Origin of the sequence: Alteromonas australica (genome assembly GCF_000730385.1) — a bacterium.
GTDB classification, from domain to species: Bacteria; Pseudomonadota; Gammaproteobacteria; order Enterobacterales; family Alteromonadaceae; genus Alteromonas; species Alteromonas australica.
Window position 1 is genome coordinate 2,707,184 of the sequence record NZ_CP008849.1, and the last position, 57,671, is coordinate 2,764,854.

At 44.6% G+C, this 57,671-nt stretch carries 46 protein-coding genes, 2 tRNA genes, 3 rRNA genes and 1 other annotated feature (2 of these 52 running past the window's edge); of the genes, 23 read left to right on the plus strand and 28 right to left on the minus strand.

Annotated elements, in window-relative coordinates; genetic code table 11:
- Both EP13_RS11945 and EP13_RS11950 read right to left on the minus strand, forming a co-directional pair.
- Positions 1-431, minus strand: the start of a protein-coding gene (locus tag EP13_RS11945) for a TonB-dependent receptor domain-containing protein (protein ID WP_044057486.1). The gene continues 1,480 nt to the left of window position 1, outside the view; the window shows 431 of its 1,911 coding nt (coding positions 1-431); the start codon lies at positions 429-431; its stop codon lies off the left edge, out of view.
- Positions 432-525: 94 nt separating this feature from the next.
- Complete coding sequence (locus EP13_RS11950; protein WP_044057487.1) at positions 526-774, minus strand: hypothetical protein; 249 nt, start codon at positions 772-774, stop codon at positions 526-528.
- Positions 775-1,056: 282 nt separating this feature from the next.
- Positions 1,057-1,177, plus strand: a sequence feature (His leader region).
- Positions 1,178-1,224: 47 nt separating this feature from the next.
- On the opposite strand from EP13_RS11950, the gene hisG reads away from it, so the two are divergent.
- From hisG to EP13_RS12000, 9 genes are all read left to right on the plus strand, one after another.
- Positions 1,225-2,127 carry an ATP phosphoribosyltransferase gene (gene hisG / locus EP13_RS11955; RefSeq protein WP_044057488.1) on the plus strand — a complete coding sequence of 301 codons (903 nt, stop codon included), beginning with the start codon at positions 1,225-1,227 and terminating at the stop codon, positions 2,125-2,127.
- Between the two features lie 12 nt (positions 2,128-2,139).
- Positions 2,140-3,447: a histidinol dehydrogenase gene (hisD, locus tag EP13_RS11960; protein WP_044057489.1), complete on the plus strand. Its 1,308-nt coding sequence runs from the start codon at positions 2,140-2,142 to the stop codon at positions 3,445-3,447.
- A complete protein-coding gene (gene hisC, locus EP13_RS11965) occupies positions 3,447-4,523 on the plus strand; it encodes a histidinol-phosphate transaminase (RefSeq protein ID WP_044057490.1) in 1,077 nt (358 codons plus the stop codon). The genes hisD and hisC overlap by 1 nt, the downstream gene beginning before the upstream one ends.
- Positions 4,520-5,590, plus strand: coding sequence for a bifunctional histidinol-phosphatase/imidazoleglycerol-phosphate dehydratase HisB (hisB, locus tag EP13_RS11970; RefSeq protein WP_044057491.1), 1,071 nt, complete (start codon positions 4,520-4,522; stop codon positions 5,588-5,590). The genes hisC and hisB overlap by 4 nt, the downstream gene beginning before the upstream one ends.
- Positions 5,590-6,231, plus strand: coding sequence for an imidazole glycerol phosphate synthase subunit HisH (gene hisH, locus EP13_RS11975; protein WP_044057492.1), 642 nt, complete (start codon positions 5,590-5,592; stop codon positions 6,229-6,231). The genes hisB and hisH overlap by 1 nt, the downstream gene beginning before the upstream one ends.
- Entirely contained in the window at positions 6,231-6,968 is a 738-nt protein-coding gene (gene hisA / locus EP13_RS11980) for a 1-(5-phosphoribosyl)-5-[(5-phosphoribosylamino)methylideneamino]imidazole-4-carboxamide isomerase (RefSeq protein ID WP_044057493.1), read from the plus strand. Before hisH ends, hisA begins: the two co-directional genes overlap by 1 nt.
- The gene (gene hisF / locus EP13_RS11985; RefSeq protein WP_044057494.1) at positions 6,950-7,762 is read left to right on the plus strand and encodes an imidazole glycerol phosphate synthase subunit HisF; all 813 of its coding nucleotides are present in this window, start codon (positions 6,950-6,952) and stop codon (positions 7,760-7,762) included. Before hisA ends, hisF begins: the two co-directional genes overlap by 19 nt.
- Positions 7,759-8,376 (plus strand): bifunctional phosphoribosyl-AMP cyclohydrolase/phosphoribosyl-ATP diphosphatase HisIE, encoded by a 618-nt coding sequence (gene hisIE, locus EP13_RS11990; RefSeq protein WP_044057495.1) that lies wholly within the window; start codon positions 7,759-7,761, stop codon positions 8,374-8,376. Before hisF ends, hisIE begins: the two co-directional genes overlap by 4 nt.
- Before the next feature lie 547 nt (positions 8,377-8,923).
- On the plus strand, positions 8,924-9,874 hold the full coding sequence (locus EP13_RS12000; protein WP_052364383.1) for a LysR substrate-binding domain-containing protein: 951 nt from the start codon (positions 8,924-8,926) through the stop codon (positions 9,872-9,874).
- Positions 9,875-10,190: 316 nt separating this feature from the next.
- Here the strand turns inward: EP13_RS12000 and EP13_RS12005 are convergent, their stop codons facing one another.
- Together EP13_RS12005 and EP13_RS12010 are read right to left on the minus strand one after the other, a co-directional pair.
- The gene (locus tag EP13_RS12005) at positions 10,191-11,036 is read right to left on the minus strand and encodes a formate/nitrite transporter family protein (protein WP_044057497.1); all 846 of its coding nucleotides are present in this window, start codon (positions 11,034-11,036) and stop codon (positions 10,191-10,193) included.
- Positions 11,037-11,462: 426 nt separating this feature from the next.
- Positions 11,463-12,389 carry a transposase gene (locus EP13_RS12010; protein ID WP_044057498.1) on the minus strand — a complete coding sequence of 309 codons (927 nt, stop codon included), beginning with the start codon at positions 12,387-12,389 and terminating at the stop codon, positions 11,463-11,465.
- 468 nt (positions 12,390-12,857) lie between these two features.
- On the opposite strand from EP13_RS12010, the gene EP13_RS12015 reads away from it, so the two are divergent.
- The gene (locus EP13_RS12015) at positions 12,858-15,470 is read left to right on the plus strand and encodes a TonB-dependent receptor plug domain-containing protein (protein WP_044057499.1); all 2,613 of its coding nucleotides are present in this window, start codon (positions 12,858-12,860) and stop codon (positions 15,468-15,470) included.
- An 81-nt stretch (positions 15,471-15,551) separates the two neighbouring features.
- Here the strand turns inward: EP13_RS12015 and EP13_RS12020 are convergent, their stop codons facing one another.
- The 4 genes from EP13_RS12020 to recR form a co-directional block, all read right to left on the minus strand.
- A complete protein-coding gene (locus tag EP13_RS12020; protein ID WP_044057500.1) occupies positions 15,552-15,947 on the minus strand; it encodes an MAPEG family protein in 396 nt (131 codons plus the stop codon).
- Positions 15,948-16,057: 110 nt separating this feature from the next.
- Positions 16,058-16,702, minus strand: a complete 645-nt coding sequence (gene adk, locus EP13_RS12025; protein ID WP_044057501.1) for an adenylate kinase — start codon at positions 16,700-16,702, stop codon at positions 16,058-16,060.
- A 319-nt stretch (positions 16,703-17,021) separates the two neighbouring features.
- Positions 17,022-18,944, minus strand: coding sequence for a molecular chaperone HtpG (gene htpG, locus EP13_RS12035; RefSeq protein WP_044057503.1), 1,923 nt, complete (start codon positions 18,942-18,944; stop codon positions 17,022-17,024).
- A 139-nt stretch (positions 18,945-19,083) separates the two neighbouring features.
- Positions 19,084-19,683, minus strand: coding sequence for a recombination mediator RecR (gene recR, locus EP13_RS12040; RefSeq protein WP_044057504.1), 600 nt, complete (start codon positions 19,681-19,683; stop codon positions 19,084-19,086).
- A gap of 209 nt (positions 19,684-19,892) precedes the next feature.
- Here recR and EP13_RS12045 point away from each other — a divergent pair, with 209 nt between their 5' ends.
- Positions 19,893-20,726, plus strand: a complete 834-nt coding sequence (locus EP13_RS12045) for a putative porin (protein WP_044057505.1) — start codon at positions 19,893-19,895, stop codon at positions 20,724-20,726.
- Between the two features lie 6 nt (positions 20,727-20,732).
- On the opposite strand, the gene EP13_RS12050 is transcribed toward EP13_RS12045, so the two are convergent.
- The 7 genes from EP13_RS12050 to EP13_RS12080 all read right to left on the minus strand — a co-directional run bounded on the left by EP13_RS12050 (position 20,733) and on the right by EP13_RS12080 (position 27,606).
- Positions 20,733-21,620, minus strand: a complete 888-nt coding sequence (locus EP13_RS12050) for a hypothetical protein (protein ID WP_375278307.1) — start codon at positions 21,618-21,620, stop codon at positions 20,733-20,735.
- A 198-nt stretch (positions 21,621-21,818) separates the two neighbouring features.
- Positions 21,819-22,145, minus strand: coding sequence for a YbaB/EbfC family nucleoid-associated protein (locus EP13_RS12055; protein ID WP_044057507.1), 327 nt, complete (start codon positions 22,143-22,145; stop codon positions 21,819-21,821).
- A 37-nt stretch (positions 22,146-22,182) separates the two neighbouring features.
- Entirely contained in the window at positions 22,183-24,723 is a 2,541-nt protein-coding gene (dnaX, locus tag EP13_RS12060; RefSeq protein WP_044057508.1) for a DNA polymerase III subunit gamma/tau, read from the minus strand.
- A gap of 17 nt (positions 24,724-24,740) precedes the next feature.
- Positions 24,741-25,277, minus strand: coding sequence for an adenine phosphoribosyltransferase (gene apt / locus EP13_RS12065; protein ID WP_044057509.1), 537 nt, complete (start codon positions 25,275-25,277; stop codon positions 24,741-24,743).
- A 277-nt stretch (positions 25,278-25,554) separates the two neighbouring features.
- On the minus strand, positions 25,555-26,307 hold the full coding sequence (locus tag EP13_RS12070; protein WP_044057510.1) for an HvfC family RiPP maturation protein: 753 nt from the start codon (positions 26,305-26,307) through the stop codon (positions 25,555-25,557).
- Complete coding sequence (locus EP13_RS12075) at positions 26,304-27,152, minus strand: HvfB family MNIO-type RiPP peptide maturase (protein ID WP_044057511.1); 849 nt, start codon at positions 27,150-27,152, stop codon at positions 26,304-26,306. Before EP13_RS12075 ends, EP13_RS12070 begins: the two co-directional genes overlap by 4 nt.
- 55 nt (positions 27,153-27,207) lie before the next feature.
- A complete protein-coding gene (locus tag EP13_RS12080) occupies positions 27,208-27,606 on the minus strand; it encodes an HvfA family oxazolone/thioamide-modified RiPP metallophore (protein ID WP_044057512.1) in 399 nt (132 codons plus the stop codon).
- 243 nt (positions 27,607-27,849) lie between these two features.
- Between EP13_RS12080 and EP13_RS12085 the strand changes: the two genes are divergently transcribed.
- The 3 genes from EP13_RS12085 (at position 27,850) to EP13_RS12095 (ending at position 32,075) form a co-directional block, all read left to right on the plus strand.
- Entirely contained in the window at positions 27,850-31,194 is a 3,345-nt protein-coding gene (locus EP13_RS12085; protein WP_044057513.1) for an nSTAND1 domain-containing NTPase, read from the plus strand.
- On the plus strand, positions 31,169-31,510 hold the full coding sequence (locus EP13_RS12090) for a DP-EP family protein (RefSeq protein WP_044057514.1): 342 nt from the start codon (positions 31,169-31,171) through the stop codon (positions 31,508-31,510). Before EP13_RS12085 ends, EP13_RS12090 begins: the two co-directional genes overlap by 26 nt.
- Before the next feature lie 94 nt (positions 31,511-31,604).
- Positions 31,605-32,075, plus strand: coding sequence for a hypothetical protein (locus EP13_RS12095; protein ID WP_044057515.1), 471 nt, complete (start codon positions 31,605-31,607; stop codon positions 32,073-32,075).
- Positions 32,076-32,170: 95 nt separating this feature from the next.
- On the opposite strand, the gene EP13_RS12100 is transcribed toward EP13_RS12095, so the two are convergent.
- From EP13_RS12100 to pssA, 7 genes are all read right to left on the minus strand, one after another.
- Complete coding sequence (locus EP13_RS12100) at positions 32,171-33,121, minus strand: sensor domain-containing diguanylate cyclase (RefSeq protein ID WP_231497861.1); 951 nt, start codon at positions 33,119-33,121, stop codon at positions 32,171-32,173.
- A gap of 415 nt (positions 33,122-33,536) precedes the next feature.
- Positions 33,537-33,652: ribosomal RNA gene (gene rrf / locus EP13_RS12105) — 5S ribosomal RNA — on the minus strand.
- A gap of 129 nt (positions 33,653-33,781) precedes the next feature.
- Positions 33,782-36,658: ribosomal RNA gene (locus tag EP13_RS12110) — 23S ribosomal RNA — on the minus strand.
- A 528-nt stretch (positions 36,659-37,186) separates the two neighbouring features.
- Positions 37,187-37,263: transfer RNA gene (locus EP13_RS12115), tRNA-Ile, on the minus strand.
- Between the two features lie 17 nt (positions 37,264-37,280).
- Positions 37,281-37,356, minus strand: a tRNA-Ala gene (locus tag EP13_RS12120).
- An 81-nt stretch (positions 37,357-37,437) separates the two neighbouring features.
- Positions 37,438-38,970 (minus strand): 16S ribosomal RNA (locus EP13_RS12125).
- Together the 16S, 23S and 5S rRNA genes with 2 tRNA genes alongside form the textbook arrangement of a ribosomal RNA operon.
- 499 nt (positions 38,971-39,469) lie before the next feature.
- The gene (gene pssA, locus EP13_RS12130) at positions 39,470-40,279 is read right to left on the minus strand and encodes a CDP-diacylglycerol--serine O-phosphatidyltransferase (protein ID WP_044057517.1); all 810 of its coding nucleotides are present in this window, start codon (positions 40,277-40,279) and stop codon (positions 39,470-39,472) included.
- A 281-nt stretch (positions 40,280-40,560) separates the two neighbouring features.
- Between pssA and xdp1 (EP13_RS12135) the strand changes: the two genes are divergently transcribed.
- The 3 genes from xdp1 (EP13_RS12135) (at position 40,561) to prsT (ending at position 45,418) form a co-directional block, all read left to right on the plus strand.
- A complete protein-coding gene (gene xdp1, locus EP13_RS12135; protein WP_231497862.1) occupies positions 40,561-41,448 on the plus strand; it encodes an exosortase-dependent surface protein XDP1 in 888 nt (295 codons plus the stop codon).
- Positions 41,449-41,619: 171 nt separating this feature from the next.
- Positions 41,620-42,531: an exosortase-dependent surface protein XDP1 gene (xdp1, locus tag EP13_RS12140; RefSeq protein WP_052364385.1), complete on the plus strand. Its 912-nt coding sequence runs from the start codon at positions 41,620-41,622 to the stop codon at positions 42,529-42,531.
- A 79-nt stretch (positions 42,532-42,610) separates the two neighbouring features.
- Positions 42,611-45,418, plus strand: coding sequence for an XrtA/PEP-CTERM system TPR-repeat protein PrsT (gene prsT, locus EP13_RS12145; RefSeq protein WP_052364386.1), 2,808 nt, complete (start codon positions 42,611-42,613; stop codon positions 45,416-45,418).
- Positions 45,419-45,479: 61 nt separating this feature from the next.
- Here prsT and clpB read toward each other — a convergent pair whose 3' ends face one another.
- The 3 genes from clpB to rluD form a co-directional block, all read right to left on the minus strand.
- Positions 45,480-48,056 (minus strand): ATP-dependent chaperone ClpB, encoded by a 2,577-nt coding sequence (gene clpB / locus EP13_RS12150; RefSeq protein WP_044057518.1) that lies wholly within the window; start codon positions 48,054-48,056, stop codon positions 45,480-45,482.
- A 100-nt stretch (positions 48,057-48,156) separates the two neighbouring features.
- Complete coding sequence (gene pgeF, locus EP13_RS12155) at positions 48,157-48,894, minus strand: peptidoglycan editing factor PgeF (protein WP_044057519.1); 738 nt, start codon at positions 48,892-48,894, stop codon at positions 48,157-48,159.
- A gap of 5 nt (positions 48,895-48,899) precedes the next feature.
- A complete protein-coding gene (gene rluD, locus EP13_RS12160; protein ID WP_044057520.1) occupies positions 48,900-49,880 on the minus strand; it encodes a 23S rRNA pseudouridine(1911/1915/1917) synthase RluD in 981 nt (326 codons plus the stop codon).
- Positions 49,881-50,049: 169 nt separating this feature from the next.
- Between rluD and EP13_RS12165 the strand changes: the two genes are divergently transcribed.
- On the plus strand, positions 50,050-50,817 hold the full coding sequence (locus EP13_RS12165; RefSeq protein WP_044057521.1) for an outer membrane protein assembly factor BamD: 768 nt from the start codon (positions 50,050-50,052) through the stop codon (positions 50,815-50,817).
- A gap of 58 nt (positions 50,818-50,875) precedes the next feature.
- Here EP13_RS12165 and EP13_RS12170 read toward each other — a convergent pair whose 3' ends face one another.
- From EP13_RS12170 to EP13_RS12180, 3 genes are all read right to left on the minus strand, one after another.
- On the minus strand, positions 50,876-51,664 hold the full coding sequence (locus EP13_RS12170) for a ChrR family anti-sigma-E factor (RefSeq protein ID WP_044057522.1): 789 nt from the start codon (positions 51,662-51,664) through the stop codon (positions 50,876-50,878).
- Positions 51,665-51,672: 8 nt separating this feature from the next.
- Positions 51,673-52,284 carry a sigma-70 family RNA polymerase sigma factor gene (locus EP13_RS12175; RefSeq protein WP_044057523.1) on the minus strand — a complete coding sequence of 204 codons (612 nt, stop codon included), beginning with the start codon at positions 52,282-52,284 and terminating at the stop codon, positions 51,673-51,675.
- Positions 52,285-52,421: 137 nt separating this feature from the next.
- Positions 52,422-52,997 carry an LON peptidase substrate-binding domain-containing protein gene (locus EP13_RS12180; protein ID WP_044057524.1) on the minus strand — a complete coding sequence of 192 codons (576 nt, stop codon included), beginning with the start codon at positions 52,995-52,997 and terminating at the stop codon, positions 52,422-52,424.
- Between the two features lie 333 nt (positions 52,998-53,330).
- Between EP13_RS12180 and EP13_RS12185 the strand changes: the two genes are divergently transcribed.
- The 5 genes in view from EP13_RS12185 to EP13_RS12205 are tightly spaced (at most 29 nt apart) and all read left to right on the plus strand, a layout consistent with a single transcriptional unit that may run on beyond the window.
- Complete coding sequence (locus EP13_RS12185) at positions 53,331-53,762, plus strand: nuclear transport factor 2 family protein (RefSeq protein ID WP_044057525.1); 432 nt, start codon at positions 53,331-53,333, stop codon at positions 53,760-53,762.
- Positions 53,759-54,475 carry an SDR family NAD(P)-dependent oxidoreductase gene (locus EP13_RS12190; protein WP_044057526.1) on the plus strand — a complete coding sequence of 239 codons (717 nt, stop codon included), beginning with the start codon at positions 53,759-53,761 and terminating at the stop codon, positions 54,473-54,475. Before EP13_RS12185 ends, EP13_RS12190 begins: the two co-directional genes overlap by 4 nt.
- Before the next feature lie 29 nt (positions 54,476-54,504).
- Positions 54,505-55,767: an NAD(P)/FAD-dependent oxidoreductase gene (locus tag EP13_RS12195; RefSeq protein ID WP_044057527.1), complete on the plus strand. Its 1,263-nt coding sequence runs from the start codon at positions 54,505-54,507 to the stop codon at positions 55,765-55,767.
- Positions 55,767-56,489: a DUF1365 domain-containing protein gene (locus tag EP13_RS12200; protein WP_044057528.1), complete on the plus strand. Its 723-nt coding sequence runs from the start codon at positions 55,767-55,769 to the stop codon at positions 56,487-56,489. The genes EP13_RS12195 and EP13_RS12200 overlap by 1 nt, the downstream gene beginning before the upstream one ends.
- Positions 56,490-56,502: 13 nt before the next feature.
- A protein-coding gene (locus EP13_RS12205) for an SAM-dependent methyltransferase (protein WP_044057529.1) crosses the window boundary here: on the plus strand, positions 56,503-57,671 show its 5' portion. Its footprint extends 85 nt past the window's final position; 1,169 of the gene's 1,254 nt are visible here — the first part of the coding sequence; the start codon lies at positions 56,503-56,505; its stop codon lies off the right edge, out of view.

Consider the following 57,671-nt stretch of genomic DNA (forward strand, 5'->3'; position numbering starts at 1 on the left):
AGCGTTGACATAGGGCCGCGTACAATTTCTATACGTTCAATACTATCTAGTGGCGGAAGCCAATCTTGTTCGTAGCCTCCGCTTCCGTTGGGTTGTGATTCTCTTCCCGTTTGCTTTTTGCCATCTACGAGTATGCTGGTGTACTGTGCGGGCAACCCACGAATACTAATATCCTGACGATAACCGCCTCCCGTTACGGTAACGCCCGGCACATCGCGAAGGGCGTCCGTAATATCTTTATACGCTCTTTGTGCCAATTGCTTTCTATCAATAACACTCACAGATGCTGGCGCCTGTGATAAAAGCTGCTCAAAGCCCGACGCGGTGACGGTAATGTTTTCAATTTTGTCGGTGTTAGATGTTTGTGCCCATACACTGTGAGAAAACAAAGAACATAGCGAAATGGTCAGGAACGTGGATCTAAAAGTCATACTTAATCGTTTAATATGTAAGGATTAAGCAGATGATAATCATTATCATTCAAATGTAAAGAAAGGATTTAGCCTTTTTTAATTAGCTTTAGCACTAAACATCCACGTCAATGTGTTTTAGGCCATCGTGAGTTGAGGGGTCTTTTTTGTCTTTACCCGATTCAGATTGATTGTCTCGTCGTTCTATTGCATCCGTTTGTTTAACACGGTCGAAGTTATCCTGCCCTTCTTCAGAAAAGTGTTCAGTCTTACTCGTCTTCTCTACCTTTTTAACCCGTTTATCTTCTTCCACTGGCACCTTGGTATTGCGGGGTAATATAGGAAATAACAAGTCATTACTCATGGGGTTTACTCCGGTTTCCCGCCATTCGGGTAGTTTTCACGTGGGCCTTTCTATTTTTTAGGCCTAATTAAGGGTTTAAAAATAGCCTTTATCCCTTCATTGAAACACAGGAAAATTAAGATCACCTTTGCTCAGATCAAAAAGTTTTACTATATACATATTAATTTAGACCTATTGGGTAAAAAGAGTTCACTTTTGCCTTGCAAAACGTCAGTCAAACCGCTAATGTTTCAGCCGTTCGAAAATAGGATTAAATTTTTAAATGATCAATTGCGCTGCGAAACATCACCATCACCACATAGCATAACCTTTCAGGTTCGTGCTGGAAGGTCTATATTTCCTTCCAGTGGCGCAGATACCAAATTCTCGGCCCTCGGAAGGAAACTTCCGGGGGTTTTTCATTTTTAGCGCAATCACAAAGTTAACACACAACGTGTAAGGAACGTTTCAATGAGTAACAGCAAAAGACTTCGAATTGCCGTACAGAAATCAGGCCGCTTGAGCGATGATAGCATCGCCTTACTTAAAGCTATCGGCATAAAACTGAATATTCGTGATCGCTTGCTGATTGCGCATTCGACAAACGAACCTATTGATTTGCTTCGTGTTCGTGATGACGACATTCCTGGTCTCGTCATGGATGGCGTGGTTGATTTAGGCTTTATCGGTGAGAACGAGCTGGAAGAAAAGTCCCTTGAACGCAAAGCCGCTGGCAAGCCATTTGAGTATGAAACATTACGTCGTTTAGATTACGGCGGTTGCCGTTTGTCTATCGCAGTACCAAACGAAATGGAGTACGAGGGCATTCAGTCTCTAGAGGGTAAAGAAGTTGCCACTACCTACCCCTATTTGCTAGAGCGCTATTTCGAGGAAAAAGGCATTAACGCGAAAGCGGTAATGTTAACGGGCTCCGTTGAAGTTGCACCTCGAGCGGGTGTTGCCGACGCTATTTGTGACCTTGTATCAACAGGGGCGACATTAGAAGCCAATGGCTTAGTGGAAAAAGACGAAATATTCCGTTCTAAAGCGGTGCTGATTCAACGTGCTGACGGCGAAATCAGTGATGAAAAGCAATCGCTTATCAACCGCCTAATGCCTCGTGTAGACGGCGTGTTACTGGCGAAAGAAAGCAAGTACATCATGCTACACGCACCGAAAGCCTATTTAGAGCAAGTAAAAAGCTTGCTACCGGGTGCCGAAAATCCCACTGTACTGCCCCTTGCTGGGAACGATGAGCAAGTGGCCATTCATGTTGTTTCAACAGAAACCTTATTCTGGGAAACCATGGAAAAACTAAAAGCCCTTGGTTGTAGTTCTATTCTTGTAATGCCCATCGAAAAAATGATGGGCTAAAGGCAGACGATTATGATTACTTGGTCATCTCTCTCATCTGACGAGAAAAAACAAGCGCTAGCGCGCCCGGCTATGGCCAATAGCCAACAATTGAAGCAAACTGTTAGCGATATTATCGCGAAAGTTGAAACGAGTGGCGACGAGGCCGTACTTGATTATACTCGCACGTTCGACTGCCCTGATTTGCAATCTCTTATTTTATCTCAAGAGAATATTGATGCGCTTGCAGCGCAGGTTACCCCTGAGGTAGCCGCTGCAATTGATACTGCATTTAACAACATCAAGCAGTTTCACGAGGCTCAATCGCCTACTGATATCGCACTTACCACCACGCCTGGCGTAGACTGCGAGTTGCGTTTTACCGCCCTCGACGCAGTGGGGTTGTATATTCCTGGAGGCAGTGCGCCTCTGCCCTCCACGGTATTAATGTTAGGCGTACCCGCATTGGTGGCGGGCTGTGAAAACAAACTCCTTTGTACGCCGCCAAACAAAGCGCAATTGATTGCTCCTGAGATTGCTTACGCCGCCCGTAAATGTGGCATTGATAAGATATTTTTGTGTGGTGGCGCGCAAGCTATTGCGGCCATGGCCTTAGGGACACAAACGATTCCTCAAGTAGACAAAATCTTCGGCCCTGGTAACAGTTTTGTTACGGAAGCCAAGCAACAGGTTAGCCAACGCGCTGACGGTGCAGCCATTGACATGCCTGCAGGTCCTTCTGAGGTATTAGTACTCGCCGATGCCTTGGCTGATGCGGAATTTGTGGCCGCAGATTTATTGTCTCAAGCTGAACATGGCCCAGACTCACAAGCGATTTTAGTCAGCGACGATGCAACCCTTATTGCAAACGCAAAAGCGGCTGTGGAACGTCAGCTAGCCACACTTTCACGCGCAGAGATTGCGCGCCCAGCAATGGAAAATGCGCGCTATATTCTCGCCGGCTCGATTGAAGAAGCCATTGAGGTAAGCAATGCTTATGCACCTGAACACTTAATTGTGCAAATTGAAGATGCCAGACGCTATTTATCGAAAATCAAATACGCAGGTTCTATCTTCTTAGGCCCCTGGTCCCCTGAATCGGCTGGGGATTATGCATCAGGCACCAATCACGTGTTACCCACGTATGGGTATGCTAAAAACTATTCGAGCCTAGGCTTACTAGACTTCATGCGCCGCTTTACCATTCAAGAGTTAAGCGCTGACGGTATGCGTAATTTGGGCCCTGCTATTATGGCGTTGGCCAACGCAGAAGGGCTAGATGCACACGAACAAGCGGTGGCGCTTCGCATGAAGAAATTAGGTTTTGGAGGCAATGCCTAATGTCTAAACTTATTGACACACTCATCAATGAGAACTTGGTACCTTTAAAGCCATACGAATCCGCTCGAAGGCTGTTTTCAGGTGGACAAGATTGGTTGAATGCCAATGAAAGTCCGTTTGCTAATGAATACCACGTTGATAGTAGTAATTTTAATCGTTATCCATCATGCCAGCCTACCGGTGTGGTTGAAGGCTATGCAAATTATAGCGGTTTAGATGCAAGCAATGTCTTGATTACCCGAGGGGCTGATGAAGGTATCGAACTGCTTATTCGCACTTTCTGTACACCAGGTAAAGATAACATTCTGATTTGCCCCCCCACATACGGCATGTACGCTATTAGTGCCGAAACCTGTGATGTGGGCGTTAAGAAAGTGGCTTTGAACGATGACTTCAGTCTAAATGTTAACGCCATTTGCGCTGAAGAAGACGTTAACATTATTTTTATTTGTGCACCGAATAACCCAACGGGCACGTCGGTCGCCCGCGAAGACATCAAAACCGTGTTAGAACACTTTGCGGATACTGCACTGGTTGTTGTAGATGAAGCCTACATCGAATTTGATGCTAGCAATACATGGGCAACAGAAATAGCCAACTACACGAATCTTGTTGTGCTTCGTACGCTGTCAAAAGCCTTTGCACTGGCAGGGTTACGCTGTGGTTTCACCCTTGCTCAAGAGCCCGTCATTCAAGCACTATTGAAAGTGATTGCACCCTACCCAATACCTGAGCCTGTTGCACAAATTGCGGCTAATGCACTGTCTAGTGATTCGTTGGCGCTAATTGCGCTACAAGTTGACACAATTAATCGCGAAAAAGAAGCGCTGGCTGAATCACTCGCAGCCATTGAAGGCTTTACCCTGGTGGGTGATAGAAAAGCTAACTTCATTTTGTTTAGGTACGCAAAGTCTGCCGAACTCATGCAGTTTTTAGTTAGCCGAGGCATGCTTATTCGCGATCAATCGAAACAACTTAATTTACAGAATTGTTTGCGAGTTACGATTGGCACCGAAGAGCAAAATCAGCGCTTAATGCAATTAATTAATGAATTTTTAAATGAGGACGCGGCATGAGTCAGCAAGCCATTTTATTTATAGACCGCGACGGCACCCTAGTTGAAGAGCCGCCAGTTGATAAGCAATTAGACAGCCTAGAGAAGCTTGTTTTCGAACCCAATGTTATTCCTGTATTGCTTAAGCTAAAAGCCGCAGGCTACAAATTGGTTATGGTAAGTAACCAAGACGGCTTAGGCACAGACAGCTTCCCGCAGGAAGACTTCGACAAGCCACACAATGCCATGATGGCCATTTTTGAAAGCCAAGGCGTAACCTTTGACGATGTGCTGATTTGCCCGCACTTTGATGAAGATAACTGCACCTGCCGCAAACCGAAACTTGGATTGGTGAAAGATTACCTCCAACAGGGCAAAGTAGACTTCACACGCTCTTTCGTTATTGGTGACAGAATTACCGACGTTCAGCTTGCTGAAAATATGGGTATTCGCAGCTTTCAATACCATCGCGAAAGCTTAAACTGGAATGATATTCAGAAAAGCCTGTTAGCATCGTCACGCATTGCTGAAGTGGTTCGCACGACGTCTGAAACCGACATTAAAGTTCGCGTAGACCTAGATTCGCAGGCTAAGTCGACCATTCAAACTGGCCTAGGCTTCTTCGATCACATGTTAGATCAAATTGCCACGCACGGCGGTTTCGAGCTCAATGTAACGGTAGATGGCGACTTGCATATTGACGATCACCACAGTGTTGAAGATACCGCACTTGCATTAGGCGAAGCACTTAAAAAAGCCTTAGGCGACAAGCGCGGCATTGGTCGTTTCGGCTTTGCGCTGCCAATGGATGAATGCCGCGCTGAATGTATTATGGACATTTCAAACCGTCCATACCTTAAGTTTGATGCAGAGTTTAGCCGCGATAAGGTAGGCGAGATGGCCACTGAAATGGTACCTCACTTCTTCTACTCATTGGCACAAAGCATGGGGCTATCACTGCACCTTTCCACCAGCGAAGGTAACGCGCACCACCAAGTTGAAAGCTTATACAAAGTCTTTGGCCGAGCACTACGTCAAGCCATAACACGCCAAGGCGACGCACTACCTAGCAGTAAAGGAGCACTATAATGTCAGTGGTAAACACTAGCCAACGACAAAAAATAGTTATTGTAAATACTGGTTGCGCGAATATTTCATCGGTACGTTTTGCTCTTGAACGTCTAGGTGTTGAAGTCGATGTATCTGACGATGTGAAGGTGATTAAAAGCGCAGACAAAGTGTTTTTACCCGGTGTAGGCACAGCAACAGCGGCCATGGCTAGCATTAAACAAAAAGCGTTAGTTGATGCGCTTCAGACGCTTACTCAGCCGGTGTTAGGTGTGTGCTTAGGCATGCAACTAATGGTGGAAACCAGCGCAGAAGGCGGATTTCAAGGCACGGGCAACATTGAGTGCTTAAACCTAATGCCCGGCCATGTTGCGCGCATGGAATCAAAGGGTGTGCGTTTACCTCATATGGGATGGAACACTGTCTCTCACAACAGCGAACATAAAGAAGAAAGTTTATTTAAAGGTATTCCTCAAGACACCTATTTCTACTTTGTACATAGCTTTGCAGTGCCGGAATACGAGCACACGCTGGCCAGCTGCACCTATGGAAATACGTTTTCTGCGGCGATAAATAAAAACAACTTTTACGGGGTGCAATTCCACCCAGAACGCTCTGGCGAAGCCGGAGCCCAACTTCTGACTAACTTTGTGAATCTATAATGATTATTCCAGCGATAGATCTTATTGACGGACACGTAGTGCGCTTATATCAAGGTGACTACAAGCAAAAAACCCAATACGAACTGGACCCCGTAGATGTGGTTCACGACTATGCCGACCAAGGGGCAACTTGGCTACACATCGTTGACCTTACTGGCGCTAAAGACACCAGCAAGCGTCAGCTAGAATTGATTAAAGCCATGGTGGATACCAAGCGCATGCAGTTTCAAGCCGGCGGCGGTATTCGTAGCGAAGAGGAAGTCGCCCAGCTTCTAGAAACCGGCGTTAGCCGTGTTGTGATAGGTTCACTAGCCGTAAAACAGCCAGAACTTGTTAAGTCTTGGGTAGAAAAATACAGTCCTGAGCGCATTGTGCTGGCCCTTGATATCAATATTAGCGAAAGCGGTGAAAAGCTTATTGCGACGCACGGCTGGCAGGAAAACTCAGGTGTGGCGCTTGAAGGTTTGCTGGAAGACTTCGGCACCGTTGGTGCCAAGCATGTACTATGCACTGATATTAGCCGCGACGGCACGCTGCAAGGCGCGAACACCGAGTTGTATCAGGAGATGGCGGCGCGTTTTCCTAATGTAAGCTGGCAAGCTTCTGGTGGTATTGGCAGCATTAACGACATCGAAACACTTAAGCCCACTAACGTTGCTGGCGTTATCCTTGGCCGCGCCTTACTTGAAGGTAAGTTTACCGTGAAGGAGGCTATCGCATGCTGGCAAAACGCATAATACCCTGTTTAGACGTACGCGACGGCAAAGTAGTAAAAGGCGTACAATTTAGAAACCACGAAATCATCGGTGACATTGTGCCCCTTGCAGAGCAATACGCGAAAGCGGGTGCCGACGAACTTGTATTTTACGATATTACCGCAAGCTCAGATGCGCGCGTAGTTGATAAAAGCTGGGTGAGCCGTATCGCGCAAGTTATCGATATTCCGTTTTGTGTCGCTGGTGGCATTAAAAGCATTGAAGATGCTGGGCGTATTTTGGAAATGGGCGCAGATAAAATTTCAATTAACTCCCCTGCCCTAAGTAACCCAGAGCTTATTAACGCGCTGCACGATGTGTATGGCCAACAGTGCGTGGTTATTGGTATCGATAGCTTTTACAACGAAGCGACTGACCAATATGAAGTGTACAAATTTACCGGTGATGAAAACCGCACGCAGAAAAGCCAGTGGCAAACCATCGACTGGATAAAAGAAGTTCAGTCACGGGGCGCAGGTGAAATTGTGCTTAACTGCATGAATCAAGACGGTGTGCGCAAAGGCTATGATGTAAAACAGTTGAAAGCCGTACGCGACGTATGTGAAGTACCGCTTATCGCCTCTGGCGGTGCCGGCGAAATTGCCCACTTTACCGACGTATTCCAACAGGCGGATGTAGATGGCGCATTGGCGGCTTCCGTATTTCACAAAGGCATCATCAACATTGATGAGCTAAAAGCAGAACTAACTAGCAATGGCATTGCCATGCGTAAGCGTCACGGTTTAACGGCGCAAGCGGAAGGAGTAAACCCGTGATCATTACTAATGAGAACAGCAACAAATTAGCCTGGGACAAAATGGACAACCTGCTACCTGCTATTGTGCAAGATGCACTATCGGGCAAGGTGCTAATGCAAGGGTACATGGATCAAGACGCGTTAACTAAGACCCTTGAGACAGGCAAAGTCACGTTTTTCAGCCGCTCGAAGCAGCGCCTTTGGACCAAGGGTGAAACATCGGGACATACACTGGATTTAATGAGTGTCGCCTGCGATTGCGACCAAGATTCACTATTAGTCCTTGCCAACCCCAATGGTCCTACCTGCCACACAGGTGCAGAAAGCTGTTGGTTTGAAGGTAATACCCCTGCATTTACCTTCCTAGCAGACCTAGAACGTGTATTGGCGGATCGTAAAGATGCTGACCCGAAAAGCAGCTACACCGCTAGCCTTTATAACAAAGGTATCAAGCGTATAGCGCAAAAAGTAGGTGAAGAAGGCGTAGAAACGGCGCTTGCCGCCACGGTACACGACAAAGAAGAGCTTAAAAACGAAGCCGCGGATTTGTTGTATCACCTAACCGTACTGCTTCAGGCCAGTGATATGTCGTTAAACGACGCGCTGAATGTGCTGCGCGAGCGTCATAAATAATTCGTCATACGAATAATTTATTAAGATAAAATGCCCTTATCGCTTCATGCTTTAAGGGTATTTTTTCGCAAGTGTATCAGAATTGGCGCTTATTTCTGTGCCTACATAAGGCATATTTTCGCCAGCCATTCGTTAAAAAGCGATGACCCAAACTAAACCAGCACGGCTCTCTCGTTTATAGTACATCGCTTTCATTCATTTGTAGGCGCTCCACATGCATAAGTTTAGCTTATCACTAATGACCGCCAGCACACCATTCTTAGCATGCGCTTTTGGCTTGTTAGAAGTAGGATCATTCCCCTTTAGTACATTAGTGTTCTTGGTAATAACATGGCTCTGGCCGTTTTCATTTCGCCTTACTTCCCGCGCCTCCTCATTGCCACTCCTCGTGTTTTTAGAAGTCACTTTTATAACTGTATTTTGTATCGTTCCCTTCATACCAGCCCCACCCATCGTGTTATAGAACCTTAGTGTGGCGAATTTCCCTTTACTAAACCAACGATAAAAACTAACGTATAAAATAAGCTGAACTTATAGTAGAGCAATCATGGATAAGCGATTAAAGTGGCTGAACAATTTGCTTTGTTTTGAAGTAGCCGCACGCAACGAAAGTTATAGTAAAGCCGCTAAAGAACTTCATATATCGCAAGCGGCAGTCAGTCAGCAAATGCGTCAACTAGAAGCTAATTTGGGTATTAGCCTATTTCGCAGACAAGGCCGAAAAATGTTATTAACCGCACCGGGTCGTACACTTCTAGCGTCGTGTAAAAATGGGTTTAGCGAAATCATTAACGGCCTGAACCAAGTGCAAGAAGAGCCCATAGAAGGCAGCTTAACCATAAGTTCAACGCAAGCGTTTTGCGCGCTGTGGCTTATGCCTAATTTATTCGCGTTTTTTAACCTATTCCCCGATATAAACGTTAACATTCAAGCATCTAACCGCATTGAAAACCTTCACGATGGCAATATTGATGTTGCCATTCGTTTTAGCACGTCAACAACGTCATTGCTTGATGACACGCTTGTTGTAGAAAAGTTTGCTGAGGACGGCGTAATACCGGCCTGCTCTCCTGAGTTTCAGTCTAAAATGCAACTTAAGACAGTCAAGGATTTACTAAACGCGCGGTTGCTTTCGTTGGCCTGTGAAGAAAAAGCAAACTGGGAAAATTATTTCGAAAACGACAAAATAGATTTGTCTAATACCGTGCTAAATAAAACAACAGTATCTTCCAGTGACCTTGCCCTAAGCGCAGCGTTGGCTGGTCAAGGGGTAATGCTGGCAGGTGATTTTATGATAAGACAATATCTAAATTCTGGGCAACTAGTTATACCGGTGGCAAAACCTCACCCTGTGCGCTGGAAGTATCACTTTGTATATTTGAAAAACTCCCCAAAACAGCAACGCATTGCTCATTTTTGCGATTGGCTAAAAAAACAAATGACCGCCAATGAGGTTAAACTGTCGAGCAAAGAGCTACATTACCTCGTTACACAATAAGGGAAGCGAAAGCTTCACGCTGTTCTAAGCATTAGATTAGCTTGGATCTCGTTTTTACTGGCTCTTTCTATAAGTAACACTCGACTTAAGACAGACATCACTCGACTTAAGACAGACATTGCTCGACACAAGACAGGCATATGCGGTTAATCAAATCTGGCACTTTGACAGGCAAGATTAGTAGCACACGATGGCTGTTTTTTTAGTTGGTCTATCACTAGCTGCGAGATAAGTGCCTGTCTTGTTAATGCGCTAAATTAGTAAGCCGCGTTAGAAAATGCCCCATAGCTATTTGCTTTAGGGGCATATATTCTATTTAACGCTCTATTTCTCGCACCACCTGCCCATAGGCCAATAGGGCGAATAACCCAGTTCCGCCCACAATATTTCCCATCAAGGTTGCGCCAATTAAAGCGACAGTTTCAGCAGCACTAATGTGCCCTTGAAGCACTAGTAAAAAGAGCTCTGTTGAACCCGCTATTACGTGGGTAAAGTTACCTATGGCGATAAGGTACGTGAAAATGACAATCATCAACACTTGAGAATGTTTCACCGATGGCTTCATCCACACAATAGCGGCAATAATAAAGCCTGAGGTTATGCCATAAGAAAACGCTTCTGAAGCACTGAACTCGGCGTAGTGTTTGGAAATAGCTGTCATTCCCTCCACCAGCTCGGGAGGAACAGCTTGTAAGGTGTAGCTGAATACCGCGGCCAAAAATGTACCCACCATATTAGCAGCAAACACAATTAACCATAACCTTGCTATGCACAGCGTCATATTCACAGAAGGTTTGCTAAGAAGCGGTAAGATGACAGACAAGGTATTTTCAGTAAATAGCTGAAGCCGACCAACAATCACCAAAACAAAACCAACGGTATAGCCTAAATTTTCTATTACGAACTGGTATTGGGAATCTTCAAATAGGTGATGCAAGATCCCTTCAGCTAAAATGGAAAGAGATATGCCGATACCCGCTGCTACGCCTGACCACCATAAAGACATCACGGGACGCTGAAGCTCTTCTAATCCCTCGCGATGTACAATGGCATAAAGAGAAACTGAATTTAAGCTTTGGTTGTCCCTTACATCTTGTTCTTCGGTGTGACTTAATGCCACATCTTTTTCTCTATCTTTTGACTGCTGCGATTTTTCAGTCATCAATGCCTCCAGCATAGTCCAATAGACTCACGTCCTACGTTAAATCACTAAGAAATTGGTACGTGTTGCACCTGGTATTTCGGTCACATTCATTTCTGTTGCTTGACGAATAGATGACGAATAGACAGTCACACAAAATAACCTCGACTCAAGACAGGCATATGTATTCATATCAGTCATTGTGACAGGCAAGATTAGTAATATACGGTGACTGTCTTGTTTTGAGTTTTGTATTGAATTGCTTCGATAATACCGAGGACCATCGCAATTGCGGTACGATAAAAAGCCTCTAAACCATTAAGGCTAAGGGAGTTTGTGCGTTTATGCTGAATATTTATTTAATAAAAAGAGCCCATTAAGAGAACTGAAGAGATTGGTTCAATTGGCCTCTAGAAGACCCCGTGGTTTAGTGTTCATTATGAAAGGCTATGCACATTTTTTATGTTCGAGTATGCTAGCACTAACTGAAGTTGAGAATTGTGTTTCAATGGTATTGACCATCAGTTGCCAGCTAACTTCAGTTAAGCCCGCTCGTGTAAGAATAGGTTCACTATTAGCCGAAATAGAACCTGGTTTATCTTGCCGTATACTCCTACCAGTATCATCCACCAGTTGAAGATAATCTTTTAATTCAAAGCGTAACCCTATGTGAGTACGTTCTCGCGAGCCAATAAAAGGCATCAGTTTTTTAGGTTGAACATTATTTTTCACGGCTTTAATGCGACGCTTTATACTCGTATGTGGTGATGTCTCGAGCGTTTTCGCTACACCAGCTCGAATAGGATTCAAGTCGACATAGGCCATGCAGGCTAGAAGGGCTGCTTCATCAAGTAAAGCCTGAGATTTGAACCTGCCCTCCCAAAAGTGCCCGGTACATTCATCTTCCTTATTCGCCATACGAGCTATGTATTCGTTGAGCAAACGCATAAACCAACTGATGCTATAAAGTCGCTGGCGATAAACCTTCACTAAAGCTTCTACGCTCTTCAACTCTGCTTCCGACAAGGTATGGCGTTGCTTGGTGTCTACATAGCGACGACTGAGTACCGTCCCCTTGTGAAACCTATGCCAACGTGCAAGTACTTCATCATTATTCAGTGCTAGAGCTTTGGCCTTGTTTACGTGCAGTACTAAGTGCGTATGATTACTCATAATAGCAAATGCACAAATATCGATAGCAAAAGAAGTGGACAGTTTTAGCGCCCTATCTTCAATAACTTGGCGCCTATGCTCGTAGCATTTACCAGTCAACTCATCTACCCCACACAAATATGCACGGCGAACACACCGCGAGACACAATGATAATAGGGCGTGCTTTCTAAACAAATAAGGGATTTACGTGGCTGTGGCATAACAATAAAACATTCTTTAATAGTCTCACTATTGTGCACAGTGTTGAAATAACTGGTACTGGCCGAAGGGCTAGAATAGATATTACTTTTAAACAAATTTTATAAGAGACACGAGAAGTGCCTGTCACGTTAATGCTCGTTATTGCTGTGCCTGTCTCGAAACAAGTGTTATAAGAGACACGAGAAGTGCCTGTCATGTCAATGCTGTGCCTGTCTCGTTAATGGTCTCGTTAATGCGCTTCAATGCGTCAATGCTGTCATGAAAAACAGCAGTCCAGCGCGTTTGAAACTCATTTAAACGCAAACAATTCAAACACTTCATTATCGCTTATTCCATCTAAGTTTAATCCTTAACTGCCTGTCTAATGTATACTTTAGTCGTACCCTAAAAAACAAATAGTTAAATACACCTGCCTACCTATATAACGATAAAGGGTGATCGCTAAAGACATAAACTCAGGAACACACATGAAACTATTCCCGATTTCGGCCCTTGCTGGCGCCGTTATATTTTCTCTTCCAAACTCATTGTCAGCACAAGAAGCTAACTCCGAGATAGCAGATACCTTTTCTGAAGAAGCAGAACAAATTGTAATTTTAGGTAGCCGCCGCCCAGGACGCTCGGTGGTAGAAAGCAATGTACCTATTGACCTTATCGGCGAAGATACGTTGCAAGCTGGCGGTTTTACAGATATAAGCCGTCAACTCCAAAACGTGGTCCCCAGCTTTAACTACTACCAGCCATCACTCGTAGACGGTACTGAACACATTAAGCCAGCCTCTTTGAGAGGGCTAGCGCCAGACCAAACGCTAGTGCTACTCAATGGGCGCAGATTCCACTCTAGCGCCATTCTTAATTTAAATGGCACGGCTGGCAGAGGCTCTGTGTCTGTCGATTTAAATGCCATTCCTTCTGCTGCCATTAAACGCGTAGAAATTTTGCGCGATGGCGCAGCTGCACAGTATGGCTCAGACGCCATTGCCGGTGTTATCAACATCATTACAAAGGATGACAGCGAAGGTGGTGCTATCAGCGTTTCTGGTGGAAGTTATTACACCACAGTAGATGGCGTACCAGAACTTGTCGGTGTCCAAGTGGACGACACTGGCGCAGTAGTAGGAAATGGCAGTAGCCGTGTTGCTGGGGTTTATGGTGATGACATTAGCCGCAACGACGGTGAAAATTACACGATTTCCGGCAATTGGGGCTTGCAGTTAAGCAGCGATGGCTATGTGAATATCAGCGCTGAATACGCGCACGCAAACAGAACAAGTCGCGGTGGATACGACGATGGCGATACTTACCCTAAAAACGAAGATGGTAGTTTTGATTTAAGAGAAATAGATGCTGATCGCGACCGATTTTATTATGGCCTCCCCGAAACAGAGAGCTATACCCTGTTAGGTAGCGCTGGTTATGTTTTCAACAACGGAATTGAAGCTTACTCAACGGTAACTTTTCAAGACAAAGATAGCCTTTCTGGCGCGTTTTACCGGGAGGCATCTGATGAAGCCTTGCTAATTCAGGAAATCTACCCGGATGGATTTACCCCACGAATATTAGCAGAAATTAAAGACTATTCCGTACTCGCAGGCATTAAGGGCAGTGCTGATATTTGGGATTATAATGCCAGTGTGGTAACCGGCAAAAATACCGTTGACTATACAACCAGCAATACCGCGAATGCGACTTACTTGTTAGATACACCCACTCGCTTTTATGGCGGTGAGTTAGCAAGCACTCAAACAACCTTAAGTTTTGATGCTTCTCGCTATATCGACCTTGACAGCCTCTATTCGCCTATTTCCTTTGCTATGGGTATTGAGTACCGCCAAGACGCTTTCCAAATTACCGCTGGGGATGAAGAGGCGTACACTAACCGTCAAATGACAGACGAAAGTGGCAACCCCATATTTGATGAGAGCGGAAACCCTGTTTACCCCACTAACAGTCTTTTTGCACAGGGCGCTATTTACTTCTCTGATGCTGCTGAAGTGGACGAAGACAGGCACGCGTACGCATTTTATGTTGATGTAGATAGCGATATCACAGAGGCATGGAATATTGCGTTAGCAGGCCGCTTTGAGGATTACTCGGATTTTGGTACCACGCTTAACGGCAAAATAGCAACGCGTTATACCTTTAATGACGGTTTCGCATTGCGAGGCTCAATTAGCTCGGGCTTTAGAGCACCATCTCTACAGCAGCAATTCTACACTTCAATTTCAACAAACTTTGTGGATGGCGTAGCCTATGAAGTAGGAACCATAGCGTCAACTAGTGCCGCGGCCGTTGCCCTAGGCGGGGAACAGCTGGATGCGGAAGAGTCGACTAACTACTCCATTGGCTTTACTTGGACAGTCACAGATAAGTTAAACATAACGGCCGATGCATATCGCATTGAAATAGACGATCGCATTGTGCTTTCAGAAACGCTAGGAGACAGTGACGACGAAGCGGTTATTGTGCAACAGGTGTTTGCCGACAATAATATCGAAGGCGTAGGCGCTGTTCGCTTTTTCATGAACGGTGTTAACAGCGTAACCGAAGGCGTTGATGTAGTGGCTAACTATACGGCAGGTACAGTGCTAAATGGCGATTTAAGCTTAAGCCTAGGCGCTAACTATAACAACACCGATGTGAGTGATGTGGTTGCCACGGCAGGGCCTAGCGATTTATTTGAACCTGATCAACTCTTTGCACGAAGAGAAAGAGAACGGCTAGAAAATGCAGCGCCAGAAGTTAAAGCTAACCTTACTGCCAATTGGCGCGGCGACGCGTTATCACTTATGTTCAGAACGAACTACTATGGTGAAGTCACTCAACCTGGTACGACTCAAGAAGGAGATGTCACCGTAGACGCCGCATTTATTGTTGATGTGGAAGCAGGTTATCTGTTTACCGACAATCTAGAAGGCAAAGTGGGCGTTAACAATTTACTCGACAAATATCCAGAGTCAGCGGTGATTACCGATCAGCCCAATCCAGGTCAGTTTGATTACATCATTCCATTCCCTAACTTTTCGCCTTACGGTTTCCAAGGCCGTTACGCTTATGCCAAAGTCACCTACTCTTTTTAAATAAAGCGTTAAAGGCACAAAAAAGCCCCGCGCGAAAAATGATTAGCGTGGGGCTTTATTATCATTGTGCGATAGCGTTATTTATAGGCCGAAATGAATAAGCACCAAGTTTGCAATGGCAGCCATAAGCATAGAAGCAAATGTAAGCATCATGCCCGCGATACGTTGCCAACTTGCACCAGCGTGTTGACGCAAACCATAGGCATGCAATACTCGCCCAAATAACAATGCGGCTGCTAATCCATGGACTATCCATCCCTGCCCCGTATTCGCTTCAAAGCAAGCAATCATTATAAGGGTAATAGGTACGTATTCACTAAAGTTGCCATGAGCTCTAGTTAAGCGTTTTAGATCTTCATTTCCCCCGTCTCCCAAGCTGATTTGGGCTGACCGCCGTACGCCAATGACAAGAAACGACAGGTATATGTAGCATATTCCCAATAAGCTTACATAGAAGGCCGTAATAGGTAACACCATTTAGCTACTCCAATTAGTCTTTTTATCTTTTATGATTAAACGTTATTCAAGTCCCACTTACAAGTAACAAAAAAGGCCGCTAATGCGACCTTCTTCAACTTCATTACCCGTTAGCCGAGACGTTTGGCCAACTCAGCGCTAACTTCGTCTACTGGGCGTGTGCCGTCTAACTTATGATATTCACAGTTACCGGCTTCTGCCTCTGCGCTGTAATAATTAACCAGCGGCTTCGTTTGCTCATGGTATATAGCAAGACGTTTACGCACCGTTTCTTCTTTATCATCATCACGAATGATTAAATCTTCACCGCTAACGTCATCTTTGCCTTCTTCTTTAGGCGGGTTGTATACTACATGATACACACGGCCTGACGCTGGGTGAACACGACGTCCGCCCATACGCTCAACTATAACGTCGTCAGGCACGTCAAATTCGATACAGTGATCCACTTTAACGCCTGCCTCTTTCATGGCGTCGGCTTGTGGAATTGTACGAGGGAAACCGTCTAGTAAGAAACCGTCTTTGCAGTCATCTTGTGCAATGCGCTCTTTAACCAAGCCAATGATGATATCGTCAGAAACTAACTTACCTTCATCCATAACTTGCTTGGCTTTTAGGCCTAATTCTGTACCCGCTTTAATTGCCGCACGAAGCATATCGCCCGTGGAAATTTGTGGAATACCATATTTGCCCATTAAAAACTGAGCTTGTGTGCCCTTACCCGCGCCAGGAGCGCCGAGAAGAATAATTCGCATGTGTGCGTTCTCCGCTTATGATTTTGAAACTTTTTCACCTTCGGCACTTTACACATTCAACACCACAGTGACAAGTAGAAGGCTACGGCTAATTTTAAACTTAAGACTAATGGCGAATATATGTACAAGTTATATTGCGTATGAACGGGTGTTGTTTTGTTATATTGCGCTCTACGCCAAGCATAAACCCACCATTTTTAATTTACTTAACTAATTAATTTAAATGGATTTTTATAACACTTCCATAAAATAATAATCCACACAAAGAAAAAGCGAGCTATTTGCTCGCTTTTTACTAATCAATTAATGATTACAAGCCTTATTTAGCTAACTTCATTAACAGACTGTTCAGGTTTTGAACAAACGTTGAAGGATCTTTTAAGCTTCCCTGTTCAGACAATGCGGCTTGGTCGAATAATACGCCAACCCACTCGTTGAAAAGTGCCTCATCTTGCGTATCAGCTAGCATTTTAACCAGCGCGTGCTCAGGGTTAAGCTCTAGATGATACTTCACATCAGGTACAGTCTGCCCAGCAGCTTGCATCAACTTCATCATCTGCGTAGTCATGCCATTGTCGTCTGCTACAATACAAGCAGGGGAATCAGTGAGACGGTGAGTAAATTTAACCTCGCCTACCTTATCACCAAGGGCAGTTTTCGCTCGCTCAAGCAAGCCTTCAACTTCTTTTTCAGCTTCTTCTTTCGCTTTCTTAGATTCTTCGTCTTCAAGGTCGCCTAAATCTAAGTTAGCTTTAGCGATAGAAACAAACTGTTTTTCACTGAATTCAGTAAGGTGAGACATCAACCATTCGTCGATACGCTCGCCCATTAACAGAACTTCAATGCCTTTCTTGCGGAAGATTTCCAAGTGAGGGCTAGACTTCGCTGCCTGCAAGCTGTCTGCGGTCACGTAGTAAATCTTATCCTGACCTTCTTTCATACGCTCGATGTAATCAGCAAGAGATACTGTTTGCGCATCAGAATCAGCGTGCGTTGATGAGAAACGTAGTAGGCCTGCAATTTTCTCACGGTTACTAAAGTCTTCCGCTGGGCCTTCTTTTAGCACATTACCAAATTCATTCCAGAATGACTGATACTTTTCAGCATCATTTTTCGCCATTTTCTCAAGCATCTGAAGCACACGCTTAGTACAACCTTGGCGAAGGGTCTGGGTAATTTTGTTGTCTTGAAGAATTTCACGAGAAACGTTTAGCGGTAAATCGTTACTATCAAGTAACCCTTTCACAAAACGCAGGTATGTTGGCATGAACTGCTCTGCGTCATCCATAATGAATACGCGTTGCACATACAACTTTAAGCCATGATTCTGGTCACGGTTCCACATATCAAATGGCGCTTTTGAAGGAATATACAATAAGCTAGTGTATTCCGTTTTACCTTCTACTTTATTGTGCGCCCATGCTAGAGGATCGGTAAAATCGTGTGAAATGTGCTTGTAGAATTCATTGTATTCTTCATCTGAAATATCAGATTTTTCACGAGTCCACAGGGCCGTTGCCTTGTTAACAACTTCCCATTCACCTGGCTGAGCTTCAATCTTCTCGCCATCAGGGCCTTCGCTTTCAGGCACTTCGTCTTTCCACATCTGTACTGGGATGCTGATGTGATCAGAATACTTACTAATAATGGAACGCAGACGCCAAGCATCAGCAAACTCTTTTTCGTCTTCACGTAGGTGAAGCACAATTTCAGTACCGCGTGTGGGCTTGTTAATTTCGGCGATGGTGAATTCACCTTCCCCTTCAGATACCCATTCAATGGCTTCTGCTGCATCAGTGCCAGCAGCACGAGTACGAACCGTCACCTTATCCGCTACAATAAATGCCGAGTAAAAACCAACACCAAATTGGCCGATAAGTTGAGAGTCTTTGGCGTTGTCGCCAGAAAGCTTGCTAAAGAAGTCCTTAGTACCAGACTTTGCGATGGTACCTAAGTTAGCGATAACCTCATCTCGGGTCATCCCGATACCATTGTCCGCAATGGTTACCGTGCTAGCTTCTTTATCAACACTAATTTTAACCGCAAGATCGCCGTCATTTTCATAAAGACTGCCGTCTTCCAATGCGCGAAAACGGAGCTTATCTGCTGCGTCAGCGGCATTTGACACTAACTCACGAAGAAAAATTTCTTTATTCGAGTACAAAGAGTGAATCATCAGATGAAGTAACTGCTTTACTTCCGTCTGAAAACCGTGGGTTTCTTTATGGGCTGCTTCAGCCATAATCCAATATCTCCTCGTTGAATGGATCACATTACTCTCAGACAGGTAGGGTCTGTGAGCGTGTTTTTCAACAGTAAAGGTAAAAAATTATGACGAAAAGTGAGTATTAGGTTGCTAAATGAAGGCGCTTGAGGGAAAGCTATAACTTTCGGCGCCCTGAAAACGCATGTGTAAGGGTGTTTCCATCAATATATTCTAGCTCCCCACCAACGGGGACCCCATGGGCAATTCGTGACGCATCAATATTGTGACTAGCACACACTTGACCAATATAGTGTGCTGTGGCCTCCCCTTCCACGGTGGGGTTGGTTGCTAAAATCACTTCGTTAATGCCCCCAGCAGACAGACGCCTCTCAAGCTCATCTAAGCCTATTTCGTTCGGCCCTACACCATCGATAGGCGATAGATGCCCCATCAACACAAAGTATTGGCCTTTGTAGCTCAAGGTTTGCTCAATAGCCAAAACGTCTTGTGGGCTTTCTACAATGCACAGAAGCCCGCTTGCTTCGCGTTCAGGGTGACGGCAAATTTCACACAGTGCATCCTCTGTAAACGTTCTGCAGCGTTCACAATGGTGTATATGCTCCATAGCGTTATGTAAAACATTGCTTAAGTCCAGCGCACCAGTACGATTGCGCTCCAACAGATGAAATGCCATCCGCTGTGCGCTTTTTTGCCCTACACCAGGTAGACAGGTTAAGGCTTGAATGAGTTCGGTAAGTAAAGGGCTAAACTTCATAATGGCTGTATGGATTTGTCACGATTTGAGTGTGCGCAATGGTCGCATTTAACGATGCCCCATTCAACTGATTCGCGTAAGTAAAACCGCGTGAAAGTAATATATTTTAGCCACGTTCAGTTTACATTCATTTTCACGTAACTATAGTTCCTTATCGTTTTACCCCCTATAGCTAGTAGGGCTACCATTTTCTCGAAAAAGGATATTTTATGAAGTTTCGTCGTCCCCTCATGTGTGCCATTGTACTATCAACTTCTCTTACAACCCCTCTTGCGTTAGCTCAAACCGCGCAAATTCATCACGAAGTTAGCCTAGGTATCTCTGATATCAAAGACGCAGACGATAAATTTCTGGGTGTAGGTTACCGCTATTATTTCGATACTGTGAATATGGCTACTCAGCCTTGGGCGATAAGCCCCTACCTTCAGCGCGCTAACAATGCATCGGTAAACTATTTTGCTATCGACGACCTAAACAGTATCAATATAGATGGCGAATGGTTTTATTCTGATACTCTCATAGTGCGTGGTCGCTATGGGAGGATTTCCGACGAAAGGAATTTATCTGATGTTACTCAGCAACGGGTAGGCATCAGTTTGTCCACCTTTGCCAACGACCACTGGGAATACGGTGCAGGTATCGATCTTTTCGATATTGAAGAAGCGTTTTACGCTTATGATGACCCAACAACAAGATATAAAGCTGATGATAACGAACTCAGTTTCAGTATCTTTGCTAGGTATACCAGCTTTGGAGGGACAGCAAAAAGCTTCACGCCAGGGTGGGATATCGCGATGAAAGGCACTCACTTCGACGACGAATTTTCAATTGAGATTGACGCAGATTACTATCTTAAACCCAATTGGAGTGTGGGTGTCGCTGCACTGTATGAAAACCATGACGGCTACAGTTCAGAGAACCTAGTCGAATTAGGTACCAACTATTGGTTTAACCCTTATTCATCGCTTAGATTTGGCCTAGGATATGATACAGACGATGGCGATTTAGGTTCTATTACGCTGTTAGGCACTTTCAGGTTTTAATAAGGTTTATTCCGCAGGATTACTTGGCGAAGAAGTCCGTATGGGCTGCTTCGCCACTTTATCGAGCTCGATCTTGTAGGCATTGCCGCCAATGAGCCCTTTGAATTCTTCATCGGTAAATACCAGCGTATTGTTGTCGTAAAAGGTAACGGCCTCTTTTTGTGTAATTAACCCTAAATCTATTCTGTAAATATCGCCTGAGAAAAATCGGTCTGACGGAAAATTCTCGAATAGCCATATTGACGTTGAGTCTAACAATACTAACCTTTTTCTGTCTGGACTGATGGCTGCTGAAGTAATCCAACATAACTTTTCCAATGTCGTACAGGTTTTAAAAGCATCTATCTTTTCAGCATTAAAATTTGCCGCATGATCTCCTACTTTATACACATTTGTAATACCATCAAATGGCGCAGTTCGATTCTTAGTAAATAAGTAGAGGTTGTGGTCAAACTCAATAAAGGCTTCTAAATCAAAGTTCTTTTGGTGAGGTTCTACGGGTGTACCATCCATTTCTGGGTAGGTAAATTTAATAATTTCTGCTTCTGTTGTGTCTGTCTTTATATCTATGGGGTTTTCAATTTTATATATGGTTAACCATCGCCTGTTATTTTCATTGTTGCCGAAATCGCCTAGAAAAAAATGACCAAACTCGTTTTGTGTCATGTCTTCCCAATCGATATTTTTTGCATTGGTTACCGTCACTTCCCTAGCTACTGAACCATCATCATTCAACATATAGAGTTTAGGCCCGTCCCCGCTATCGTTAATGGCCCAAAGACGTAATTTCTTATCAAACTCAATACCCGAAATTTCACGCACCTTTGGGTCAATATCATGCTGCTTTTTGCTATACAAAGAATACGCAGCCCCCACCGTGAACAACATTGCCATGCAAGCTAACAGTAGAGATATGAGTACAACGGGCTTTTTAATCATGCAAATACACATCCTTGTTTACGCGTGACATTTTCGCGACCATGAATGACTGTCTCAACCCGTGTTGCCAATAAAAAAGCAGTTAAGTTAACGGCGTGTTTACTTAACTGCTTCTGGTACGTATCGGGAACGCTGAGTCTGACTAAAAACCTCTTAAAACGGCATTTTGAAGCCCGGAGGTAAAGGCATGCCTCCAGTCACATCACCCATTTTTTCTTTGCTGGTTTCTTGCACGCGACGTACCGCATCGTTAAATGCTGCGGCAACTAGGTCTTCAACCATATCTTTGTCGTCGTCCATCAAAGAATCGTCAATATCAACACGACGCACGTTGTGGTTACAGGTCATTGTCACCTTAACCATACCTGCGCCCGCTTCACCGGTAACCTCTAGGTTCGCTAAGTCGTCTTGTACTTTTTGCATGCGCTCTTGCATTTGCTGCGCCTGCTTCATGATATTACCCATTCCACCTTTAAACATATTTTATCTCGCTTCGTTTTGGTGTTAATTGAAACTGTTATCTCGCCTTTACCGTGTCGGTAACAATAGATGCATCAAACATTGATAACAGCGCTTGAATTTTTTCGTCACTTTCTAAAACTTCATGCGCATAGGCTTCGCGCATTGCTACTATTTCTTGTTGAAGTGAATATGGTGTCTGAGCAGGGTTGCCCAATACTATTTCGATTTCCACCTGTTCACCTAACGTATGGTGTAGTGCATCCAACAATTGTTTTTTGGCACTCTCATTAAGTAAATGCGCCTGACTGTTGTCAATTTCAAGCGTAACCTGACCGTTGTTTTTACTGAAAGAGGCATGCAACACAAGCTGCTTTAATAACCCCGCCAGCGGCATTTGCTCAACCAGGTAGCTCCATTTATCTATTTGACTGGCATGCACCAGTTTTTTACCGTCTTCTAAATACGCCGTTAACTGTCCCTTATACTGCTGAGGCGCTACACCAGTATCACTTGCTTCACTAGGTTGTAGCGGGTCGCTCGACATTTGCGAATCAACGCTATTTTCATTACGCGGCATGTTCGCATGAGGCTCACTCTCGTGAGCAAAAGGCGCATGCGATTGTGACGTTACTAGGTCTTCTTCGGTCTGCACTTGTCTTGATGGCGCCTCTACCTGTGCAGGCTCAGCCATAGACTGAGACGATGGGTTGTCGTCTCCCTTAGACTCTGTTGCCCAAGGTGGCGAATCATCCCCTAAATCTGGTGTATGCGGCGCGTTTTCCTTCGCCACAGGTTCTTGCGCTGCTTGTGTGATATCCTGCGCGCCATTGCCTCTGCTAAGTCGGTTAAACAAGCCGTCGTCTTTGTCATTTTTGGCGGCTTTCTTGGTACTTTCAGCTGCACTTTCAACTTTTTGCTGCTTTAATTTCTGTCGCAGTGCCAACATATCCGCCGTTGACGTAAGCTGCGCATCGTTATCACCATGCTGAAGGGCTCCGTGTGACGTGTCACTTAAATGCTCAGCATCTGCATTTTTTTCAGTGGCCTCATTGATATGCACAGGCTCTTGATAGCCAAACTCTCCCTCAAACATGCCTGTCTCTTGTGGAGGAAGATCGTCATGATAAGCATCTAACGGCGGCGTATCATTGAACGGTGATTCATCACTTGGCGGCAATGTTTCCGGTGTCAACGCGGGTGATTGAGCTTCAGTAACAGGCTCATCAATTGGGGGTGCTTGTTCTGGCTGTGTTGGGGCGGCACCAGATTCCTCAGGTGTTAACTCAACTGGCTGTGGCTCAACTGGCTGTGTAAGAGTGGTTTCTGACTCTGGCGTTAAAGAGGATTGCTCGTCACTGTGAGAGGCTTGGCGTTGACTGACAGATGAAGATTCCTCGGCTGGCTTTTCAGCTACCACGGCGCTGCTTGCCTCTGAAGCAGTTATTGCAGAGACTGGCGAGTTAAGTTGGGACTTTCCCGTACTGATAATCTCCTCTGTGTCGGAGATGGGTTCGTTCGGTGCAAATGTCATCATTCGCATTAGCGTCATTTCTAACGCACTTCGCCCGTCTAGCGCTAATGGTAAATCTTTACGCCCCTGCAGCGCAATCTGGTAGAACAGTTGCACTTGCTCTGGCGCTATACTTTTCGCCAGTTGAAAAATAGCCTTGGCTGAGGTGGTTTCTAGCTTACATACATCAGGCACCCACTGAGTAAGAGCAATTTGATGTAAGGTGCTGGCTAATTCTCCAAGTACTTGACTGTAATCTGGTGCTTGCTCAGCAATATCCTGCACTAACTGCATAACATCAGTAGGCGTTTTAGTTACCACTGCGTGTAACAACTTCACCAATTGATTTTTATCCATGAGCCCTAGCATGTCGGTAACCACCGACGCGATCACCGCATTGCCCCCTTGAGCAATAGCTTGGTCGGTAAGGCTTAGTGCGTCACGCATACTGCCTTGTGCTGCACGTGCTAATAGCGCTAACGCTGAAGGTTCAAACGGCAGCGACTCTTCCTGTAAAATATGCGTTAATTGCCCAACTATTTGCTCCCGCGAAAGCGCCTTCAAATTAAACTGAAGACAGCGCGACAAAATAGTAATCGGCAATTTTTGCGGATCGGTGGTTGCTAACAGAAATTTAACGTGCGGAGGTGGCTCTTCAAGCGTTTTCAGCAAGGCGTTGAAGCTATGCTTTGATAGCATATGAACTTCATCGATAAGATACACCTTATAACGGCCGCGGGTTGGCTTATATTGTACGTTATCGAGTAATTCTCGGGTATCTTCAACCTTAGTGCGCGATGCCGCATCTATCTCTAGCAAATCAACATAATTACCATGCTCAATTTCTTTGCAGGTATTACATTGACCACATGGATTCGCACCTTGCCCTTCTTCGCAATTTAAGCTTTTAGAAAAAATTCGAGCAATGGTGGTTTTGCCCACGCCACGGGTACCTGTAAACAGGTACGCATGGTGAAGCCTATCATTATCAAGCGCGTTTGAAATAGCAGAAACGACATGCTCTTGCCCTACCAGTTCACTGAACTTACCTGGGCGCCATTTCCGTGCTAATACCTGATAACTCATTGCCTGTTATTTAATCCTTATTCGCCTTCAAACTCGCATAGACTAAAGCTTTCCACGCCAATTTGGTCAAGTTTTTCACGTCCACCTAAATCGGGTAAATTGATAATAAAGCCAGCATGCTCCACCTCTCCACCTAAACGGCGAATTAGCTTTGCTGAAGCGGCAATGGTGCCACCTGTTGCGAGTAAATCATCAATAAGAAGTACTTTGTCGCCAGGTTGAATGGCGTCTTTGTGTATCTCTAAAGTATCAGTACCGTATTCCAGCTCATAACATTCACTCACCACTTCGCGAGGGAGTTTATTTGGCTTTCTTACAGGCACAAACCCAATGCCCATTTCTATGGCAAGAGGCGCACCGAATAAAAAGCCGCGAGCTTCGGTACCTGCAACTTTATTGAAACCCATGCCTTGATATTTTTCTAAAAGCAGGGAAATACAGCTGCTAAACGCTTTATGATCTTCTAAAACGCTTGTTACATCTCTGAATAAAATACCTGGCTTTGGATAGTCAGGTACGGTTTTTACTACTGATTTTATATATTCTGCAGTCACAATAATGCCTTGATTGTCTGCGTTATAACCAGAAGGTAAACCAGCCGCAGATGATATGCATCAGCGGGAACGCAAGTAAAGTTACTAATGAAGCGAGAAAGTACCACTTGTTGTAGACTTCTTTGAAATCTGAATTGTCAGCCATTTGCACTACCTAAACAATTTATGGAACCAAAAAATGGTGGTAAATGTTAATCGAAAGCACGCGCGATTGATAGCGTTAATCCAATCAAACGCTCACTTTCAGTACAAATTTTTAGGATCTTTTGAAGAAAGATTAAGCTTTGGTAAACAAAACCGTTTTTTGTAGTAAATCTGAAACGGTTTGATGTAAGCCATTCAGTAAATTTTGTGTCGGTATTTGCGGCAATTGTTCACAAAGTAGCTGCGCTAGTTGGGATAAAGCCACCCCATCTTCATATTGTATTATGGTGTTTAGCATAACGGCCGTTACCGGGTTAACCAGGGTAAACTGCACTTCACCCTGAACATCACGATAAACAAGATAATAGTTACGTTCCGCAGACGGATGCGCCGGAATAAAGTTCGCACCGATAAGATGTACAGGATAAGTATAGGAAGCCAAGGTTGCAAGGGGTGAAAAAAACAGTTTGTCGGTGTCTTTACAATGCGTTGACGGTGACACAGTGATAGAAGCATGACGAATACTGACGTCTAACTCAAGCCACTCATAGTGCGCTAACTCAGCTGCAAAGTTGGGTAACGAGAAAGGTAATGTGGGTTCAGTGGCCAAATAGGCGACGAACTCCTTACTTATTTCCACGAAATAGGGAGAATGGCAAGCGTGCTGATTGAAAAACTGCCTCACTAAGTGGTTCACATCATCACTTGACAATATTGAGGTTAAAACAGGGAATCCTGATAAAACGAAGCCTTTTACATTGTTAAAAAAAAGCGACTGGTAAATTGCCATTCTTCGCTTTTCGTCTTCATTTTTTGCCTGAAAGGTTGCTGGGTCTTTAATCGCTCGTACAAATGCGCTTTGTTGCTCTTTTAGTCCGTCGCTCATGCCTGCGCCTTCCCGGCAAATGATGTTTCATTTTTCACCAAAGTTTGAATGGCTTTAATTCGACGTACTTCATCAAGTAGATGGCCCAAAGGCGGTAAGTTAAAGTCGCGCTCTAAGAGGGTGGGAAATACACCGTGGGTACGATATGCATGGTCAAGTAACGCCCATACCGGTTCAATAACATCTGCTCCATGGGTGTCTACTTTTAAATCTGGGGCTTCGTCGAAATGCCCAGCAATATGCCCATACACTATTTTATTTGAGGGAAGTTTATCAATAAAGTCGTAAGCGTCGTAGCCATGATTCACGCTATTAACGTAGACATTGTTCACATCTAAAAGCATGAAAGCGCCGGATTCTGCAAGCACCGCATTTAAGAATTCAATTTCTAAAAGTGTTTGATTAGGCGCCATATAATAAGACACATTTTCCAACACCAATGGCCGTTCAATAATATCCTGAACCTGTTTTATTCTCTCAACGATGTGGTATACGGCTTCACTGGTAAAGGGAATGGGCATTAAGTCATACATATGACCTTGCCCAGAGCAATAGCTTAAATGTTCGCTGTACAGATCGATATTGTTCGCATCTAAAAACTGTTTGATGGATTTAACGAACCCCACATCAAGTTTATCTGTACTGCCAATAGACAGTGAAAGGCCGTGGGTTGTAAAAGGTGCCTGCGATATTGCCTGTTGAAATTTGCGCTGGTATGCACCACCAAGAGGGATCCAATTTTCTGGCGCCACTTCCCAAAAATCTACTTCTGAAGGCAGTATAGGTAAGATATCAGCGAGTAACTCCCTTCTAAAACCCAGTCCAGCCCCTTCAAGATTAAACATTCTTCGCCTCATAATAACTGGGTCATCTTATGATGACCCGAATTGTGCGCTACGCTTACATACTTCCGCAAGTACCTTCACCACATTTTCCTTCGCCACATTTCCCTTCTTTGGCTTTATTGGCATCGGCTTTCATGGACGCTTTATCTTCGCCACATTTGCCTTCTTTCATTTTTTTCGCTTTATCTTCGCCACACTTCCCTTCGCCACACTTGCCTTCTTTCATTTTTTTGGCTTTATCTTCGCCGCACTTTCCTTCGCCGCATTTACCTTCTTTCATTTTTTTGGCTTTATCTTCGCCACACTTGCCTTCAGGTGCAAACTGACTATAGCCGGATTCTAATGATTGAACCCCAAATGGATTTGCTTCAGCCAATGTTGACGTTGATGCCAACGAACCTAAAACCACGGCACCTAGCGCACAAGCCATAGATGTTTTGTTGATTTGTTTCATGGGAATACCCCTACTTGTCGTTATCAGATTAAGACGCGCTAAGCACGTGTATAAAATAAGACCCTATAAGCTTAATTCTTATTTCAAAAAGGGTTCACGATATATACATAAATATTATAGATGTCTAATAAGTATAATAATTTTATATATTCTGTTACATGTCAAACAAGCAAAATCCGTTTACGTTTTAATCAAATCAGGTTAGCTTAGAACCGCGTTATTAACCTTTAGTTGAATCTATAAATGGCTATTACACAGTTCTACCTGGGCGATTGGCAAGTCGAACCATCCTCTAATACCTTAAGACTCGGAAAATTTAAGCGAACCATTGAACCCAAAGCCATGGACGTTTTACTTCTACTTTGCCAGCAAGCTGGTGAGGTAGTAAGTGCCGACGATATTGTACGCCAATGTTGGCCCAACTCGCCCGTTGGCGACAACCCCATTCATAAAACCATTACTCAACTACGAAAAGCGTTAGACGACAAAGCCAGTGACCCACTATTTATTGAAACCATAAGAAAACGTGGGTATAGGGTTATTGCCGATGTGCAGTTTGTAGAAGACGAACAAACCCGTGCAGCAGAGACTAATTGGCAAGGTCAGTCCCCCTTCCCCGGCTTAACCGCGTTTACCCAGCAAGAAAGCCAAGTGTATTATGGCCGTAACGCCGCAGTGAAAAACTTACTTCACCGACTTGCCGAGCAATGCAACAGAAAACGCCCTTTTACCTTAATTATTGGCCCCAGTGGTTCAGGTAAAAGCTCGTTAGTGCATGCAGGGTTATTACCCAGGATGTTAAACGAAAAGGGGGCAAACGGCATACGTGCCTTCGACTACATCAGCATTGATTTTTCCGATATTCGCCCTGCTTACATTATTGAAGAGTTAGCCGCCTGCATGTTGGACTGGGACATTAATGATGCCCCTATGTTTGAGGGGGAGAGCGCAGACTCTTTAGCGATAAAGCTGACTACTCACCCTGATCAGATTATTCATAACGTAAAAACAAAGCTAAGCCAGAGCGCCCAGTACAACACCTTGGCCTACCCTTGTTTTGTGATTGTACTAGACCGACTAGAAGCTTATTTAGCCACCTCAGCGGTTAGCGTTAGCCAGCGAAACGCCGTATTTTCTCTGTTAGACACCTTGTCGCAAAGCGGTATATTTATGATATTGCTGGTATGTAGAAACGACTTTTACCACCAGTTAGCTGCCTACCCCACCCTAATGAAAAACAAAGAACGGGGCGCGCATTTCGACCTTACCCCACCATCCGCAGGCGAACTTAGCCAAATGATACGCCTACCCGCCATTGCCGCGGGTTTGAACTGGGAAGAAGACGACAACACAGATGTCACCCTAGACGACATTATTCTTACCGATGCCGCCGCTGAACCCGATTGCTTGCCTTTGTTGCAATATACGCTGCAAGAACTCTACTTACAGCGAAAAGACAACACGCTACTAGTAAGCACCTATAAGCAATTAGGCGGTATTGAAGGGGCGATTGGTCACAAAGCCGAACAACTTTTCCAGCATATGCCAGCTAAGGTACAAACCGCATTAGACCGCGTATTACCCTTGGTAATAACCCTTGCCAACGACGGTAATACGCTTACCAGCCGCACGGCCCTATGGAGTGAACTTACTAACGATAATGAAAAGCAGTTTGCAACCTTAATGGTAGAAAATCGGTTATTTGTATCGCATCTTTACCAAGATAAAGCGTGCTTTAAAGTCGCCCACGAAGCGGTACTTCGCCGCTGGCAGCGAGTACAAACGTGGCTGCGACAACACCAAAGTTCGTTAGTCAGTAAAAACCGCCTTGAACAGCAAACCAAACAGTGGCTGCAAGACAACAAAAGTAAGGCGTTTTTGCTGACCGAGGGTAAACCCTTAACCGATGCGCTGGCATTAAAAGGCGACACCAGCTTAAGCCTTTCCCAAGACGAACTTGCCCTCATTAAGGCATCACAAAAAACCGCCCAACGGAAACGAATTATTCGCCGAGTGACGCTGGCCGCGCTAGCGTGCTTAACGGTAGTTTCATTTGGTGCCATGCTACAAAGTCAGCAGTCCCAACACCTGGCCGAAAGAAAACGGCTAGAAGCCGAAAATCTAATGGGTTATATGATAGGTGACTTTGCCGATAAACTACGTAGCGTAAAACGCATGGATTTATTGGAAGGCATTAGCGAACAAGCACTGAGTTATGTTGAACAAGCTCAGCAAGCGAGTGAATATGGATTTTTTACCATTAGCCCGCCAAAAGCCAGTTTCGAACTTCGTTTTCAACATGCGCTTTCACTGCAAGCGATGGCCGAAGTACGATTTTACCGAGACGATACTGAAACCGCTAAACAATTGTATGAAGAGGCTGATAAACGTTTAAGTGCATTATTAGAAGACCAGCCCAATAACTTCGAATTGCTAAAAGCGGCGGGGGCAAATGCGTTTTGGTTGGGGCAAATAGCATTTGAAGCTCATGACTTGAGCTTTGCTAACATACAATTAAAGCGTTACTTAGATTTTAGTGAAAAAATGCTGACGCTAGAGCCTGAAAGTGATATCGCCTTAATGGAAGTAAGCTATGCGACTAACTCCATTGGCAGTCTCGCCTTTCGTCAATTAGATTTTGTACAAGCACTGTCGTTTTTTGAATCTTCCCTCGCCTACAAGCAACAGATACTTGAAAAGTCAGGGGGATCAATCTCGGCTGTTACAGCTGTAGCAGACACTTATTCATGGATTGCCTCTGCACTTATAAATCAAGGCAACATTGACATCGCCATATCAGTACTAGAAAAAGCAGAAAACATATTAACGAAACTGTTAGTCACGAACCCAGGAAACGCAGAGGTTATCGAAACTCTTTATTTTGTAAAATTGAATATTGCCGAAAGCAATGAGTTTATCAGAAACAGGCTCTTATCGGTAAAAAAATTAGAGGAAGCACAAAACCTACTAGCAAAAATTCTCGAGCAAGACAGTGACAATAGTTTGTGGAAATCACATTTTCTGCATGTTAAAACGCTTCTAGAATTTTATCAGTCACTACTTACATCCAATTCATTTCCAAATACTGCAACGTCTAGTATTGCCCTTAATGGAGTCTTGAACGAGAATACTCATATTAAAACAAAAACCTATGCCGCTCATTATTTTCAAAATAGTGAACAATGGCAGGTTAGCCAAGACTTGCTAACCTCATTGAACAAAGTTCACTCGCTAAAAGACGAAATTCAAGACGATATTCACGCTCAAACCATTAATACCGACGTTTTAATAAACTACACGCAATATTTGTTAGCCACTATTCGCCAAACCCATCACGAAAGCGGTGAAGATGCAAATAAAGTCCGGAATCAGTGTGAACTCCTATTTATGCTTACAAACAAAGTTATCGGCCAAAGTCACTACCCTTTGTTTTTGCAAGCTCATGTATTTGCAGGCTACTGCTTAAATAACCAAAGTGCGGTAGCCGAACAACGAAGGCAGCTTGCTTTAATGAAAGTACCTCTGCCCCATTATTTTACCAACATCAATAAGGAATTGATAAATGACAACAACACCACCAAATTATAACTACGATGTCACCGTTGACGCAAATGGCGCCTTTACCATAACGCCAATAGATGGGGCGCCAGATTCGCCAATTACCGTATCCGTGCCCAATACCACCATTACGTATACGCTAACCGACAACACTGCGAGCAATATGGTGTTTGTTTCTCCCGAAATAAGTGACGACCCAAATGGCGATTTAACCTGGCAAGTTACAAACAACGGAAAAAGCATAGTAATTACTGATTCTGACGCTAGTAAAGAGGACCATATTTGCGTAAAACTGGTTGCGGCGTTTGTTAGCCCAGATCCACAAATTAAAAATGATCCCCTTTAAAAAATAAAATCTATGGTTCTCCTTTCTATCTATATTCCCCCAACACGCTGAGCCAAACGGCCCAGCGTGTTGATTACGCAGTACAGAACAAGGAATGAATACGAAACGTTCACAACCACTCTATTTTATTACCGCAACACTCTTATTTTTGCTATCTTTCACCACAAACGTGCACGCCACAAGCGGCGAAACCAATACCCAAATCTTTACATTACAACTATGGGCACCCGATGAAGTGCCGCCCCCCGATGCCAAACATGTTGAAATTGGTGAGGGTTATTACTACCGCTATACACCAGAAGCCGTTAGCTTTACTGACAATACCAACCGCAAAGTAAAAATCACTTTCGATACTACCCTCGCCTCACGTTATCAATTTCGCTGGGTAACCGCAACAAGCCCGGGTGACGTTACGTTAGAAGAAAAAACTAATACGCTTATGAGGATTGCCATTGATGACGGTAACGACGTGGCAGACGATATTTACCTGGAAGTATGGGTTTTCGATACCCAAACCGGCGAACGGTTTATGTGTGACCCGCAAATACAAAACAAACCTGTTTAATGACTCATTAAGAGTATTTTTACAAATGAAGTTGTTTTACGTGTGACGCTCAACACGCTGGTCAAATAAGCTCAGCGTGTTTTATCTACCTCAATTTACAAAAAACAAATCTGGTCCCTGCCTTGAGACTTAGCTTGATAAAGTAAGGTATCAGCAGCATTCAATAACGATTCGGTATTGTTGTACCTACCTTCCATTTGAGTGGCCACCCCCATACTTACGGTAAGCTGCGACTCTTTTGTTACGGCAAATTGGCGGGTACTAAGCTGTGATATATGGCGCTTAATACGAATAGCCAACAACTGTGCTGTTTGCGGTGAACACTGAGGTAACACAAGTGCAAATTCCTCCCCGCCATAACGGGCTGCCAACGTATCCCGATTAGGCAAACTAAGGGAAATAGTCTCACCTATGCGTTTTAAGCAACGGTCGCCCGCTATGTGCCCGTACCTATCGTTAAAATTTTTAAAGTGATCAATATCAATAAAGATAATACTAAGAGGAAGATTATCTTGCTCGCAAATATTCCATTGCTTCGTTAAGTAGTCGGCAAAACGGTGGCGATTGGCAAGGCCGGTTAAATAGTCTGTATTGGCTTTTTGTTTAAGCAAACCGTACTCTGCTTTATGCAAAGTGAGATCACGCAAAATACAAAGAAATAATGTATTAGACGAAGACAATTCTTCGGGTAGCGTTGAAATAGACATCTCCACACTGATTGTCGGACTAAGGTCTGCTTTTAGGTTCAATTCTATAGGTGGTGAAGATATTGGATAGTGGCGCCCCTTTTCTAAACAGTCTATGAGCAGTGTTTGAGACTTCCCTTTTGCGTCAACGACCAACTCAAGTAAATTATGACCCAGTAGTCTATCTCGTTGTGCGCCCATTAAATTGGCAACCATAGGATTGAGCATTTCAATGACGCCAGATGAATCAATAACGATTACCGCTTCGTTAATAAAGTTTATCATTCGCGCTAATGATGAATCTTGATAAAAGTTAAACAGCTTTGGCGTTGGTCTAGTTTCTTTGTTTTTGTTAATCATCGAAGAGAACATCCTTTATTCACCTTTATAGAAATAGTTGATGAAACAAAGATTACGCTTTTTAAATATATGTATCCTTCCGAGCACCTTCGCTTTTAACACTCTGATTTTTATATAAAATAACCGAAAGGGAAGAGTAAAAAGCGAGTCAAATTAAGTAAAAAAGGCCAAAAGTACAAGAAAATTCTGAAAGAAAAATTCAATTGGTAGGAACTTTATCGGTAAAGTTTCGACCTTCGACAGGATAAGTATTATTCGTAGCTAGTGGAGGCAGAATACCTGAATAGAAATAAAGTTAATGGGGTCAGAGTACTTTATTGCGAATATCGTAAAAGTACTCTGACCCCATTATTTTTTCTTTTTATAAACGCCAGAAAGCAAAAAACCCGCCGTAAGGCGGGTTTCTTTAATAGGGACTTGGCAGTGTCCTACTCTCACATGGGGAAACCCCACACTACCATCGGCGCTAATACGTTTCACTTCTGAGTTCGGAATGGGATCAGGTGGTACCGTATCGCTATGGCTGCCAAGAAATTTGGTAACAATTTGGGAAAGTTTGATATTAATTCAATCAGTGAGTAACTACTTTTTACTCTGTCTTGCTTTTAGCTTGTCTTTGCTTACAACGCCAACTTCTCGCGAAGCCTTTTTAGGCGTTGTATGGTTAAGCCTCTCGGGCAATTAGTACAGGTTAGCTTAACGCCTTACAACGCTTCCACACCCTGCCTATCAACGTCATCGTCTATAACAACCCTTCCAGACCTTAAAGGTCAGGGATGACTCATCTTTGGGCCGGCTTCCCGCTTAGATGCTTTCAGCGGTTATCCGTTCCGAACGTAGCTACCGGGCAATGCCATTGGCATGACAACCCGAACACCAGCGGTTCGTCCACTCCGGTCCTCTCGTACTAGGAGCAGCTCCCATCAATCATCCAACGCCCACACCAGATAGGGACCGAACTGTCTCACGACGTTCTAAACCCAGCTCGCGTACCACTTTAAATGGCGAACAGCCATACCCTTGGGACCGACTTCAGCCCCAGGATGTGATGAGCCGACATCGAGGTGCCAAACACCGCCGTCGATATGAACTCTTGGGCGGTATCAGCCTGTTATCCCCGGAGTACCTTTTATCCGTTGAGCGATGGCCCTTCCATACAGAACCACCGGATCACTAAGACCTACTTTCGTACCTGCTCGACGTGTCTGTCTCGCAGTCAAGCGCGCTTTTGCCTTTATACTCTGCGACCGATTTCCGACCGGTCTGAGCGCACCTTCGTACTCTCCGTTACTCTTTAGGAGGAGACCGCCCCAGTCAAACTGCCCACCATACACTGTCCTCGATCCGGATCACGGACCAGAGTTAGAACCTCAAGCATGCCAGGGTGGTATTTCAAGGATGGCTCCACGCGAACTGGCGTCCACGCTTCAAAGCCTCCCACCTATCCTACACAAGCAGGCTCAAAGTCCAGTGTAAAGCTACAGTAAAGGTTCACGGGGTCTTTCCGTCTAGGTGCGGGTACACAGCATCTTCACTGCGATTTCAATTTCACTGAGTCTCGGGTGGAGACAGCGTGGCCATGGTTACACCATTCGTGCAGGTCGGAACTTACCCGACAAGGAATTTCGCTACCTTAGGACCGTTATAGTTACGGCCGCCGTTTACCGGGGCTTCGATCAAGAGCTTCGTCCGAAGACTAACCCCATCAATTAACCTTCCGGCACCGGGCAGGTGTCACACCCTATACGTCCTCTTACGAGTTTGCAGAGTGCTGTGTTTTTAATAAACAGTCGCAGCGGCCTGGTATCTTCGACCAGCCAGAGCTTACGGAGTAAAGTCTTCACACACAGAGGCGTACCTTCTCCCGAAGTTACGGTACAATTTTGCCGAGTTCCTTCACCCGAGTTCTCTCAAGCGCCTTAGTATTCTCTACCTGACCACCTGTGTCGGTTTGGGGTACGGTTCCTGGTTACCTGAAGCTTAGAAGCTTTTCTTGGAAGCATGGCATCAACCACTTCGTCATCTAAAAGACGACTCGTCATCAGCTCTCGGCCTTGAAACCCCGGATTTACCTAAGATTTCAGCCTACCACCTTAAACTTGGACAACCAACGCCAAGCTGGCCTAGCCTTCTCCGTCCCTCCATCGCAGTAACCAGAAGTACAGAAATATTAATCCGTTTCCCATCGACTACGCATTAGATCGGAAGCTTAGGGGCCGACTTACCCTGCCCTGATTAGCATGGGACAGGAAACCTTGGTCTTCCGGCGTGGGAGTTTTTCACTCCATTATCGTTACTCATGTCAGCATTCGCACTTCTGATACCTCCAGCATGCTTTACAACACACCTTCAACGGCTTACAGAACGCTCCCCTACCCGCTCAATTTCATAGAACCCGCAGCTTCGGTTTACAACTTGAGCCCCGTTACATCTTCCGCGCAGGCCGACTCGACTAGTGAGCTATTACGCTTTCTTTAAAGGGTGGCAGTGATACAGCCAACCTCCTAGCTGTCTGTGCCTTCCCACATCGTTTCCCACTTAGCAATATTTTGGGACCTTAGCTGGCGGTCTGGGTTGTTTCCCTCTCCACGACGGACGTTAGCACCCGCCGTGTGTCTCCCGGATAGTTCTCATTGGTATTCGGAGTTTGCAAAGGGTTGGTAAGTCGGGATGACCCCCTAGCCTTAACAGTGCTCTACCCCCAATGGAATTCGTCTGAGGCGCTACCTAAATAGCTTTCGAGGAGAACCAGCTATCTCCGAGCTTGATTAGCCTTTCACTCCGATCCACAAGTCATCCCCTACCTTTTCAACGGGAGTGGGTTCGGTCCTCCAGTCAGTGTTACCTAACCTTCAACCTGCTCATGGTAGATCCCCGGTTTCGGGTCTATACCCAGCGACTAGCGCCCTATTAAGACTCGCTTTCGCTACGCCTACCCTATACGGTTAAGCTTGCCACTGAATATAAGTCGCTGACCCATTATACAAAAGGTACGCAGTCACCCCGAAGGGCTCCCACTGCTTGTACGTATACGGTTTCAGGTTCTATTTCACTCCCCTCACAGGGGTTCTTTTCGCCTTTCCCTCACGGTACTGGTTCACTATCGGTCAGTCAGTAGTATTTAGCCTTGGAGGATGGTCCCCCCATGTTCAGACAGGATAACACGTGTCCCGCCCTACTCGATTTCACTGAACATGCATTCAACTACGGGACTATCACCCTGTATCGTCGGACTTTCCAGACCGTTCGTCTAACACATGTAAAGCTTAAGGGCTAATCCAATTTCGCTCGCCGCTACTTTCGGAATCTCGGTTGATTTCTTTTCCTCAGGGTACTTAGATGTTTCAGTTCCCCTGGTTCGCCTCTTGCACCTATGGATTCAGTACAAGATACCTAGGTTATCCTGTGGGTTTCCCCATTCGGACATCTGTGGCTCAAATGCATTTTGTCGGCTCACCACAGCTTTTCGCAGACTTACACGTCCTTCATCGCCTCTAACTGCCAAGGCATCCACCGTATACGCTTCGTCACTTAAGGAGTAAATCCTTCACCCTACCCTACACGACGCTCTTCCGATCTAATTCAAGTCAAGTAGAGTAAAAAGTACGTCTTTCGACTTCTCAGTTACTCAATTTTGATTGATTACTATTAATATCAGCTTTCCAAATTGTTAAAGAACTATCGTGCAAAATCATGACGCTTTTTGTCATGACTTTTGCGCAAGGAGGACCTACATTACTCTCAAGAGTATTGCGCGTGCTCCCTCAGGGTAAAAAACCCTAATCAATGCTTACTGAAACAGTAAATATTCATTAGGATTTCGGGTCCAACGTGACACAAATATCAGCTTTCTACCTTAGCCTTTCACTACCGCCAACTTTAGCGAGTAGAAAAACCGTCAGGAAGCTCTGCTTCCGGTTAAGCGGCTTTTTCACAACCACTTGCAAAGCAAGTAACGTAAAACCACAACCAATTCGCTTGGTAAAGTTAGTTTGAATGCGAGAAGCGCAATGTGCTTTAGCACCTGAGCATCGCAGCGTTCAAAATAACGCAAGCAAGTAGAATTGGTAGGCTTGGGCAGACTTGAACTGCCGACCTCACCCTTATCAGGGGTGCGCTCTAACCAGCTGAGCTACAAGCCTAGGGTAAAACAAGCAGATGGTGGAGCTAAGCAGGATCGAACTGCTGACCTCCTGCGTGCAAGGCAGGCGCTCTCCCAGCTGAGCTATAGCCCCATAAGCTTATGTCGTTCTTTATTTTTTAAACAAAACAATCTGTGTAGGCACTGCATCAAGTGCGTCTTTCGACGTCCTTGGTAAGGAGGTGATCCAACCCCAGGTTCCCCTAGGGTTACCTTGTTACGACTTCACCCCAGTCATGAAACACAAAGTGGTAATCGTCCTCCCGAAGGTTAGACTAACTACTTCTTTTGCATCCCACTCCCATGGTGTGACGGGCGGTGTGTACAAGGCCCGGGAACGTATTCACCGCAGTATTCTGACCTGCGATTACTAGCGATTCCGACTTCATGGAGTCGAGTTGCAGACTCCAATCCGGACTACGACATTCTTTAAGGGGTCCGCTCCACATCACTGTCTCGCTTCCCTCTGTAAATGCCATTGTAGCACGTGTGTAGCCCTACACGTAAGGGCCATGATGACTTGACGTCGTCCCCACCTTCCTCCGGTTTGTCACCGGCAGTCTCCTTAGAGTGCCCAACTTAAGGCTGGCAACTAAGGACAAGGGTTGCGCTCGTTGCGGGACTTAACCCAACATCTCACGACACGAGCTGACGACAGCCATGCAGCACCTGTGTCTGAGTTCCCGAAGGCACCAATCTATCTCTAGAAAGTTCTCAGCATGTCAAGTGTAGGTAAGGTTCTTCGCGTTGCATCGAATTAAACCACATGCTCCACCGCTTGTGCGGGCCCCCGTCAATTCATTTGAGTTTTAACCTTGCGGCCGTACTCCCCAGGCGGTCTACTTAGCGCGTTAGCTTCGCTACTCACGACTTAAAGTCACAAACAGCTAGTAGACAGCGTTTACGGTGTGGACTACCAGGGTATCTAATCCTGTTCGCTACCCACACTTTCGCACATGAGCGTCAGTCTTTGGCCAGGGAGTCGCCTTCGCCACTGATGTTCCTCCAGATATCTACGCATTTCACCGCTACACCTGGAATTCCACTCCCCTCTCCAAGACTCTAGTCTGCCAGTTCTAAATGACTATCCCAGGTTGAGCCCGGGGCTTTCACATCTAGCTTAACAAACCGCCTGCGTGCGCTTTACGCCCAGTAATTCCGATTAACGCTCGCACCCTCCGTATTACCGCGGCTGCTGGCACGGAGTTAGCCGGTGCTTCTTCTGTTGTTAACGTCACGGCTAGCAGGTATTAACTACTAACTTTTCCTCACAACTGAAAGTGCTTTACAACCCGAAGGCCTTCTTCACACACGCGGCATGGCTGCATCAGGGTTTCCCCCATTGTGCAATATTCCCCACTGCTGCCTCCCGTAGGAGTCTGGACCGTGTCTCAGTTCCAGTGTGGCTGATCTTCCTCTCAGAACAGCTAGAGATCGTTGCCTTGGTAAGCCATTACCTTACCAACTAGCTAATCTCACTTGGGCCTCTCTTTGCGCCGGAGCCTAAGCCCCGTTTGGTCCGTAGACATTATGCGGTATTAGCAGTCGTTTCCAACTGTTATCCCCCTCGCAAAGGCAAGTTCCCAAGCATTACTCACCCGTCCGCCACTCGTCATCTTCTAGCAAGCTAGAAATGTTACCGTTCGACTTGCATGTGTTAGGCCTGCCGCCAGCGTTCAATCTGAGCCATGATCAAACTCTTCAATTAAATATATCGTTAAATATGAATCGTCGTTGTGACACTCTTAACGAGTGCCCACACAGATTGTCTTGTCTAAATTGTTAAAGAACATCGTGCAGAATCATGACGTTTTTTTGTCGTGACTTCTGCGCAAGGAGGACCAACATTACTCTCAGTTGATTCGTTTTCCTTGCTAGCGGACAACCTTGGTCGTCGCAATTCACTAGAAGCATTTTTGCTTCTCAGTGATTAGCCTCTTCCGAAGCGGATGCGTATGTTACAGCGCATCATTTTTTTGTCAACACTTTTGTTTAAATATTTATTCAAACCAGTTGTTTAACACTCTTCACCTGAGCCGCCTATTCGACGTTCCCCGTTGAAGAGGCGCGCATTCTACGCATCTAAATAAATACGTCAACAGTTTCTACCCATAAAATACAAAAAAGGCGCCCAACCGAGCACCTTTTAATCAATTTGCTTATTTGTCGTACTACCAAGCAACAATAGACGTTATTTCAAAGTAGAATTACGTGGATTTGTGAGAATCTTCTTGGTTCTCACCTTCATCTTTTGTCGTCGTTTTAAAGTCAGCATCTTCTTCATGATCGCCCACCACGTCATTTAGTGTGACTTTATCTACCGTTCTGAAGGTATTTATTGGGCCTGCCAATGCATACAAAGCAAAGACGATAAAAAGCACGAGTGCGGGTTCAGTAGCAACAATGACGAATATAAGAAGAACAATTAACAAACCTACAAAGGGAACTTTGCCGTGCCAGTTAACTTCCTTAAACGAATTATATTTAAAGTTGCTCACCATAAGTAGGCCAGATAAACCCGTTACCGCGGCTACAATTAGCCCATAATCGGCGCCACTAGCATCGTACTCTACACCCACCCATACGAGACCAGCAACAACCGCTGCGGCGGCAGGGCTGGCTAAACCTTGGAAGAAACGTTTATCGGCAATACCCACCTGAGTATTAAACCTTGCCAATCGCAATGCTGCGCCTGCGACATATATAAAGGCCGCTAGCCATCCTAGTTTACCTAATTCGGTCAACCCCCAATTATAAGCCACTAGCGCAGGCGCCATACCAAACGAAACCATGTCGGCCATAGAATCGTATTCTGCGCCAAAATCACTTTGCGTGTTAGTCATTCTGGCCACTCTTCCATCCAGGCCATCAAAGATCATGGCTACGAATATGGCAACTGCTGCTGCTTCAAAGCGTCCGTTCATTGATGACACTACAGCGAAAAAGCCAGAAAATAGCCCTGCCGTGGTCAGTAAATTGGGGAGTAAATAAATCCCTTTTCGTTTTTGTTCAGACATAAGTCCTCATTGGCACTAATTAATTGCGGCTAATTATTTCATAGTTAATAAGCTACGCATAGATGCAAGATAACAAGGGCATGTGCCTTTCATCTTTAATCGCTTCTTGTTTCTACTCAACGTAAGCACTCAATAACTAGGTATATGATCACATACCTACATACGCACACCTTTCAGGTAGGATCGTTAATACCATGTTGAAGTTCGCGAGCGGAAATAATAAAAGTTTGCCGCCATCGCTTGAACTACACCTTTTAACGAATAGCAAAAGGTTTAGTCGTATGAAAATGTCTCGTTTACCTAATTTTATATTAAAAGCCGTGTTACCAACGCTGCTTTTGATTGCAGTCGGCTCTGCCCATGCCGGCAAAAACCAAAGTAATTACTCAGATTACAATGCCTGTCTAAGTAATAGCGGTAGTCAAAGCGACTGTGACAGTGCGCTTGGGGAATCGGTGTACAACTTAGTGTCGGAAGACGTGTACGTGTCGACGAGTAGCCAGTATTCAGATATCTCTATCGATGATGTAAACATTTCCATTTCAGCCTGGTCAGATACGGTTGGTACCTATAATGATGACGTGGTCACTTCTGCTTATGTTGTAGACTTAGGCAGTTACGGGTACGGCGTATACAATAAAGATGCTGAAATGGACGGTTCTAGCCCCGATCATGCTATTGATAGTTACAATACTGTTAGCCGAAATGTTGATTATGATTTCGACTTTGTACTCCTTTCTTTTTCAGAGTCGGTTACGTTAACGGGCGCAGGATTCTCGTGGGTAGGGAAAACCGACAACACCCAATTATCTATCGCTGCGTTAGATGATTTATCTGGGTTAGTTTCTGGCGAACAAACATGGTCAAATATTGTTGAAGGCGCACTCACTGCAGGCTCGTATGATATTGAAAGCTATGAATCGATTGATATTGCGCAGTTTGAAGAGACCGAAACCGCACAGTATTGGCTCGTTGGAGCATACAATTCAGTGTTTGGTGAATTAGACAGCAATATGTTTGACGACGCATTTAAACTTGCAAGTATAGGTTTTGAAAAAGCATCTGATACGCCGGGAAATTCCAATCCCACTGAGGTCAGTGAGCCAAATACACTTGGTGCATTTTTAGCCGTCGGTCTAATCGTCGCGTGGCGCCGTAAGAATAAATGATCTTAATGTAGACTATAGGGGTAAACAAAGCGTAAACCAATGTCAGGTTTTTTTACCCCGCTCCCAACCTAACACCAAATTCCCTTTATAATTCATGCATATAAAAAGTGGCACACATAGTGCTTACTCCATTTATTAATTGTTGTATTAGTAGATGTGAGTTCGTTGTTTATGAAATGTTTGTCGATTATTGCACTAAGTCTGTCCTACTTACTTGCTACAACGCCAGCGCTTGCTGGGGGCGGCGGTAGCGGAAGTAGTAACGATTCAGGCTCTGCCACAGGCGATAGCGCACTAGACGAACATGTGTACGACCTATATTCAGACGGCTCTACCAATATTAATTATACCCTTGATGCAACTACTTCAAACATCGTTATTGATGGTACAACGGTTACTGTGGGCGTTACTGCTTGGTCGGATACCCAAAATATCTCTAACGACGGTGTTAATAACGACGATAACGAAGTTGTTAAGTACTCACAATTAAATGGGTACAGCTACAACGGTGATTACGGATTCGGCCTGGTCAACTCAAATGACAACGATTCTCACACCCTAGATAACTTCTCAGGTGGTGACGATTTCGATATGGTGTTGTTCTCATTCAGTGAGGAAGTCACCTTATCTGCCGCGTCGTTTACGTATTTACAAGGCTACGACACTGACAAACAGGTGTCAGTGGTTGGACTTAGTGATATTTCGTTGTTTGAGAATCACGCATCGAACGAATTCAGTTGGGCAGATGTTGCCTCTGGTGTAGGTACGGTGGTGTCTGATGGTCACTTTACTATTTCATCAAATATATCTTCACATGGTTCCCATGGCGATTTCACTAGTGACTTTACAGAATTAAGCGCTGCAAAATACTGGTTAGTAGGCGCTTACAATATTTACTTTGATGACAGCAGCACAAGTTATCAAGGCTCTGGATTCAAGCTTGCTTCTCTTAGTATAACCACTGGCGGTACAGATGTTGTTAGCCCGCCTAATGAAGTTAGCGAGCCAGCCCCCATTGCCCTTTTACTTACGGGTTTTGGATTGATGGCTTGGCGACGTAAGCAAATTCGTCAAACAGTTTAAAAATTAAGTAAAAACACGTATCTTATAAAGGTGGCTCAGGCCGCCTTTTTTATTGGTGTTCAGTGGGATAGTTGTACTTATGCTAGGATTGAAAAAATTGGGATTGGTTAAAAGTGCGATCATTGGCACTCTGCTATTGGGGGCCAGCTTCAATAGTTTAGCCACCACTTCGGAAGATTACGAGAAAGCGCTTCGCGCTTACAATGTCAGCGAGTACGATGAAGCCTATATTCACTTAAAAAATAGCTTACAAAAAGACCCCGAAAACCTCGCAGCAAAAATTTTGATGGGCAGGATCCTGCTGATTAACGGCTACCTTGTTGCCGCAGAACAAGAATTTACCGAAGCCCTTTCTATGGGTGCTGATATCAACCTGCTGGCCGAACCCTTAGGGAATACTTGGCTATTTCTTAATAAATACAAAGATATCACCGAATTTAATCAAACAGAAAAATTAAGTGGCGAGAACAAACGCGATTGGTTGCAAATTACGGCCACGGCTTGTGTGCGGTTAGAAGATTTATTTTGTGCTAAGAGTGAATACTCAAAAATCCTAAATGACTACCCAACTCATGTGCCAGCGATGAATGGATTAGCCTCTATTGCGCTTCAACAAGATAACCCGGATTTGGCGCGCAATTATATTAACCGCGCAGAAGCCATCGATAGCGAAAATGCCATAACGTGGCGTCTGAAAGGACAATTGGCCTACTTAGAAGGCGACACGCAATCGGCCACCGAATTTCTTCAACAAGCGCTTACGTTTAACCGGGAAGATCCCATTGCTCTGCGAAACCTCGTGGATTTGTACCTTCAGGCAAAAGACTACGATAGAGCTAGGCTTTTTGTGGCTGAGATTATTGAAGATACACCAAACGACCCTTTAGCCATTCTATTGAATAGCTGGCTAGAAAGTAGGCAGGCAGAGGAAATCATTGATAATGAGAAACTAGAGCAACTGAATGAGTTTATGGCACAACTCTCTCCTGAACTCATAGCATCTCAACCTATGTTGCTTTATATCAGCGGGTTAACAAACTTTTTTAACAACAATATGGAAAAGGCAGCAAAGGATTTCAGTTCGTACTTGCAGCAAGAAAGCGATGATATTCAAGCAGTCATGATGTTGTCGCAAGTGTATCTCGCCACACAACAGTATAAACAAGCCCTTATTTTGCTAGAAAAGCATCAAACTGCGCTATTAGAAAACCCTGAGTCTGCGTTAATACTAGGCGATTTGTTCATCCGTCAGAACAAAGCATTTAAAGCTGAACGCTTACTGCAACGCTTAGAACTTCGTTACCCAGACAACCCCAAGCTTCAGCTATTTAAAATAAAACTGATGGCAGCAAGAGGAAAGCAACAAGAAGCCTTAGCCATTTTGGACAATAGCTTCGAGCAAAACAAAGGCAATTCTTCATTTTTGTTTGCCTATTCACTCATGCATCTACAAGCTCAAGATTTCGAAAAATCGCTACTTGGCGCACGGCTATTAACAGAAATGTTCCCAGATGAAGCTGAAGTTTATAACCTTCAAGCAGGAATACTGATTCGTCAGGGCAAGCTTGAAGAGGCAAAACAGGCGATAGAAAAAGCCCTATCGTTAAACCCCACCCTTTTTCCCGCAAAATTTAACTTAGCTGCCACCTACAGCCGCCTTGGCGATATCGATAGGTCAAATACCTTAGTGGAAGAATTACTCACGCTGTCTCCACAGCATATTGAGACACTACTACTAAAAGCCTTCAATGCCTCAAGGCTAGGGCAAAATAACGAGGCTAAACAGCTGTATCTCGATATTCTCGTGATAAGCCCAGCCAACGTAGCAGCGCGCCAGCGGTTAGTGACCATGTATCAAAACGAAGGGGACCTATCCACTGCACTCTACCATTTAGACAGATTGCTGAAAGATAACTTTGATAACCCTGACTACTTACTCGATAAAGCCTCAATTCAAATTAGCATGCGGCTACAAAATGAAGCGCAGAAAACCCTCAACATTGTGCAAAACTTCATTGCAGGTGACGCACCGCGTTTGGTTAAGTTCAGTAACTTAAACTTGCAGTTGGGTAACGATGAACAGGCATTAGACGCTATTCGCGAGGCCCAGAAATCGGCCCCTAATAGTAACTTTATTGCACTTTCAAGGGTACGCCTGCTGCTTCAACTTGATAAGCTGTCAGAAGCAGAAGTCTTGTTAAACACATTGGCTGGAAAGCAACAGGATAACCCTAATTATTGGCACCTAAAGGGGCAGTGGTTATCTGCTACCGACAAAGATGATGAAGCGATAGACGCTTACCGAAAAGCCATAGCGTTAGATCCTCGTTACGCTCAGCCCTTTATCGCCTTATATAACTACGCGCTGCAAGCCTCTTACGTTGACGTTTTTATATCAGAAGCCAGAGCCATCTCACAGTCAGACCCGTCGAATTTGCTTGCAAGGAACTTGTTAGCCCAGTACCTGTTTTTCACCCGCAACTTTGACGAAGCCATGCCCATGTACGCCGCATTAGTGGAAGAGCCGAATTTGCTTAATCCAGCGCAAGCGTATAATCGGTTAGCGATTATGGCACTGGAAGACTCTTTAGAAGACGCTGCGGCCTATATTACTAAAGCGTATGCGTTATCACCCACAAGTCCAGACGTACTGGATACCTATGGCTGGGTTAAAGCGCAGCAAGGTGCCTATGAAGAAAGCTTGAAACTGCTACGCGATGCCTTTTCACGTAACGCTAAAAACCCCAATATTCGCTATCACCTTGGCTATACCCTCGCGAAAATGGGCCGAATAGAAGAAGCCAAAGAAGAATTAGACTTTGCAGTGAATATTGAACGGCCATTTTTTATGCGCCCACAAGCTCAAGCATTACTTGATAGTTTATAAACAAAAAAGGCCTTCAAAATGAAGGCCTTTTTCATTATATGACAGCTTCACCTGGTAAGGTCTATTGATTTAAGACCGTTAATTCGTCTCCATCAACATCAATGCGTATGGTGGATTCAGGCAATAAATGCCCCGCTAGCAGCTGTTGCGCCAAGGGGTTTTCAATATGTACTTGAATAGCCCGTTTAAGTGGCCGCGCGCCAAACACAGGGTCGAAACCCGCTTCGGCTAATTTATCCATAGCGGCTCCCGACAGTGTCAGTTTGTAGCCTTTGTCAGCTAACCGGGCGCGAAGGGAGGCCAATTGAATTTTAGCAATGGACTTAATTTGATCCTTACCCAAGGGATGAAATACAACAATGTCATCTACTCGGTTAATAAATTCGGGCCTAAAGTGTTGGCCTACCACTCCCATTACGGCATTTTTCATTTCGTCATACTGGCTTTCATTGTGCTTATCTTGAATCACATCAGAGCCAAGGTTTGATGTCATGATAACCACGGTATTCTTAAAATCCACCGTTCTGCCTTGACCGTCAGTCAGCCTTCCATCGTCGAGGACTTGAAGCAAAATGTTAAACACATCTGGGTGTGCCTTTTCTACTTCATCTAGCAAAATAACCGAGTAAGGCTTTCTTCTTACCGCTTCCGTTAAATAGCCCCCTTCTTCGTAGCCAACATAACCTGGAGGCGCGCCGACCAAACGCGCGACAGAATGCTTTTCCATAAACTCCGACATATCGATACGGATCATGGCATCTTCGGTATCAAACATGAAACCGGCTAACGCTTTACATAACTCGGTTTTTCCCACACCGGTTGGGCCAAGAAACAAGAATGAACCAATCGGGCGGTTTGGATCTGCTAACCCTGCTCGGGAACGACGAATGGCATTTGAAACCGACTGTACTGCTTCGCTTTGACCCACAACGCGTTTATGAAGCACATCCTCCATTTTAAGCAGCTTATCACGTTCTCCTTCCAACATTTTTGACACCGGAATACCCGTCCAGCGAGAGAGCACATCAGCAATTTCCACATCAGTCACTTTATTTTTCACCAACTGTGTTTCTACTGTTTCGCCTTCTGACGCCCTTTCCAACTTAGCTTCTAACTCAGGAATGCGTCCGTATTGCAATTCGGACATGCGATTTAAATCTGAAGCACGCCGCGCTATTTCCAAATCGAGTTTCGCTTGCTCTAGCTCAGACTTGATGGTTTGGGTGCCCTGCATCGCTTCTTTTTCTTTCAGCCATACCTTTTCCAGCTCGCCATATTTAGTTTCAGCTTGCTCACGTTCTAGCTCAATCATTTCAAGCCGCTTATGACTCGCATCGTCGGTTTCTTTCGCTAGTGCCTGCTCTTCCAGCTTCAATTGAATGATACGACGTTCTAACCGGTCCATATCCTCAGGCTTCGAGTCTATTTGTAAGCGTATGCTTGATGCCGCCTCGTCGATAAGATCAATAGCCTTATCCGGTAATTGACGGTCGCTAATATATCTGTGTGACAAACTCGCTGCCGCCACTATCGCTGGGTCTGTAATATCCACCGAATGATGTAACTCGTAACGTTCTTTCAAACCACGCAAAATAGCGATGGTGTCTTCTACGCTGGGCTCTTCTACTAAGACTTTTTGAAAGCGTCGCTCAAGTGCCGCATCCTTTTCAATATATTGACGATATTCGTCCAGCGTTGTTGCACCTACGCAGTGAAGCTCTCCTCGCGCCAATGCTGGCTTGAGCATATTACCGGCGTCCATCGCGCCATCGCCTTTGCCAGCGCCAACCATGGTGTGCAATTCGTCAACAAACAGAATCACCCTGCCTTCTTCTTTGGCCAGTTCGTTAAGCACCGCTTTTAACCGCTCTTCAAATTCACCACGGTATTTTGCACCGGCGACTAATGCCCCCATATCTAAAGATAAAACACGCTTATTTTTAAGTCCTTCAGGCACTTCACCATTAATAATTCTTTGAGCCAACCCTTCTACGATAGCCGTTTTACCTACCCCCGGTTCACCGATGAGCACAGGGTTATTTTTCGTTCTACGCTGTAACACTTGTACCGTACGACGTATTTCTTCATCACGGCCTATTACCGGGTCTAATTTACCCTGCTCAGCTCGTTCAGTAAGGTCGGTGGTATACTTTTCCAACGCTTGGCGTACATCTTCAGCGTTAGGATCGGTGACCTTTTGCCCGCCGCGCATCTCGTCGATTGCGGTCTCAATCGCTTTTTGTGTGATATTGAGCTGTTTTAAGATTTGTCCAAGCTTACCGTTGTCCTGAAGCGCAGCCAGAACAAAAATCTCAGAGGTGATGTAATCATCTTTTCGTTGTTGGGTAATTTTGTCGCAAAGATTCAGTAAAATACCACTCTCTTTACTTAGTTGAATATCTCCGCCAATACCCTCCACCCGCGGCAAACGTTCTATTGCTTCACTTAGCGCAGAGCGCAGTGCATTCACATTCACTTTGGCTTGGTCTAAAACAGGGCGTACAGAGCCACCTTGCTGATTCAGCATGGCAGACATCAAGTGTACTGGCTCTATATATTGGTGGTCTCGTCCTAGCGCCAACGATTGGGCATCAGAAATAGCGAGTTGGAATTTGCTGGTAAATCTGTCTAAACGCATCGTTATACCCCGAAAAGATCTTCATTTCCTATATTCTATTTATGGTATCTGATCAGGAACGATTCAAGTGGAAGATGAAAAAGTTACCCTCCCCTTTGATTTAGCGCAAACCTATCACGCTTACAATACGTCCTGTAGGCGCATCTCCCGTGTGGGTAGCACGGCGGTGAGAATAAAATTGCTGAGGGTTACAGTAGGTACACAACTGACTATTGAACACTGAGTGTACCCCTAAGGCTGCAAGTTGGTGCTGCGCAACCTGAGGTAAATCTAACTGAAATTTATTTGCCCGCTTTCCACTCACGACTGCTTTTGGTACACCTTGAAACTTGTGGGCCAGGGTTTCATCAACTTCGTAGCATTGCTGGCATATGGCCGGCCCAATCCACGCTGTTAATTCGTGAGCAGGCGCATTAAATTCAGCAATGCATTGGCGAATAATGTTCGTATGAAGTCCTTTCCAACCCGCGTGAACTGCCGCGACTTGTCGTCCTTGTTTATCACAAAGCAAAACAGGCACACAGTCAGCTGTCATGACCGCACAAAAGTGCGCAGGGTGACTGGAAATAGCGGCATCTGCAACGAGCGGCTCACCTTTAGGCGTCGATACATCGTTGAGATGAATAACGGTGTTACCATGAACTTGCTGCAGCCAAACAATGTTATCGGCATGGGGTAAACGCTTGCGATTATTCGCCACTACTACAGGGTCATCCCCCACATGGTCGCCTACATTGCAATTTCCGTAGGTGCCCTTGCTATCGCCTATTTTTCGGGTTGAACAATAGGCAATTACCCCTTCAGGGAGGGGCCAATCGGGAAGAATAACGCGACTCATTTTATCTAGTCAAAATCTGGATTAGCGAGAGAGTCTTCCCTTACCGACGCTAATAAGTGCTGCATATCAGCGGGCAAAGGCGCTTTCCAAGTCATCCATTCTTCCGTTTCAGGGTGAAACAGTGACAGCTGTGCAGCATGAAGTGCCTGGCGTTGAAACCCTCTTAGAGTATCAATAAATTCATCCGACGCCCCTTTAGGAAGGCGAGGACGACCACCATAAACAGGATCACCTAACAGTGGATGCTTTATGTAAGCCATATGCACACGGATTTGGTGAGTTCGACCTGTTTCAAGCTTAAGTCTCAGATGGGTATAAGCACGGAATTTTTCAATTACTCGATAATGGGTGGTGGCAGGTTTACCCATTTCTCTAACTGCCATATGAGTACGTTTGGTGGCATGCCTGCCAATGGGCGCATCTACCACGCCACCCGCAACCATGGTTCCCAATGCAATAGCCTCATATTCCCGGCTCATCACTCTGTGTTGAAGTTGATCGACTAAGTGGGTTTGCGCTGGTAAGGTTTTCGCCACAACCATAAGCCCTGTCGTATCTTTATCCAGACGATGAACTATCCCTGCTCGAGGGACTTTATCAATGTCAGGAACATGATTTAACAAGGCATTCAGCACCGTGCCACTAGGATTACCGGCCCCAGGATGTACTACTAAGTCAGCGGGTTTATTGATAACAAGAATATGCTCGTCTTCATAAACGATATCTAAAGCGATATCTTGCGGCTTGCTGGTAACTTGAATATCGATTTCCGCGTTAACGGTAACCCTTTCTTCAATCTGCATTTTGTGGCGAGGAACGGTAATTACCTCGCCATCAACAGCAACATTCCCATCTTGAATCCAAGTTTTTAGCTTAGAACGAGAATATTCAGGGAACAAATCAGCCAAAACCTGATCTAACCGTAAGCCAAAGTGCTCGGGCCCGGTTGTTGCGTCTAATTGTATTGTGTTTTCCGACTGTGTCATAACACCAATGATTAAATGTAAAAAGGGTATTATAACAAGCTTTCTATCGGTACACTGCGTTGTTTATTAAATTGTATGGTTTTTCTCACCGCGAGTACGTTAGAATACAAAAAATACGAGCTTAGACAGCGAAGTCATCCACACTGTTTAGCAGGAAACTAGAATTATTATGAAATCATTTCGTTTACTAGCCCCAGTAGTATTGGGTGCTATGGTGTCAGTTGCAGGTTGTAGCTCCTCTGCCGACAATGAAGAAAAAGCCGTTTTGGCTAATATGGGCGCGCAGCAATTGTACGAGCGTGCTAAACAAAGTATGGAAGTAGGAAACTTTAGTGCCGCTGCTCAAACCCTAAGCGCACTAGATTCTCGCTATCCATTTGGTCCCCTTTCACATCAAGTTCAATTAGATCTGATTTACAGCTATTACAAATCAGGTAAGAATGAAGAAACCATTGCCACCATCGACAGGTTTATTCGATTAAACCCGAACCATTCTGATGTGGACTATGCATACTACATGCGCGGCCTGACCAACATGGAGGCCGACAGTAACTTGTTTCAAGAACTGATGAATATCGATCGTACCGATCGTGACCCTTCTATGTCTCGTGAAGCGTTCGAAGATTTTAGACGACTTATTCAACAATATCCTGAAAGTAAATATGCGGTCGATGCCCGCAAACGTATGTTGCATATTAAAGATCGTTTAGCACGATACGAAATTGCGATTGCCCGTTTTTACATGCGCAGACAAGCATACGTAGCCGCGGCAAATCGTGGGCGCTACGTTCTTGAGCACTTCCCTGATACGACTCAGGTTCAACAAGCGCTGGAAATCATGGTGTCTAGCTATGAGCAGTTAGGGTTAGATGAACTTCGTGAAAACGCATTAAAGACGTTGCGTTTAAACTATCCTGATAGCGAATACATTAGCTAAGCAGTAAACATACAAAAAAGCGCACTTTGAAGTGCGCTTTTTTTTGGGAAAAATAAGGTTATCGAAAGAATAGATGACTAAAGGGATTTAATAACCGCGCGATGCCCGACGTAAAATGTAATGGTTGATCGACAATACTGAATACAAGACAGCCATCTTTGGCATCAGCCCGTGGCGTATGTGTATTTTGGCCGTCCATGAAGATAAAATCGCCGGTGTCGTATTTATTCAGGCCATCACTAAATTCACCATCAATAACCAATGTATATTCTGTGCCTCTGTGTGTGTGTTCTGGCACACTTCCACCTTGACCCATAAATATAAAGTTAGCAACGCCTTGATTACCTAAATCTACCGGTGCTTGCCAAAGTTTTCCAACCAAACTAGACCAGTTACCGGTTTTACCCACATATCGTCGTAAGGTTCGGGGAACAGTAAAAACTCGGCCATCTAATTCAATTTTATGCGTATCAGCTTCAGACCCAGAAGACACGTTAGCTGGGCTGCGGGTGCCCCGTGACTGAACCTTGCCATCCACTGACTTCGCATCTGGCATTTGAATAATATTCGCTAACATGTTGTCAAACATGGAGGAAGACGACACTAGGGAACTTGTTGAGTAACGTGGGGAGGCGTCAGCGAATGAAAACCCACTTGCCTCTTCTCTAGCGGGAAGCAGGTTTTCTTCAAACAGTTCAGATGCCAGTCGTTCAGTTTCAACCTCTACCACACGCTGACACAAAGGGCACATGTCACAATGCGCCGATACCATAATCGAGACGGCTGGTGATAAACTGCCTTCAACAAAATTAACCAGTTGCTGATTGCTTGGGTGAAACCTAATCATCTACTTTCTTATTCACTGTCGTGTAACATACCTTTAAGGCGTTGCAAGGCCAAACGAGTTCGCGATTTAACGGTGCCTAAAGGAATCTCTAATTCGTCTGCAACTTCTTGCTGTGATTTACCGTCTATGTATATTGATTCAATCACGGCTTGCTGCTTACTTGGCAACGCTTCGAACAAATGACCAATTTGCTCTAATGTCACTTGTTCGTCAAGAGGGGCTTCGTTCAAGTCAGCAGTTTGCTCGCAAAGCACTGGCCACAAATCGTCTGAACACACATCTTCTTTACGATTCTGTAACTTGCGTAACATGTCGAAACGAATGTTACGTGCAATGGTGAAAATCCACGTAGAAGGCGAACCTTTTTCAGCGTTAAATAAGTGCGCTTTCTGCCAAACATTCGACATAGTGTCTTGCACTAACTCCATCGCTAAAGCTTCGTTGCCCATTTGTTTAAGAGCATAAGAACGTAAGCGAGGTGCGAAGTAATTGAATACGCGAGAAAATGAACGCTTACATCGTTTGTCGGCTACAGCGACAAGGTAATCCGACATTTCTACTGCACATTCTTTAGGCTTAATGGCACTGTTGCTTTGTTCCAATGGAATTCCAACTAACATATGATTCGTCCGTTTTTCCGATTTGGTTAGTTTATTCTACGGATAAACTAAGAAAACTGTTCGTCATTTTCGGCTAAATCTCATTACATTTATGTAATGTAAATTAAACGTCGTTTTCTTCACTAAAGAGACCCTTCTTATGGGACCAATGCATTGAGGTAATTTAGCAGTTTCGAACAATCATTATGTTGTAAGAATTGCTGCTTTAGCCCGCCATCTACTGGCAAAAGTTCTAACCAGCGTCGCAGCACCCATAAAGGGTCATTGAATCGCGGGTTGTCGTATAAGCCAGAGATATCCTCATACTTCGCAAAAATCTCTTTAAGACGCTCATCCATAGGCGCAATTTTTTTGGGGTCAATATCCTCAGGCCAATCTGACAGCGACGTACATTGACCTAGTCGAAGCCCGTCTGACTCTGAGGTTATATTCGACACCTCTACAAGATGAGAACCAGCAACCTTTATGCCAAGCAACCCATCATCCATTAAATCGAAATCGACCACATGCGCAAATGTGCCAATGGGATAAATGTGTTCGTTCGCACTTTTATCGCCTTTTGCATTGAGCATACACATAACAAAGCCAGTGTTTTCGGCGCATGCCTGCTTAACCATTCGAATATAACGAGGCTCAAAAATACGCAAATACATTCTCCCTTCAGGAAGAAGATGCGCGGAAAGCGGAAATAAAGGTACCTGTGATTGGCTCATAACAACCTAACTCTTAAACACTAAGACCACTACGGCAGTGTGAAGATATTGGATCGCATGAGAAAGAATTTCACACTTTAGTAAGAAGCGAATGATCCTTGCAGGAATGAAAACGGTAAAAAATCACGTTAAGGTATGTAATTCAGCAGCTTGTCTCACAAACGTTAAACCAACGCCAAGCTCGCCATAAAAACATTTAAATAATAAGTACGCGAAATTTTACCGAAAAAGCAGCGCTCCTTGCTTGGACGGGTAGAAAATTTGCACCCTAAAGAAAGTTTCACGTGCATTGTAACTGGGTTGTCACCCACGCTTTGTGAAAACAGGACTAAAATGAATGTAATCGACCGTTTCTGTCATATTTACTCAGACATCACGCAAATTAGCCCAGATGACTTGGCCACTATATATGGACGTGATGTGGTATTTATCGACCCCATTACTACCCATAAGGGTATTGATGACGTAAAGCGGTACTTTGAAAATTTACTTGGCCAAGCGCAAAGCTGCAAATTTGATATATCTGCCATTTTGCCTACAACAGATAATGATGCCGGTGTTACGCACTGTGTAAGTTGGACCATGCACCTTACGCTGAAAACCGGTAACAAGTACATTAACGTTGATGGTATCACTCAACTCAAAGTGGTTGACGATATTGTTGTCTATCACAAAGACTATTATGACTTAGGTGAAATGGTTTATGAGCATATTCCTCTATTGGGATATTTTGTAAAGAAAATAAAAACAAGGCTAGCCAAATGAAAAAGATGCTCATCACAGGCGCCACATCAGGCATAGGAAAAGCGCTCGCTATCTATGCTGCAGACAAGGGATACCAGGTTATCGCATGTGGCAGAAATGAAGAGGCGTTAAATACGTTGTCTAAGCATCGAAGTATTACTTCCCTTAAATTTGACGTGACCTCAGAAGAAGAAACTGCCGCCGCCCTAGGCCAAATCACTTGTGATATTGCCGTGCTCAACGCTGGTACCTGTGAATACGTTGACATAGACAGCTTTGAACCGGCCATGTTTAGACGGGTTTTTGAACCGAATTTTTTTGGTGTTATTCATTGTGTTAACGGCTTACTTCCACAATTGCAGAAAGGCAACAAGCTGGTCATTGTGGACAGTATGGCACGTTTACTTCCGTTTACACGAACGCAAGCCTACGGCGCAAGTAAAGCGGCGTTGCACTACTTCACCAAGAGTCTAGAGGTTGACCTACATGATAAAGGCATTGTCGTTCAGGCAGTTTCACCAGGATTCGTAGAAACCCCGCTGACTGATAAAAACGATTTTGATATGCCAATGAAAATTTCTTCTGAAGAGGCTGCAAAAGCCATGTTGAAAGGCATAGAAAGCCATAAACAAACCATATTCTTTCCACGCGTCTTCGGGTTTATGTTGCGGTTTATGCATGTGCTACCGCAGTCTATTCAGAAACGATTGTCGTTGTCGATGCGAGAAAAATAGTCGTACCTCATTACAAGAGAACAATAAAAATGAAAAAAAGAATAGCCATTGTCGGCACAGGGATTTCAGGGCTAACCACTGCTTACCTTCTTAATCAAGAGCACGACATTATTGTGTATGAGGAGAATGACTATATTGGCGGCCATACTGCCACCAAAAAAGTACAAGAAAGCGGCAAGACCTTAAATATTGATACCGGGTTTATTGTGTTTAATGATTGGACATACCCCAATTTTATCGCGTTGATGAATAAGCTTGGCGTTGATTACCAACCTACAGAAATGAGCTTTTCTGTTACCAGTGAAAAAGCAAACTTAGAATATAATGGTAATACGTTAAACAGCTTGTTCGCGCAAAGACGGAATATTTTACGTCCTCGGTTTTGGCGTATCATTGGCGACATTCTAACCTTCAATAAAGCGTGTAAGCGTATGGTGGCAAAGAAGCGCGACACCGAAGGCTTAACCCTAAACGATATTATTGAAGAACTAGGTTTAAGCGACGACTTCGCCCGCTATTACATTTTACCCATGTGCGCTGCTATATGGTCGGCCACGTTGGCGCAAACTCGACAATTCCCGCTTACGTTCTTCCTTCAGTTTTTTAACAACCACGGCTTACTAAACATTAACGACAGACCGCAATGGTACACAATTAAAGGCGGGTCCAATCAATACATCCCGCCACTGACCGCCAGTTTCAAAGATAAAATCAAGCTATCGTGCGGTGTACAATCGGTGGATAAAAAAGAGGAGTATTGGTTTGTTAAAGATAAACAAGGTAATACAGAGCGCTTTGATGAAGTGGTGCTTGCGTGTCACAGTGACCAAGCCCTTCGGATGTTAGGTTCACCCTCCCCTGCCCAGCAGGAAATTCTGAGCGCCATTCCCTACGCCGCCAATGATGTGATACTGCACAAAGATAAAGATCAGTTACCGAAACGTAAACTCGCGTGGGCCAGTTGGAATTACAGGCTCAATGATGAAGCTAATGAAGAGCAACAGCCGGCGTCAGTGACGTACAACATGAATATTTTGCAAAAACTCGATGCGAAAAATGAGTATTGCGTCACCCTGAATAAAAACGACATCACCGCGTCAGATATCATTGGCCAATATAGCTACGCACATCCTCAGTACAGCGAAGCAATGGTTAAAGCTCAGCAACGTAGGCTGGAAATATGCGGCCAAGACGGCCTGCATTTTTGCGGCGCTTATTGGTACAGCGGGTTTCATGAAGACGGTGTAAAAAGCGCCCTTGATGTGTGCGCACGGTTTGGAGCGCGCTTGTAATGGAGAGTGCACTTTATCAAGGTAAGGTGTACCACCAGCGCTTTTTGCCCACTCAGCATAAGTTTGACTATGACATCTACTTATTCTGGCTTCAGTTAGATGAGATAGACGAATTAAACACGCAACTGACACACTTTTCTTCTCGGTCACGTGCTCGAGTGCAATTTAAACGCAGCGATTATTTAGGCCCCAGCGACATTCCGTTGTCTTGTGCGGTAAGGCAAAAAATGACCTCCTTAGGCGCAAAGCTCACAGATGGTGATGTTTTTATGCTTGGCCAATTAAGGATGTGGGGGCTGTATTTCAGCCCTGTTAATTTTTACTATTTGCGAAGCCCGCAAGGCGCATTTACCTATTTGTTAGCCGAGGTAAGCAATACGCCGTGGAACCAACGGCATTACTACTTGGTAGACTTACACACCCAAGACGATACGAAAAAAGCGTTCCATGTTTCGCCTTTTAACCCCATGGATATGACGTATCAGTGGCAAATTTCGCAACCTGATGCCACATTAAAACTGACTATGAATTGCGTGCGCGAAGACAAAGAGTTTAGCGCGGGCATCAATTTGTCTCGTTTAACATTAGATAATGCGAATCTAAGGCAGGCAATGAAACGTATACCTAGCATGACAATAAAAACCATGCTTGGCATTTATTGGCAAGCTTTGAAACTGTTAATAAAGCGCACGCCCTTGTATGACCATCCGGAAAAGAGTTAGGAATAATAACAACATGTCTTTTGGTGAATCTGTACTTATAGATACTGAACAAGCGTCAGTGATAGATAAAATGTGTCGTAGCGTATTTTTACGCTGCTTAGATAAATTACCCCTCGGTGCATTAACCATTTTAGAAAATGGACATAAAGTGGCCCAATTTGGTCTTCCGGATGACACGCTACAGGCAAACGTGAACATTCTGTCTATCAAAGCCTACCGCCAGTTGTTACTAGGCGGCAGCGTGGGAGCGGGTGAAGCATTTATGGATGGGCTTTGGGACAGCGACGATGTCACTGCTGTGGTTCAAATTTTCGCGCGTAATTTACCCACCCTCGATAAATGGGAAAACAAATTCAAGTGGCTTTCTATGCCACTGTTAAAGTTACAGCACTTCACCAATCGCAACACGCAGTCACAAGCGAAAAAGAACATTGAAGCTCACTATGATTTGGGCAATAAACTTTACACCCGTTTTTTAGACCCCACCATGATGTATTCATCGGCAATTTATCCTGACCCCACGGCGAGCCTTCATGAAGCGCAAAACAATAAGCTCAAAACCATTTGCGATAAGTTGAAATTAACCGAGCACGACCACCTACTAGAAATAGGTACAGGCTGGGGCGGCCTTGCCGTATTTGCCGCCAAACATTATGGGTGTAAGGTGACCACTACGACCATATCGGAAGAGCAACATGCATGGGCTCAGCAGTGGATTGAAAAAGAACAGCTAACGTCGAATATAACCTTATTGAAAAAAGACTACCGCCTACTCGAAGGTAAGTTCGATAAGTTAGTGTCCATTGAAATGATTGAAGCCGTAGGCAAAGACTACTTGGGTAATTTCTTTGAGAAATGTTCGTCACTGCTTAAAGATAACGGTTTAATGTTATTGCAGTCGATTACTATTGATGACAGACGTTACGACAGCTATGCCAATAGTGTCGATTTTATACAGAAATACATATTCCCAGGTGGCTTTTTGCCTTCACAATATCAATTAAATGCCCACCTTAAACGCCACACAAACATGATGATTCGCGACTTGCACGATATAGGGTTAGATTATGCCTACACGCTGAATCATTGGTACCAGGCATTTATTTCGGCAAAAGACGCCCTATTGAAAGACGGGTACGATGAACGGTTTGTTAGAATGTGGACCTACTATTTAAAATACTG

Excerpts from the sequence above, each read along its gene's own strand:
- EP13_RS12045 (WP_044057505.1), top strand. The coding sequence starts at position 19,893 with ATGAAGTTTCGTCGTCCCCTCATGTGTGCCATTGTACTATCAACTTCT.
- EP13_RS11950 (WP_044057487.1), bottom strand. The coding sequence starts at position 774 with ATGAGTAATGACTTGTTATTTCCTATATTACCCCGCAATACCAAGGTG.
- xdp1 (WP_231497862.1), top strand. The coding sequence starts at position 40,561 with ATGAAAATGTCTCGTTTACCTAATTTTATATTAAAAGCCGTGTTACCA.
- EP13_RS12185 (WP_044057525.1), top strand. The coding sequence starts at position 53,331 with ATGAATGTAATCGACCGTTTCTGTCATATTTACTCAGACATCACGCAA.
- EP13_RS12015 (WP_044057499.1), top strand. The coding sequence starts at position 12,858 with ATGAAACTATTCCCGATTTCGGCCCTTGCTGGCGCCGTTATATTTTCT.
- rluD (WP_044057520.1), bottom strand. The coding sequence starts at position 49,880 with ATGACACAGTCGGAAAACACAATACAATTAGACGCAACAACCGGGCCC.
- EP13_RS12095 (WP_044057515.1), top strand. The coding sequence starts at position 31,605 with ATGAATACGAAACGTTCACAACCACTCTATTTTATTACCGCAACACTC.
- htpG (WP_044057503.1), bottom strand. The coding sequence starts at position 18,944 with ATGGCTGAAGCAGCCCATAAAGAAACCCACGGTTTTCAGACGGAAGTA.
- EP13_RS12165 (WP_044057521.1), top strand. The coding sequence starts at position 50,050 with ATGAAATCATTTCGTTTACTAGCCCCAGTAGTATTGGGTGCTATGGTG.
- pssA (WP_044057517.1), bottom strand. The coding sequence starts at position 40,279 with ATGTCTGAACAAAAACGAAAAGGGATTTATTTACTCCCCAATTTACTG.
- recR (WP_044057504.1), bottom strand. The coding sequence starts at position 19,683 with ATGAAGTTTAGCCCTTTACTTACCGAACTCATTCAAGCCTTAACCTGT.
- prsT (WP_052364386.1), top strand. The coding sequence starts at position 42,611 with ATGCTAGGATTGAAAAAATTGGGATTGGTTAAAAGTGCGATCATTGGC.
- EP13_RS12175 (WP_044057523.1), bottom strand. The coding sequence starts at position 52,284 with ATGTTAGTTGGAATTCCATTGGAACAAAGCAACAGTGCCATTAAGCCT.
- pgeF (WP_044057519.1), bottom strand. The coding sequence starts at position 48,894 with ATGAGTCGCGTTATTCTTCCCGATTGGCCCCTCCCTGAAGGGGTAATT.
- EP13_RS12090 (WP_044057514.1), top strand. The coding sequence starts at position 31,169 with ATGACAACAACACCACCAAATTATAACTACGATGTCACCGTTGACGCA.
- EP13_RS12100 (WP_231497861.1), bottom strand. The coding sequence starts at position 33,121 with ATGATTAACAAAAACAAAGAAACTAGACCAACGCCAAAGCTGTTTAAC.
- hisB (WP_044057491.1), top strand. The coding sequence starts at position 4,520 with ATGAGTCAGCAAGCCATTTTATTTATAGACCGCGACGGCACCCTAGTT.
- EP13_RS12200 (WP_044057528.1), top strand. The coding sequence starts at position 55,767 with ATGGAGAGTGCACTTTATCAAGGTAAGGTGTACCACCAGCGCTTTTTG.
- EP13_RS12000 (WP_052364383.1), top strand. The coding sequence starts at position 8,924 with ATGGATAAGCGATTAAAGTGGCTGAACAATTTGCTTTGTTTTGAAGTA.
- EP13_RS12010 (WP_044057498.1), bottom strand. The coding sequence starts at position 12,389 with ATGCCACAGCCACGTAAATCCCTTATTTGTTTAGAAAGCACGCCCTAT.
- EP13_RS12085 (WP_044057513.1), top strand. The coding sequence starts at position 27,850 with ATGGCTATTACACAGTTCTACCTGGGCGATTGGCAAGTCGAACCATCC.
- EP13_RS12005 (WP_044057497.1), bottom strand. The coding sequence starts at position 11,036 with ATGACTGAAAAATCGCAGCAGTCAAAAGATAGAGAAAAAGATGTGGCA.
- adk (WP_044057501.1), bottom strand. The coding sequence starts at position 16,702 with ATGCGAATTATTCTTCTCGGCGCTCCTGGCGCGGGTAAGGGCACACAA.
- dnaX (WP_044057508.1), bottom strand. The coding sequence starts at position 24,723 with ATGAGTTATCAGGTATTAGCACGGAAATGGCGCCCAGGTAAGTTCAGT.
- EP13_RS12180 (WP_044057524.1), bottom strand. The coding sequence starts at position 52,997 with ATGAGCCAATCACAGGTACCTTTATTTCCGCTTTCCGCGCATCTTCTT.
- hisD (WP_044057489.1), top strand. The coding sequence starts at position 2,140 with ATGATTACTTGGTCATCTCTCTCATCTGACGAGAAAAAACAAGCGCTA.
- hisH (WP_044057492.1), top strand. The coding sequence starts at position 5,590 with ATGTCAGTGGTAAACACTAGCCAACGACAAAAAATAGTTATTGTAAAT.
- EP13_RS12170 (WP_044057522.1), bottom strand. The coding sequence starts at position 51,664 with ATGATTAGGTTTCACCCAAGCAATCAGCAACTGGTTAATTTTGTTGAA.
- EP13_RS12050 (WP_375278307.1), bottom strand. The coding sequence starts at position 21,620 with ATGGCAATGTTGTTCACGGTGGGGGCTGCGTATTCTTTGTATAGCAAA.
- hisG (WP_044057488.1), top strand. The coding sequence starts at position 1,225 with ATGAGTAACAGCAAAAGACTTCGAATTGCCGTACAGAAATCAGGCCGC.
- hisC (WP_044057490.1), top strand. The coding sequence starts at position 3,447 with ATGTCTAAACTTATTGACACACTCATCAATGAGAACTTGGTACCTTTA.
- EP13_RS12020 (WP_044057500.1), bottom strand. The coding sequence starts at position 15,947 with ATGGTGTTACCTATTACGGCCTTCTATGTAAGCTTATTGGGAATATGC.
- EP13_RS12055 (WP_044057507.1), bottom strand. The coding sequence starts at position 22,145 with ATGTTTAAAGGTGGAATGGGTAATATCATGAAGCAGGCGCAGCAAATG.
- EP13_RS12195 (WP_044057527.1), top strand. The coding sequence starts at position 54,505 with ATGAAAAAAAGAATAGCCATTGTCGGCACAGGGATTTCAGGGCTAACC.
- xdp1 (WP_052364385.1), top strand. The coding sequence starts at position 41,620 with ATGAAATGTTTGTCGATTATTGCACTAAGTCTGTCCTACTTACTTGCT.
- hisF (WP_044057494.1), top strand. The coding sequence starts at position 6,950 with ATGCTGGCAAAACGCATAATACCCTGTTTAGACGTACGCGACGGCAAA.
- EP13_RS12190 (WP_044057526.1), top strand. The coding sequence starts at position 53,759 with ATGAAAAAGATGCTCATCACAGGCGCCACATCAGGCATAGGAAAAGCG.
- EP13_RS12080 (WP_044057512.1), bottom strand. The coding sequence starts at position 27,606 with ATGAAACAAATCAACAAAACATCTATGGCTTGTGCGCTAGGTGCCGTG.
- EP13_RS12075 (WP_044057511.1), bottom strand. The coding sequence starts at position 27,152 with ATGTTTAATCTTGAAGGGGCTGGACTGGGTTTTAGAAGGGAGTTACTC.
- EP13_RS12070 (WP_044057510.1), bottom strand. The coding sequence starts at position 26,307 with ATGAGCGACGGACTAAAAGAGCAACAAAGCGCATTTGTACGAGCGATT.
- hisA (WP_044057493.1), top strand. The coding sequence starts at position 6,231 with ATGATTATTCCAGCGATAGATCTTATTGACGGACACGTAGTGCGCTTA.
- clpB (WP_044057518.1), bottom strand. The coding sequence starts at position 48,056 with ATGCGTTTAGACAGATTTACCAGCAAATTCCAACTCGCTATTTCTGAT.